This is a genomic window from Klebsiella sp. CN_Kp100, assembly GCF_040065315.1.
Classification (GTDB): Bacteria; Pseudomonadota; Gammaproteobacteria; order Enterobacterales; family Enterobacteriaceae; genus Klebsiella; species Klebsiella oxytoca.
In genome coordinates this window covers 114,618-171,605 of the sequence record NZ_JBEAIJ010000002.1, presented here as the reverse complement: position 1 = coordinate 171,605, position 56,988 = coordinate 114,618, and the positions used below count along the sequence as shown (strand labels likewise).

54 protein-coding genes, 3 tRNA genes and 1 pseudogene (2 of these 58 running past the window's edge) are annotated in these 56,988 nt (G+C 55.6%); 36 read left to right on the top strand and 22 right to left on the bottom strand.

Translation table 11 applies throughout. The features are described from left to right. The 11 genes from mdtK to ABLV12_RS02820 all read left to right on the top strand — a co-directional run. Positions 1-1,203 carry the 3' portion of an MdtK family multidrug efflux MATE transporter gene (gene mdtK, locus ABLV12_RS02870; RefSeq protein WP_017145742.1) on the top strand. Its footprint begins 171 nt before the window's first position, so only the last 1,203 of its 1,374 coding nucleotides appear in the window; its start codon lies off the left edge, out of view; it ends in the stop codon at positions 1,201-1,203. Positions 1,204-1,412: 209 nt separating this feature from the next. Next, a tRNA-Val gene (locus tag ABLV12_RS02865) sits at positions 1,413-1,489 on the top strand. A 4-nt stretch (positions 1,490-1,493) separates the two neighbouring features. Continuing rightward, positions 1,494-1,570: transfer RNA gene (locus ABLV12_RS02860), tRNA-Val, on the top strand. Between the two features lie 4 nt (positions 1,571-1,574). Continuing rightward, a tRNA-Val gene (locus ABLV12_RS02855) sits at positions 1,575-1,651 on the top strand. A gap of 441 nt (positions 1,652-2,092) precedes the next feature. Next, positions 2,093-2,278: a general stress protein gene (locus ABLV12_RS02850; RefSeq protein ID WP_004136767.1), complete on the top strand. Its 186-nt coding sequence runs from the start codon at positions 2,093-2,095 to the stop codon at positions 2,276-2,278. 90 nt (positions 2,279-2,368) lie between these two features. After that, positions 2,369-2,866, top strand: coding sequence for a ferritin-like domain-containing protein (locus ABLV12_RS02845; protein ID WP_348866765.1), 498 nt, complete (start codon positions 2,369-2,371; stop codon positions 2,864-2,866). A 32-nt stretch (positions 2,867-2,898) separates the two neighbouring features. After that, complete coding sequence (locus tag ABLV12_RS02840) at positions 2,899-3,405, top strand: ferritin-like domain-containing protein (protein WP_004102713.1); 507 nt, start codon at positions 2,899-2,901, stop codon at positions 3,403-3,405. 19 nt (positions 3,406-3,424) lie between these two features. After that, positions 3,425-4,297 carry a manganese catalase family protein gene (locus ABLV12_RS02835; protein WP_017145741.1) on the top strand — a complete coding sequence of 291 codons (873 nt, stop codon included), beginning with the start codon at positions 3,425-3,427 and terminating at the stop codon, positions 4,295-4,297. A gap of 72 nt (positions 4,298-4,369) precedes the next feature. After that, positions 4,370-5,773, top strand: coding sequence for a cytochrome ubiquinol oxidase subunit I (locus ABLV12_RS02830; RefSeq protein WP_024274275.1), 1,404 nt, complete (start codon positions 4,370-4,372; stop codon positions 5,771-5,773). Beyond that, on the top strand, positions 5,773-6,783 hold the full coding sequence (gene cydB, locus ABLV12_RS02825; protein ID WP_004102716.1) for a cytochrome d ubiquinol oxidase subunit II: 1,011 nt from the start codon (positions 5,773-5,775) through the stop codon (positions 6,781-6,783). The genes ABLV12_RS02830 and cydB overlap by 1 nt, the downstream gene beginning before the upstream one ends. Positions 6,784-6,791: 8 nt before the next feature. Then, positions 6,792-8,417, top strand: a complete 1,626-nt coding sequence (locus tag ABLV12_RS02820; protein WP_004102717.1) for an alpha-amylase family protein — start codon at positions 6,792-6,794, stop codon at positions 8,415-8,417. Here ABLV12_RS02820 and ABLV12_RS02815 read toward each other — a convergent pair. From ABLV12_RS02815 to ABLV12_RS02800, 4 genes are read right to left on the bottom strand one after another with little or no spacing between them, the layout of a single operon-like run. Next, the gene (locus tag ABLV12_RS02815; protein ID WP_004102718.1) at positions 8,414-9,403 is read right to left on the bottom strand and encodes an SDR family oxidoreductase; all 990 of its coding nucleotides are present in this window, start codon (positions 9,401-9,403) and stop codon (positions 8,414-8,416) included. The two genes, ABLV12_RS02820 and ABLV12_RS02815, sit on opposite strands and share 4 nt — an antisense overlap. A 21-nt stretch (positions 9,404-9,424) precedes the next feature. Next, on the bottom strand, positions 9,425-9,943 hold the full coding sequence (locus tag ABLV12_RS02810) for a 2-oxo-tetronate isomerase (RefSeq protein WP_004102720.1): 519 nt from the start codon (positions 9,941-9,943) through the stop codon (positions 9,425-9,427). A gap of 12 nt (positions 9,944-9,955) precedes the next feature. Then, a complete protein-coding gene (locus ABLV12_RS02805; RefSeq protein ID WP_348866764.1) occupies positions 9,956-10,402 on the bottom strand; it encodes a YetF domain-containing protein in 447 nt (148 codons plus the stop codon). A 9-nt stretch (positions 10,403-10,411) separates the two neighbouring features. Continuing rightward, the gene (locus tag ABLV12_RS02800; protein ID WP_017145739.1) at positions 10,412-10,915 is read right to left on the bottom strand and encodes a hypothetical protein; all 504 of its coding nucleotides are present in this window, start codon (positions 10,913-10,915) and stop codon (positions 10,412-10,414) included. Between the two features lie 344 nt (positions 10,916-11,259). Here ABLV12_RS02800 and ABLV12_RS02795 point away from each other — a divergent pair, with 344 nt between their 5' ends. The 5 genes from ABLV12_RS02795 to ABLV12_RS02775 all read left to right on the top strand — a co-directional run bounded on the left by ABLV12_RS02795 (position 11,260) and on the right by ABLV12_RS02775 (position 18,859). Then, on the top strand, positions 11,260-12,258 hold the full coding sequence (locus tag ABLV12_RS02795) for a LacI family DNA-binding transcriptional regulator (protein WP_070555962.1): 999 nt from the start codon (positions 11,260-11,262) through the stop codon (positions 12,256-12,258). A gap of 46 nt (positions 12,259-12,304) precedes the next feature. After that, positions 12,305-13,969: an alpha-glucosidase gene (locus ABLV12_RS02790; protein ID WP_348866763.1), complete on the top strand. Its 1,665-nt coding sequence runs from the start codon at positions 12,305-12,307 to the stop codon at positions 13,967-13,969. A 7-nt stretch (positions 13,970-13,976) separates the two neighbouring features. After that, complete coding sequence (locus tag ABLV12_RS02785; RefSeq protein ID WP_004102730.1) at positions 13,977-15,374, top strand: PTS transporter subunit EIIC; 1,398 nt, start codon at positions 13,977-13,979, stop codon at positions 15,372-15,374. Between the two features lie 116 nt (positions 15,375-15,490). Further along, entirely contained in the window at positions 15,491-17,065 is a 1,575-nt protein-coding gene (locus ABLV12_RS02780) for a carbohydrate porin (RefSeq protein ID WP_325906027.1), read from the top strand. A 183-nt stretch (positions 17,066-17,248) separates the two neighbouring features. Then, complete coding sequence (locus ABLV12_RS02775) at positions 17,249-18,859, top strand: FAD-NAD(P)-binding protein (protein ID WP_348866762.1); 1,611 nt, start codon at positions 17,249-17,251, stop codon at positions 18,857-18,859. A gap of 36 nt (positions 18,860-18,895) precedes the next feature. Here the strand turns inward: ABLV12_RS02775 and ABLV12_RS02770 are convergent, their stop codons facing one another. Then, entirely contained in the window at positions 18,896-19,045 is a 150-nt protein-coding gene (locus ABLV12_RS02770) for a hypothetical protein (RefSeq protein WP_004102735.1), read from the bottom strand. A 21-nt stretch (positions 19,046-19,066) separates the two neighbouring features. After that, on the bottom strand, positions 19,067-19,459 hold the full coding sequence (locus ABLV12_RS02765; RefSeq protein WP_004102737.1) for a YdeI family stress tolerance OB fold protein: 393 nt from the start codon (positions 19,457-19,459) through the stop codon (positions 19,067-19,069). 371 nt (positions 19,460-19,830) lie between these two features. On the opposite strand from ABLV12_RS02765, the gene ABLV12_RS02760 reads away from it, so the two are divergent. Then, a complete protein-coding gene (locus ABLV12_RS02760) occupies positions 19,831-20,715 on the top strand; it encodes an SDR family oxidoreductase (protein ID WP_004102753.1) in 885 nt (294 codons plus the stop codon). A 21-nt stretch (positions 20,716-20,736) separates the two neighbouring features. On the opposite strand, the gene ABLV12_RS02755 is transcribed toward ABLV12_RS02760, so the two are convergent. Next, a complete protein-coding gene (locus ABLV12_RS02755; RefSeq protein ID WP_004102755.1) occupies positions 20,737-21,543 on the bottom strand; it encodes an MBL fold metallo-hydrolase in 807 nt (268 codons plus the stop codon). A 104-nt stretch (positions 21,544-21,647) separates the two neighbouring features. Then, on the bottom strand, positions 21,648-22,283 hold the full coding sequence (locus ABLV12_RS02750) for a carbonic anhydrase (protein WP_004102756.1): 636 nt from the start codon (positions 22,281-22,283) through the stop codon (positions 21,648-21,650). Between the two features lie 225 nt (positions 22,284-22,508). Between ABLV12_RS02750 and ABLV12_RS02745 the strand changes: the two genes are divergently transcribed. Beyond that, positions 22,509-23,138 carry a LysE family transporter gene (locus tag ABLV12_RS02745; RefSeq protein WP_004102757.1) on the top strand — a complete coding sequence of 210 codons (630 nt, stop codon included), beginning with the start codon at positions 22,509-22,511 and terminating at the stop codon, positions 23,136-23,138. Between the two features lie 13 nt (positions 23,139-23,151). Here the strand turns inward: ABLV12_RS02745 and ABLV12_RS02740 are convergent, their stop codons facing one another. After that, positions 23,152-23,922: a DeoR/GlpR family DNA-binding transcription regulator gene (locus tag ABLV12_RS02740; RefSeq protein ID WP_004113471.1), complete on the bottom strand. Its 771-nt coding sequence runs from the start codon at positions 23,920-23,922 to the stop codon at positions 23,152-23,154. Between the two features lie 94 nt (positions 23,923-24,016). Here ABLV12_RS02740 and ABLV12_RS02735 point away from each other — a divergent pair, with 94 nt between their 5' ends. The 11 genes from ABLV12_RS02735 (at position 24,017) to ABLV12_RS02685 (ending at position 34,917) form a co-directional block, all read left to right on the top strand. Further along, positions 24,017-24,400: a VOC family protein gene (locus ABLV12_RS02735; RefSeq protein WP_023321133.1), complete on the top strand. Its 384-nt coding sequence runs from the start codon at positions 24,017-24,019 to the stop codon at positions 24,398-24,400. Positions 24,401-24,430: 30 nt separating this feature from the next. Next, positions 24,431-25,069 (top strand): CatA-like O-acetyltransferase, family 1, encoded by a 639-nt coding sequence (locus ABLV12_RS02730; protein WP_335270305.1) that lies wholly within the window; start codon positions 24,431-24,433, stop codon positions 25,067-25,069. 298 nt (positions 25,070-25,367) lie between these two features. Next, positions 25,368-26,549, top strand: a complete 1,182-nt coding sequence (locus ABLV12_RS02725; protein WP_348866761.1) for an SfnB family sulfur acquisition oxidoreductase — start codon at positions 25,368-25,370, stop codon at positions 26,547-26,549. A 43-nt stretch (positions 26,550-26,592) separates the two neighbouring features. Beyond that, entirely contained in the window at positions 26,593-27,267 is a 675-nt protein-coding gene (locus tag ABLV12_RS02720; protein ID WP_004102765.1) for a methionine ABC transporter permease, read from the top strand. Between the two features lie 22 nt (positions 27,268-27,289). Next, complete coding sequence (locus ABLV12_RS02715) at positions 27,290-28,066, top strand: MetQ/NlpA family ABC transporter substrate-binding protein (RefSeq protein ID WP_032728368.1); 777 nt, start codon at positions 27,290-27,292, stop codon at positions 28,064-28,066. A 62-nt stretch (positions 28,067-28,128) separates the two neighbouring features. Beyond that, positions 28,129-29,175 carry a methionine ABC transporter ATP-binding protein gene (locus ABLV12_RS02710; RefSeq protein WP_348866760.1) on the top strand — a complete coding sequence of 349 codons (1,047 nt, stop codon included), beginning with the start codon at positions 28,129-28,131 and terminating at the stop codon, positions 29,173-29,175. A gap of 149 nt (positions 29,176-29,324) precedes the next feature. Continuing rightward, positions 29,325-31,028 (top strand): ABC transporter substrate-binding protein, encoded by a 1,704-nt coding sequence (locus ABLV12_RS02705; protein WP_070555927.1) that lies wholly within the window; start codon positions 29,325-29,327, stop codon positions 31,026-31,028. Between the two features lie 43 nt (positions 31,029-31,071). After that, entirely contained in the window at positions 31,072-32,031 is a 960-nt protein-coding gene (locus ABLV12_RS02700) for an ABC transporter permease (RefSeq protein ID WP_004102780.1), read from the top strand. Continuing rightward, positions 32,028-32,978: an oligopeptide ABC transporter permease gene (gene opp4C, locus ABLV12_RS02695; protein ID WP_094298936.1), complete on the top strand. Its 951-nt coding sequence runs from the start codon at positions 32,028-32,030 to the stop codon at positions 32,976-32,978. Before ABLV12_RS02700 ends, opp4C begins: the two co-directional genes overlap by 4 nt. Further along, positions 32,975-33,955, top strand: coding sequence for an ABC transporter ATP-binding protein (locus tag ABLV12_RS02690; RefSeq protein ID WP_004113486.1), 981 nt, complete (start codon positions 32,975-32,977; stop codon positions 33,953-33,955). The genes opp4C and ABLV12_RS02690 overlap by 4 nt, the downstream gene beginning before the upstream one ends. Beyond that, on the top strand, positions 33,952-34,917 hold the full coding sequence (locus tag ABLV12_RS02685; RefSeq protein ID WP_142475149.1) for an oligopeptide/dipeptide ABC transporter ATP-binding protein: 966 nt from the start codon (positions 33,952-33,954) through the stop codon (positions 34,915-34,917). The genes ABLV12_RS02690 and ABLV12_RS02685 overlap by 4 nt, the downstream gene beginning before the upstream one ends. Positions 34,918-34,996: 79 nt before the next feature. Here the strand turns inward: ABLV12_RS02685 and ABLV12_RS02680 are convergent, their stop codons facing one another. Then, positions 34,997-37,402, bottom strand: coding sequence for a membrane-bound PQQ-dependent dehydrogenase, glucose/quinate/shikimate family (locus tag ABLV12_RS02680; protein ID WP_135799961.1), 2,406 nt, complete (start codon positions 37,400-37,402; stop codon positions 34,997-34,999). A gap of 323 nt (positions 37,403-37,725) precedes the next feature. Beyond that, positions 37,726-38,637: a DUF535 family protein gene (locus ABLV12_RS02675; RefSeq protein ID WP_032728369.1), complete on the bottom strand. Its 912-nt coding sequence runs from the start codon at positions 38,635-38,637 to the stop codon at positions 37,726-37,728. 311 nt (positions 38,638-38,948) lie between these two features. Between ABLV12_RS02675 and ABLV12_RS02670 the strand changes: the two genes are divergently transcribed. Next, positions 38,949-39,089, top strand: a complete 141-nt coding sequence (locus ABLV12_RS02670; protein WP_004102786.1) for a hypothetical protein — start codon at positions 38,949-38,951, stop codon at positions 39,087-39,089. Positions 39,090-39,361: 272 nt separating this feature from the next. Beyond that, a complete protein-coding gene (locus ABLV12_RS02665; protein ID WP_064370195.1) occupies positions 39,362-40,672 on the top strand; it encodes an L-serine ammonia-lyase, iron-sulfur-dependent, subunit alpha in 1,311 nt (436 codons plus the stop codon). A 139-nt stretch (positions 40,673-40,811) separates the two neighbouring features. Here the strand turns inward: ABLV12_RS02665 and ABLV12_RS02660 are convergent. The 4 genes and pseudogenes from ABLV12_RS02660 to ABLV12_RS02645 all read right to left on the bottom strand — a co-directional run bounded on the left by ABLV12_RS02660 (position 40,812) and on the right by ABLV12_RS02645 (position 44,788). After that, positions 40,812-41,715: pseudogene (locus ABLV12_RS02660) on the bottom strand (D-cysteine desulfhydrase family protein). A gap of 63 nt (positions 41,716-41,778) precedes the next feature. Next, entirely contained in the window at positions 41,779-42,165 is a 387-nt protein-coding gene (locus ABLV12_RS02655) for a RidA family protein (protein WP_070555920.1), read from the bottom strand. Positions 42,166-42,189: 24 nt separating this feature from the next. Next, entirely contained in the window at positions 42,190-43,608 is a 1,419-nt protein-coding gene (locus ABLV12_RS02650; RefSeq protein WP_004102794.1) for a Na+/H+ antiporter NhaC family protein, read from the bottom strand. After that, the gene (locus ABLV12_RS02645) at positions 43,601-44,788 is read right to left on the bottom strand and encodes a PLP-dependent aspartate aminotransferase family protein (RefSeq protein WP_023321146.1); all 1,188 of its coding nucleotides are present in this window, start codon (positions 44,786-44,788) and stop codon (positions 43,601-43,603) included. Before ABLV12_RS02645 ends, ABLV12_RS02650 begins: the two co-directional genes overlap by 8 nt. A 487-nt stretch (positions 44,789-45,275) precedes the next feature. Between ABLV12_RS02645 and ABLV12_RS02640 the strand changes: the two genes are divergently transcribed. Next, positions 45,276-45,446 carry a YnfU family zinc-binding protein gene (locus ABLV12_RS02640; RefSeq protein ID WP_213799282.1) on the top strand — a complete coding sequence of 57 codons (171 nt, stop codon included), beginning with the start codon at positions 45,276-45,278 and terminating at the stop codon, positions 45,444-45,446. A 175-nt stretch (positions 45,447-45,621) separates the two neighbouring features. Continuing rightward, positions 45,622-45,834 (top strand): cold shock-like protein CspF, encoded by a 213-nt coding sequence (gene cspF, locus ABLV12_RS02635; protein WP_017145721.1) that lies wholly within the window; start codon positions 45,622-45,624, stop codon positions 45,832-45,834. A gap of 47 nt (positions 45,835-45,881) precedes the next feature. Here the strand turns inward: cspF and ABLV12_RS02630 are convergent, their stop codons facing one another. Beyond that, positions 45,882-46,754 (bottom strand): LysR family transcriptional regulator, encoded by an 873-nt coding sequence (locus ABLV12_RS02630; protein ID WP_004102798.1) that lies wholly within the window; start codon positions 46,752-46,754, stop codon positions 45,882-45,884. Between the two features lie 106 nt (positions 46,755-46,860). Between ABLV12_RS02630 and budA the strand changes: the two genes are divergently transcribed. Genes budA through ABLV12_RS02615 form a run of 3 tightly spaced genes read left to right on the top strand, consistent with a single transcriptional unit; the run spans position 46,861 to position 50,124 of the window. Beyond that, on the top strand, positions 46,861-47,640 hold the full coding sequence (budA, locus tag ABLV12_RS02625) for an acetolactate decarboxylase (RefSeq protein WP_004102800.1): 780 nt from the start codon (positions 46,861-46,863) through the stop codon (positions 47,638-47,640). A gap of 10 nt (positions 47,641-47,650) precedes the next feature. Beyond that, entirely contained in the window at positions 47,651-49,330 is a 1,680-nt protein-coding gene (gene alsS / locus ABLV12_RS02620; protein ID WP_004113511.1) for an acetolactate synthase AlsS, read from the top strand. A 23-nt stretch (positions 49,331-49,353) separates the two neighbouring features. Beyond that, a complete protein-coding gene (locus tag ABLV12_RS02615) occupies positions 49,354-50,124 on the top strand; it encodes a (S)-acetoin forming diacetyl reductase (protein WP_004102805.1) in 771 nt (256 codons plus the stop codon). Between the two features lie 53 nt (positions 50,125-50,177). On the opposite strand, the gene ABLV12_RS02610 is transcribed toward ABLV12_RS02615, so the two are convergent. From ABLV12_RS02610 to ABLV12_RS02585, 6 genes are all read right to left on the bottom strand, one after another. Next, complete coding sequence (locus tag ABLV12_RS02610) at positions 50,178-51,248, bottom strand: ABC transporter ATP-binding protein (protein WP_004102806.1); 1,071 nt, start codon at positions 51,246-51,248, stop codon at positions 50,178-50,180. Next, complete coding sequence (locus tag ABLV12_RS02605; protein ID WP_070555914.1) at positions 51,241-53,010, bottom strand: iron ABC transporter permease; 1,770 nt, start codon at positions 53,008-53,010, stop codon at positions 51,241-51,243. The genes ABLV12_RS02610 and ABLV12_RS02605 overlap by 8 nt, the downstream gene beginning before the upstream one ends. A 71-nt stretch (positions 53,011-53,081) precedes the next feature. Beyond that, positions 53,082-54,170, bottom strand: coding sequence for an ABC transporter substrate-binding protein (locus ABLV12_RS02600; RefSeq protein WP_004113517.1), 1,089 nt, complete (start codon positions 54,168-54,170; stop codon positions 53,082-53,084). A 541-nt stretch (positions 54,171-54,711) separates the two neighbouring features. Then, the gene (locus ABLV12_RS02595; RefSeq protein ID WP_160886340.1) at positions 54,712-55,197 is read right to left on the bottom strand and encodes a TlpA disulfide reductase family protein; all 486 of its coding nucleotides are present in this window, start codon (positions 55,195-55,197) and stop codon (positions 54,712-54,714) included. Beyond that, entirely contained in the window at positions 55,184-55,879 is a 696-nt protein-coding gene (locus ABLV12_RS02590) for an ABC transporter ATP-binding protein (protein ID WP_004102812.1), read from the bottom strand. The genes ABLV12_RS02595 and ABLV12_RS02590 overlap by 14 nt, the downstream gene beginning before the upstream one ends. Positions 55,880-55,883: 4 nt before the next feature. Then, positions 55,884-56,988, bottom strand: the 3' portion of a protein-coding gene (locus tag ABLV12_RS02585) for an FtsX-like permease family protein (protein WP_348866759.1). It continues 26 nt past the right edge of the window; only the last 1,105 of its 1,131 coding nucleotides appear in the window; its start codon lies off the right edge, out of view; the stop codon is at positions 55,884-55,886.

Sequence of the window (56,988 nt, the reverse complement as noted above, 5' to 3'; positions counted from 1 at the left end):
ATCCTCTTCGGCCACGGCCTGCTGCTGGCCCTGACGCCCGTTATTGCTCAACTGAATGGTTCCGGCCGTCGCGACCGCATCGCCCACCAGGTACGCCAGGGGTTCTGGCTGGCGGGCTTCGTCTCGATCCTGGTCATGGTGGTACTGTGGAACGCTGGCTACATCATCAGCTCCATGCATAACATCGACCCGGCGATGGCGGAGAAGGCGGTCGGCTACCTACGGGCGCTGCTGTGGGGCGCGCCCGGCTATCTGTTCTTCCAGGTAGCGCGTAACCAGTGTGAAGGCCTGGCGAAAACCAAGCCGGGCATGGTAATGGGGTTTATCGGTCTGCTGGTCAACATTCCGGTGAACTACATCTTTATCTACGGTCACTTTGGCATGCCTGAGCTCGGCGGGATCGGCTGCGGCGTGGCGACGGCTTCGGTGTACTGGGTGATGTTTTTCTGCATGCTCTCCTGGGTTCGCCGCGCGCGTTCGATGCGCGATATTCATAACGCTGAGCGCTTCAGCAAACCGGATTTCGTCGTTATCCAGCGTCTGGTGCAACTGGGCCTGCCGATTGCGCTGGCGCTGTTTTTCGAAGTGACACTGTTTGCCGTCGTCGCGCTGCTGGTCTCACCGCTGGGCATTGTCGACGTGGCCGGGCACCAGATTGCCCTAAACTTCAGCTCGCTGATGTTCGTATTACCGCTCTCCCTGGCGGCGGCGGTGACCATTCGCGTCGGTTTCCGTCTCGGGCAAGGCTCGACGCTGGAGGCGCAAACGTCGGCCAGAACCGGCGTCGGGGTTGGAGTGTGTATGGCCGTGATTACGGCGGTTTTCACCATTCTGATGCGTGAGCAAATCGCCCTGTTGTATAACGATAATCCTGAGGTTGTCGCGCTGGCGTCCCAGCTGATGCTGCTCGCGGCGATCTACCAGATCTCTGACTCCATACAGGTGATCGGCAGCGGCATCCTGCGCGGTTATAAAGATACGCGTTCCATCTTCTTTATTACCTTTACCGCCTACTGGGTTCTGGGGCTGCCGAGCGGCTATCTGCTGGCTCTGACCGATATCGTGGTGCCGCGCATGGGTCCTGCTGGCTTCTGGTGCGGATTTATCATTGGCCTCACCTCCGCTGCCGTAATGATGATGCTGCGCATGCGTTTCCTGCAGCGTCAGCCTTCCAGCGTCATATTGCAGCGCGCCGCGCGCTAATCTCTGGCGGCAATTTATCGATACCTGACGGCGCTGATTCAGCGCCGTTTTCGTCTATTGATGAGCAAATCCTCTTTCGCATCAGTAAAATATAACCAATATGGATAAAACTTCTGCGATCGCGAGAAATCTGGAAGAAAAGTGACGTTTGCCTCTTGCCACAACCCCTCCCTGCCGCTAATATGCGTCCCCGTTGCCACTGCAACAATGCGTTCATAGCTCAGTTGGTTAGAGCACCACCTTGACATGGTGGGGGTCGTTGGTTCGAGTCCAATTGAACGCACCATAATGCGTTTATAGCTCAGTTGGTTAGAGCACCACCTTGACATGGTGGGGGTCGTTGGTTCGAGTCCAATTAAACGCACCATAATGCGTCCGTAGCTCAGTTGGTTAGAGCACCACCTTGACATGGTGGGGGTCGGTGGTTCGAGTCCACTCGGACGCACCATTTCACAGCGTCGTGATCTGGTGCCTTATTTCTCTCCCGCATTGAATTATCCTAAAATGACCTTCAGCATTGGCAAAACGCTATTTTCTGATTTTTCCCGGTTGCGTCCTTAATATCTTTCACGATTCCGACAACTTATTTTTGGCGCTTATGTAAAGAGGCGTAAAGCCCCGCGTCGCCCGAGTCCCCCCGTATTAACGCAGCGGTCATAAATATATCCTGCAGCAATATAAATGTTTTCGTTAGTTCCTAGCCTGTTATGCTCGCAGCCGCTTTAAACAAGCGGAACGGTAGCCGCGGCATAATTCAGATTATTTCAAAAAATATCACCGCAAACCGGTTTGACTGTTCAAAAATACCGACTAAATTTAATTGCTGAACGACAACGGATACGTAATTAAATCGTATCTACCTGACATAAACTCACAGAGGTATGAAAATATGGCAGAACATCGTGGTGGTTCCGGTAATTTCGCTGAAGACCGTGATAAAGCATCTGAAGCTGGACGTAAAGGCGGTCAGCACAGCGGTGGTAATTTTAAAAACGATCCGCAACGTGCATCTGAGGCCGGTAAAAAAGGCGGCCAAAATAGTCATGGTGGTGGACGCAAATCTGACAACTCCTGATTATTAATCGTTTCATTCTCTTGTAATTAATAAGAGTATCCTGCGGGTCTGCGGACTCGCAGTTATTCTCTAGTATTAAGGATATTCCCAATGAATATGAAGAGCATAGAAGACGTTTTTATTCATCTGTTATCGGATACTTATAGCGCAGAAAAACAATTAACCCGCGGCCTGGCTAAACTAGCCCGGGCGGCGTCAAGCGAGCAGCTTAGCGCCGCATTCAAAGCGCATCTGGAGGAGACCCAGGGGCAAATTGAACGTATCGATCAAATTGTCGAACAAGAAGCCAATATTAAAATTAAGCGCATGAAATGCGTGGCGATGGAGGGGCTTATAGAAGAAGCTAACGAGGTTATTGAGAGCACTGAGAAAAATGAAGTGCGCGATGCCGCGTTAATTGCCGCTGCGCAAAAAGTTGAACATTATGAAATTGCCAGCTACGGCACTCTCGCCACTTTAGCCCAACAACTGGGTTATAAAAAAGCGCTTAAGCTTTTAACAGAAACGTTAGAAGAAGAGAAGTCAACCGATCTGAAATTAACTGACCTTGCGGTCGGCAATATTAATAAAGAAGCACAAAATAAATAGCCAGAAAATAACCTGATATTAAGGAGTTCATTATGAATCACGTTGAACACTATCACGACTGGCTACGCGATGCGCATGCAATGGAAAAACAGGCAGAATCCATGCTGGAGTCGATGGCTGGCCGTATCGATAACTACCCCGATTTGCGCAGCAGAATTGAACAGCACGTCACCGAAACCAAGCGCCAAATTACGGTTCTGGAAGAGATTCTGGATCGTAATGATATATCGCGGTCGGTGCTGAAAGATTCAATGAGTAAAATGGCTGCGTTAGGTCAATCTATTGGCGGCATGTTCCCTTCCGATGAAATCGTTAAGGGTTCAATTAGCGGCTATGTTTTCGAACAGTTTGAAATCGCGTGTTATACCTCCCTGCTTGCCGCTGCGAAAAGAGCCGGTGACACCGCATCTATTCCCGCCATCGAATCCATTCTGGCGGAAGAGCGGGCCATGGCCGACTGGCTGCTGAAACATATCCCGCAAACAACGGAAGAGTTCCTTCTGCGCTCTGACGCAAAAGGCGTTGAAGCTAAAAAATAAGCAATAAGGATAAGAGCCTATGTTCCGACACGTTAAGCAACTTCAGTATACCGTCAGGGTCGCGGAACCTAATCCGGGGCTGGCTAATCTCCTTCTGGAGCAATTCGGCGGCCCTCAGGGCGAACTCGCCGCCGCATGCCGATATTTCACACAGGGCCTGAGCGATGACGATCCGGGTCGCAAGGATATGCTGATGGACATTGCCACCGAAGAGCTGAGCCACCTTGAAATTATCGGCTCGCTGGTAGGTATGCTCAATAAAGGGGCGAAAGGCGCCCTGGCGGAGGGTACGGAAAACGAAGCCGATCTGTACCGCTCGCTTACCGCTAACGGCAACGACAGCCATATTACCTCTTTGTTATATGGCGGAGGCACGCCGCTGACCAACTCCGCCGGCGTGCCCTGGACCGCAGCATACATTGACACCATTGGTGAACCCACCGCGGATTTACGCTCCAACGTGGCCGCCGAGGCGCGCGCTAAAATCATCTATGAGCGCCTGATAAACGTCACCGATGACCCCGGCGTGAAGGATGCGCTGGCCTTTCTGATGACCCGAGAAGCCGCCCATCAGCTCTCTTTTGAGAAGGCGCTTCAATCCATCAGAAACAACTATCCGCCGGGCAAACTACCGCCAATCACTGACTACGCCAGCACCTACTACAATATGTCAGAGGGCGATGACATTCGCGGCAGCTGGAATAGCGATCTGCACTTCGAGTATGTTGCGAATCCGCAGCCTGCAGTAGATGGCGGAGATGGCGGTGCCAGCGTTAAGCTAACGGCCGAACAAAAGGCCCTGGTGAAAACGATGGCGAAACGCACCCAATCCGACCCGGAAGGCGATCCTCTCACCGGCGCAGAACTTGGCGCGGGTAAGAAAAAGCCGTAATCAGCAACGATCGGTTGTTAATCACTTCCCCCTGCCTGGTTCGGGGGGTTGTTATGTGATGGGGTTCAGAACATGTTTGAACTCGATGCGTTTAATCTGGCAAGGCTACAGTTCGCATTTACCGTCTCTTTTCATATCCTGTTTCCGGCGATTACCATCGGACTGGCCAGCTATCTGGTGGTGCTGGAGGGGATGTGGCTGCGGACAAAAGATGACGTCTGGCGCTCGTTATATAATTTCTGGCTGAAGATTTTTGCCGTTAATTTCGGCATGGGCGTGGTATCAGGCCTGGTGATGGCCTATCAGTTCGGTACCAACTGGAGCGGTTTCTCTCAGTTTGCCGGGAGTATTACCGGTCCCCTGCTGCTGTATGAAGTCCTCACCGCGTTTTTCCTCGAAGCGGGCTTCCTGGGCGTCATGCTTTTTGGCTGGAACAAAGTCCCCCCCGGACTGCATTTTTTCACCACCTGCATGGTGGCGCTCGGCACGCTAATGTCCACCTTCTGGATCCTCGCCTCCAATAGCTGGATGCAGACGCCGCAGGGCTTTACCATTGAAAACGGTCACGTCATTCCCCAGGACTGGCTGGCGATTATTTTCAACCCATCTTTCCCGTATCGCCTGTTACACATGGCGATCGCCGCTTTTCTCAGCAGTGCGATGTTCGTGGGCGCCTCTGCCGCCTGGCACCTTCTGCGCGGGAACAATACCCCTGCCATACGTAAAATGTTCTCCATGGCGATGTGGATGGCCCTGCTGGTTGCGCCAATTCAGGCCTTCGTTGGCGATATGCACGGCCTCAATACCCTTGAGCATCAGCCGGCAAAAATCGCCGCCATAGAAGGCCACTGGGAGAATAAACCCGGCGAGGCCACCCCGCTGCTGTTGTTTGGCATACCGGATATGGAGGAAGAGCGTACCAAATACGGGCTGGAAATTCCGGCGCTTGGCAGCCTGATCCTGACCCATAGCCTGGATAAGCAGGTCCCGGCGCTGAAAGATTTTCCGAAAGAGAATCGGCCAAACTCCCTCATCGTTTTCTGGTCGTTCCGTATCATGGTGGGTATGGGCGTGCTGATGATTGCCCTCGGCGTCTGGAGCCTGTGGCTTCGCTATCGGCAGCGTCTTTTCCACTCTCGCGCCTTCCAGTGGTGCGCCCTGGCGATGGGGCCGGCAGGACTGCTGGCGCTGTTGGCCGGCTGGATCACGACCGAAGCGGGACGTCAGCCCTGGGTCATTTATGGTTTTTTACGAACCCGGGATGCGGTATCGCTGCACAGCACGGCGCAAATGGTCGTCAGCCTGCTGGTCTTTATCGTGGTGTACTGTTCGGTCTTTGGCGTCGGTTATTACTACATTGTCCGGCTTATTAAGAAAGGGCCGCAGCCCGTCAGCGAATTGACATCGTCAACGTCCGGCACGCCGGCTCGCCCCCTTTCTGCCGCAGAAGCCGTGCCTGAAGAGGAGACTCGCTAATGGGCATCGATATCCCCGTTATCTGGTTTGTCATCATTGTATTCGCCACATTGATGTATATCGTTATGGACGGCTTCGATCTTGGCATCGGAATTTTATTCGGCTTTGTACCGAATGCTCAAGAACGCGACGTGATGATGAATAGCGTCGCCCCGGTGTGGGATGGCAATGAGACATGGCTGGTGCTGGGCGGCGCGGGGCTATTTGGCGCCTTTCCCCTGGCCTACGCCGTTATCACCGATGCGCTGGCTATCCCGCTCACCGCCATGCTCATTGGCCTGATCTTCCGCGGCGTCGCCTTTGAGTTCCGCTTCAAGGCCACCCCCTCGCATCAAAAGTTCTGGGACTACTCTTTTGTCAGCGGCTCCCTGCTGGCGACCTTTAGCCAGGGGATGGTGGTAGGCGCGGTCATCAACGGTTTTGAGGTCGCCGACCGCAGGTTTGCCGGCTCGGCGCTCGACTGGCTGACGCCCTTTAGCCTGTTCTGCGGCTTAGGGCTGGTCGTCGCGTATATGCTGCTTGGTACGACCTGGCTGATTATGAAAAGCGAAGGCGCCCTACAACAGCGCATGCGTGAGCTGACTCGCCACACGCTTCTGGCGCTGATGGCGGTCATCGCCGTTGTGAGCGTCTGGACGCCGCTGGGCTGGCCCTCCGTGGCTGAGCGCTGGTTTACCCTGCCTAATTTCTACTGGTTTGTACCCGTTCCTGTACTGGTCATTGCCTTAAGCCTGTGGATCTGGCGGTTAAGCGCCCATCCTGGTAGCCATGCCCGCCCTTTCCTGCTTACGCTTGGGCTCATTTTTCTTGGCTTTAGTGGTCTGGGTATCAGTCTCTGGCCCAACATCATCCCTCCGCATATTACGCTGTGGGAAGCCTCCGCGCCGCCCGCCAGCCAGCTCTTTATGCTGGTAGGGACCCTGCTTATCATTCCTGTGATTTTGGTTTACACCGCATGGAGCTACTACGTATTCCGCGGCAAAGTTTCCGGCACTGAAGGCTATCACTGAGGTGCGCTATGGCGGACTGGCATACGCGAGCCATCATTTATCAGATTGATTCAGCCCTGTTTTACGATCTCAACGGCGATGGCTGCGGCGATATCGCCGGAATGACGGCGAAGCTGCGCTATATTCGCCGAATGGGCGCGACGGTGATCTGGATAACGCCCTTCTACCTGACGCCTTTTCTGGATGAGGGTTACGATGTCAGCGATCATCTGCAGGTCGATCCGCGCTTTGGACAACTGGCGGATATCATTGCCTTTATCGAGCAGGCCCGTGAACTAGGGATGCAGGTCATTATTGAATTGCTGATTCAACATACCTCTGACGCGCACCCCTGGTTTCAACAAGCGCGCCGCAGTCGACGCTCGCCGTTTCGCGACTATTACCTGTGGTCAGACAACGATGATGATGATACGCCGCCGATGTTCCCCGGCGTCGAAGAGAGCATCTGGTCCTGGGATGCTGAGGCCGGGCAATATTATCGGCATATGTTTTATCGTCATGAACCGGATCTCAACCTGGCCTCGCCAGCGGTCATCAAAGAGGTCGAAAATATCGTCATTTTTTGGCTAAAGCTGGGGGTGTCCGGCTTTCGCCTCGATGCGGCCTCACATCTGACTAAGCAGGCCGGACGCGGCGAGGAGAAACGCGGGCTGTGGCTTCTCGAACATCTACGCCGCCTGATTGAACGGCACAACCCGCAGGCCATACTGCTCGGCGAAGTCGACGTTGAGGTGGCGGAGTATCGCGACTATTTTGGCGATAATAATCGACTTAATATGGTGCTTAACTTCTGGTTGAACAAAAATTTTTACGTCAGTCTCGCGAGTAAGAACGCCCGTCCGCTGATCGACGCCATCACGAAAACCATCGTGCCGCCCGACGCCTGCTGCTTCGCCAACTGGCTACGTAATCACGATGAACTGGATCTTGAAGGGGTAGGCCGCAAGAAAAAGCAAACCGTGATGGATGCCTTCGCCCCGGATAAGGAGATGAACGTTTACCAGCGCGGTATCCGCCGTCGGCTGGCCCCCATGCTGAACGGCGATCGGCGGCGGCTGGCGCTCTGTCATGCCGTACTCTTTTCGCTCCCCGGCGTACCGATAATGCGCTACGGGGATGAAATTGGGATGGGTGACAATCTGGCCCTGGAAGAGCGCTACGCGGTGCGCACGCCGATGCAATGGGCCGGCTCAGCGGGCGGCGGTTTCTCCGCAGCCGATCCTGCTACTTTTGTCGCTCCATTGATCGATAAGGGGCCGTTTCGCTATCAGAAGGTCAACGTCGCTGATTCGCTGCTGCACCGCCATTCCCTTCTGCATCGCATTATAGATATCGCCAATACGCGGTGCGAGTTTCCGGAAATCGCCGTTGCGCCTTTTCGCATTATCGGCATCGATCGGCAGGCGATTCTGGGGATTTGCTACGATGCCGACCAACGCCGCGTCATCACCTTTCTTAATTTCAGCGACAAGCGCGTGCGCTTCACCGCGAAAGAGATTGCCGAGGGCGTCTGGACGCCCTGCCTGGCCGACAAAACCTATGCTGACGACCTTGTAGCGGGTAAACGCGTTGAGCTGGAGATTGGCGCCTATGGCTACCGATGGTTCTGGACCAACAGTAGCGCGCTGCGTTAGCGTTTTTTACGCGAGATAAACCATTTTGCCAACAACCATCCCGCCGCTGCCGCGCCGCCGAGTAGCGCTTTTCCCGGCACGCCGGAGGTGATGGCGGCGGCGCGATACTTCGCCTCTGAGGAAAAACGCCCGTGGGTTTTATGCAGTCCGCTGACCGGCTGTTGTAGATAATCCTGCCGGTCAGCGACATTCCTGTGCCGGGTCATTTGCCCTTCCCATGCTTTATTAACCATCAGTCGATCGAGGAAGCCGGGGAAGAGAAATTGCCCAACGATAGACTGGATTGTGCTGCTCCCCACCCAGAGTTCACGCACGGGCCTGCGTGCAACGTTGAAGATAGCCTCTGCGGCCACCTCCGGCTGATAGACGGGGGGCACCGGGCGCATCGCCCAGGCAAACTTATTGCGCGCCCACTCAAACTGCGGCGTATTCAGGCCAGGCATCTGTACCATTGAGATACTCACGCCGCTCTTTTCATGCATCAGTTCCGTGCGAACCGCATCGGTAAAGCCCCGAATCGCGGCCTTCGCCCCGCAGTAGGCGGACTGTAGCGGAATGGAGCGATAGGCCAGCGCGGAACCGACCTGGATAATGATGCCGCGATCGCGGGGCGTCATTAGCTCCAGCGCGGCGCGGGTGCCGTTGACGTAACCAAGATAGGTGACTTCGGTGACCCGCGAAAATTCATCGTGGGTCATCGTCCTGAAAGGCGCCAGCACCGCGCACATGGCGTTATTGACCCACACCTCGATAGCCCCTAATTGCTTTTCGATCTCGCAGGCGGCAGTGTTAATCGCATCCGCATCAGCGACATCGGCCTGAACGACATGCACCCGAACGCCAAACTGCCGCAGCGCCTGTTGCGTCGCTTCAAGGCTTTGACGATCGCGGGCGATAATTCCCACGTCATAGCCTGCCCGCGCAAAGCGAACAGCCGTTGCTTTGCCGACGCCCGCAGTACCGCCGGTGATCGTCATGACCGCCATAGAACCTCCGCCATGAAAGTGTTATTCGCCCTGCCAGCCGGGCAGTTTCTCCATCAGCATCGCCAGCGAGTAGCGTACGGATTTCTCAACGACATCCTGGCAGCCGCCGGAAAACAGCACCTTCTGCGCGTCGATTGCGCCGCGAAAATTCCATGCGAACCAGACGGTTCCCGCAGGCGTCCCGTCCTCGCCGCCGTCCGGCCCAGCGTATCCGCTTATCGCGATGCTGATATCCGCTCCGGAACACTCCAGCGCGCCCGCCGACATCTCTTCCACGGCCTGTCGACTGACGGCGCTATACTTTTCCAGCGTCGAAGCCTTAACGCCGAGAAGTTTTTGCTTCGCACGGTCGCTAAAGGTGATTAAACCAATATCGTAAAACGCAGCCGTATCCTCCTCCGCGCACAGCGCTGCCGCCAGGCTTCCCCCGGTACACGACTCAGCGGTGGTTAAGCGTAAACGACGGTCGGTCAATGCGATGGCGACTTGTTTGGTCAGCTCACCTGTGGTTTTCGCCTGGTTATAAGGATTATTCGCCATAAAGATACCTTCTTAACTTTCAGCAGGAATAATAGAAATATGTCCGTTCCTTTCCAGTATGGCAAATTTGATTTTACTTAATTCCGTAATACCCTGATTCTGCCGTGCGGCCACAAGAATATCATCGCAGGAGACATCCACTTTTTTGAGTTTATCAATTAACGGAACGCCGTTTTCAACTAAAATTACCGGGCAGCCATCAAGCGCTGACTCGGCGCCAGCCATATATTTTTTCATTAAGCCGAACAGCATATCCACCACCACCAGCGTGATAATCGTCAGCATGGCGCCGGTAACCGAAAAGTCGTTCCCCAGCAGCGCCTGTTGTGTCGCTTCGCTGATGATAAGTAATAAAATCAGATCAAAACTGGTCATTTGTAATAGCGCCCGGCGTCCGGCGATTTTAAAAACCACCAGCAAAATTAAATAAATGGCCAGCGCCCGCAACACCATCTCCATCACGTTCTCCTAAGGATAAATAAATTGCCAGAAGCGAATTTCGGGTTCGCTATTAAGCTGTAAAGCGTGGTTCAGCTTGCCGGGAGCGGTGGGCGTAACGTAGAGCCATATGGAAAAATTTTCCATACTTTTCAAATTATTATATACCAAAAAGAGTCGATCATCCTTACTGTACATACTATCTGGCTGGGGCCAGATAGTATTGGTTTCGAGCGATGAAGTAAAATCACCGCCAAGGCTAAAAACATATTTATTGGCGACGCGCGAATGGGCAGTAATTTTTAGTCGGAACTCAGTTTGCAAACGGCCAAAACGCTCATAAACCACGGTTAAATTTTGCTGGGCATTTGTTTTTTCAGCACGGCTCAAATAGCCGGTGGAAAAAATCCCCGCCAGCGCTGCGAAGATGATTAATAATAATATCCCGAACCCGATCTTACGAGCAGCACATTCAAAATTAAGAAAAAGTTCACTCTCTTTTATCCCGGGCAGCTTCTCTTTTTCACTGACCATTTTTCACCTCACCGTTGCGCTTATCATCGCGGCGCCAGCTTAAGGAATAGCAATCAGGTTTAATATGTCAAGTTCATCGCGGCAAACCAGGAATATTAGCAAAACAAAAATACCGTGCATTATTCATTGCGCCGCTTCTCCCCTCCCCACGCTCAGACCCGAACGGTCTTGCCGACCCGGCGGTCCGCGTCGCGAACTCACCTTCAACGGATACGCAAACCGTAGCACGCGGATAGCGCAGGAAAAATTTATTGTGAGTCAGGTCATGTTTTATAACAAGGCGGTTGACCCGGCCGGTCAGCAAAAATATTTTATGCCCATGTGATATCGATTTCATAACCATCATGGCAACCATAAAAGACGTAGCAGAAAAAGCAGGTCTGTCGGTGACGACGGTCTCCCGCTTCCTGAACAATCATCCTTATATCGCTGAAGATAAAAAGGAAAAAATTCTCGCGGCGATGAAAGAGCTCGATTACGAGCCAAGCACCGTCGCGCAGCAGATGCGCGGCGTGAAAACCCACCGCATTGGCGTACTCATTTCGAGGATCACTAACCCCTTTTTCGCCAGCCTGGTGGACGCTCTCGAAGTCACCGCGCGTAAACACGGCTACTCAGTACTGATCGTTCAGAACCACAATAGCGCGGGCGAAGAGGAGAACTGTCTCGATCTGCTGAAGAAAAAGATCATCGACGGCCTTATCTTGTGCGCCGTCGAAAGTGATAAGGACGTGATCGAGCAATATCAGAAATATGGTCCGATCCTGCTGTGCAACACCAGCATCGATAACACGACTCTGCCCGTGGTCAGAATGGACGATGAACTGGCGACCTATCGCGCCGTCAGTTGGCTGCTGCATAAAGGGTATAGAAGAATCGCCTACTCTACCGGCGGCGCATTCCAGCAAAAGGGCCACGGTAGCAGAAGGAACCGCGGCTTTATTGCCGCCATGCAGCAGGGGCAGCAGCCGATTGACGAGCGGCTGGTTTTCCGCCACGTCCACACCTGGCGCGACGGGCAGCGTCTGGCTGAGCAGATCCTACAGTTGGCAAAAAGCGAACGTCCCGATGCAATTTTCGCCGGCAGCGATGAAGTCGCCTGCGGCTTAATTTCTGCGCTCTCGGCCAACGGCATCAGCGTTCCCGGCGAACTGGCGGTCATGGGCTTTGATAACCTTCCGGTGGCGGAGATGGTGCATATTCCGCTCACTACCGTTAGCCAACCCATTGAGCAACTGGGCCGCATCTCGGTAGAACGCCTGCTGGCCCTGATCAACAACACGCACTATCGCTATGACGAGGAAGACCTGAAATCGGAACTGGTCATCCGGGCCTCGGCGTAATTTTTTTTAACTCAATATGGTATCGATTTCATACTCAGGAGAAACGATGAATCAGTCACAACAAGGGACATGGTGGAAGGAAGCGGTCATTTATCAGGTGTACCCAAAAAGCTTCTATGACAGCAATAACGATGGCACTGGCGATATCCAGGGGATAATCACGAAACTGCCGTATCTGAAAACGCTGGGCATCACCATGATTTGGGTCTCGCCGTTTTACCTCTCGCCGGGTGCGGACAACGGCTACGATATCGCCGACTACTATGCAGTGAACCCCGATTTAGGTCAGCTGCAGGATGTTGACGCCCTGATTAAGCAGGCAGGCGAACTGGGGATTGGGATCATGGTGGATCTGGTGGTTAATCATACCAGCGATGAACACCGCTGGTTCCAGGCCGCACTGGCGGACCCTGCCTCAAAATACCGTGATTACTATATCTTTAAGCCCGCCGTTGCTGGTGCCGCGCCTAATAACTGGCGTTCGATTTTTGGCGGCAGCGCGTGGGAAAAAGTGGCTGGCGAAGAGTGCTACTATTTGCACGTTTTTCATAAAAAACAGCCCGACCTGAACTGGGAAAACCCGCAGCTGCGCCAGGAAATCTACGCCATGATTAACTGGTGGCTGGATAAAGGCATCGCCGGTTTTCGCATCGATGCAATTACGTTTATTAAAAAAGATCAGGATTACGCCTCCCTGCCCGCCGACGGCGTCGATGGTCTGGCCTCCATTAAAACGAAATCGCGCAACCGTCCGGGAATTGAATGTTTTCTGAACGAGCTGAAAGAACACACCTTCAACCGGCATCGCTGCGTAACGGTAGGCGAAGCGCCCGGTGTGCCTCTGCAGGAGTACGACAGCTATATCGGCCCGGACGGCTATTTCAATATGATCTTCGATTTTCACGCTGCCGATATCGATGTCGAGAACGGCTCGGAGTGGTTTAAGCAGCGCAACTGGCGCGTGGGCGAATTCAAAGAAGCGCTTTTTGCCAGCCAGCGCGCTTTTTGTCAGGCCGGCTGGGGGACGACGTTTATTGAAAACCACGACCAGCCCCGCGCGCTGTCCAAACTCATCCGCGACGCGGATTACCAAAATGACATCGGTGCCAAAGCGCTGGCCGCGATGTACTTCTTTATGGCCGGAACGCCGTTTATTTACCAGGGCCAGGAGCTGGGGATGAAAAATTTCTGCCGGCAGTCAATTGCGGAATTTGACGATATTTCCAGTCTGGATAACTATCACCGCTCCCTGGCGGAAGGTTTCTCTGAACAGCAGGCGTTAGGCTTTATTAATCAGCGCTCCCGGGACAACTCGCGAACGCCCTTCCCGTGGTCGAATAGCGTCAACGGCGGATTTAATCAGGGTGCGCAGCCCTGGCTGGCGTTTTCTTCAACCGACTTTAGCGTCAATGCGCAAAGCCAGATAAACGATGCGCATTCGGTGTTCGCGTTTTACCAGAAGATGATCGCCTTGCGGAATAAGCACTATCCGCAAGCGCTGATTTATGGGTCATTCGCCGCCGTGGAGGACGTTGACGAGCGTATCGTTGCCTACCAGCGCGCAACACACAACGAACGTTTTATCTCTATCACCAACTTAAGCGCGCAGCATCTGCCTTACACGCTCCCGGCAGGAGAGATTGTACTCAATAATTATGCCGACGCCGACGCCACCCTGAAACCTTATCAAACCATTCTCGTTAAGGAATGAGTTAAATATGAACAAATATAAAAATATCGCCGTTGAGATAGTGAATACCATCGGCAAGGAAAACATTGCTTCCGCCACCCACTGCGCCACCCGATTACGTTTGCAGGTAAAAGACCGGCAGAAAATCGATGATGATAAAGTCCGTAATATCAGCGAAGTTAAAGGCGTATTTTTCAATTCCGGTCAGTATCAGATAATCCTCGGTACCGGGATCGTCAATAAGGTTTATCAGGAGTTTGTTAACGAATATCAGGTTGCCGAAGTCAGTAAGGATGAAATGACGAAGCAGAGTTCGGGCCGATTACAGCGGGGAATACGCAACTTATCGGACGTTTTTGTGCCAATTGTCCCGGTTCTCGGGGCGACCGGTCTGTTTCTCGGCCTGAAAGGGGTCATTTTTAATGATACCGTGCAGGCGTGGTTTGGCAGCAGCGTCCATCAGGTTCCGGCGGCCCTGCAAACGCTGACCACGGTACTCTGCGATACCGCTTTCGCCTTCCTGGCGGCGTTTATCTGCTGGTCAGCCTTTAAGAAGTTTGGCGGTACGCCGATTATCGGTTTTTTAATCGGCCTGATGCTGGTTTCCCCGGCGCTGCCGAACGCCTATGACGTGGCGTACGGCAATAGCAGCCCGATTTATGTGTTTGGCGTTATTCCGCTGGTGGGCTATCAGGGGTCAATTTTGACCGCACTCATCACCGGTATTATCGGCGCAAAACTGGAAATCTTTTTCCGCCGGGTGATGCCCAACTCGATGGACCTGATTTTCACGCCCTTTATCGTCATTCTGATTGCTGTGGCCATCGCTTTACTGATTTTAGGTCCGCTGGTACATGGGTTTGAACACTACGCCGTGATGGCTATTCAGCAATTTTTGACGCTGCCTGCGGGTATTGGCGGCCTGTTAATCGGCTTTATCTATCCCATTGCCGTAATGACCGGAATGCATCACATGTTTATTATGATTGAAACCTCGCTGATTGCCGGCACCGGGTTTAATCCACTCATTACGGTTTGCGCGATGTACGGTTTTGCCAACGCCGCCGTATGTCTGGCTATTTCACTGAAGGCGAAAAATATCGCGTTTAAAACCGCCGGAATTTCCGCGACCATTACTCAGCTATTAGGCGTCTCGGAACCGGCTTTATTCGGTATCGTGATGCAATCCGGGCTTCGGGCGATAATGGTGATGCTCACCAGCTCAGCGCTGGGCGGCATGATTCTGTCGCTGCTGTCGATAAAAGCGAACTCATACGGTCTGGCGGTCCTGCTGTCGCCGCTAATGTATCTCTACGATCGCTATCAGTTTGTCACCTATATTACCGTGGGACTCGCGGTGTTTATTTTTGCTTTTATTATTACCTTCCTTTTTGTCAAAACTGCTAACACCCGCAAAGAGAGCTGAAAATAATACAACCCGAATATTAATTTAGCCTGCGGATAACTATCCCGTTTATTAGCACAGTCATCTGTGCTCTGCACCCGCACGTCCAGAGCACAGCCACTCTTGTACAGGTATAAATGATGAAAGCCTATATGCTTACGCTCTGCGCGCTGGCTTTGCCAGCATCCGCCGCTGCGGCGGATACCACCCTGAATGAAATTAATGCCCGGCTTGAAAGACTTGAGGCCGAATTAAAGCAGTCGCGCATCCAGTTACAGGATGCGACGCGGAAAATAGATCGCGCGGAAAAAAGAGCGGCCAGCGCCGAACAAAACGCGGCGCGCGCGCAAGAAAGACTGCAGGCCGTTGAGCACAGAACCGACCAGGATCTGGCGTTAATAAAAAACCAGCCGGCGCAGAATGTCGTCGCGCAGGCGAAGCTTCAGGAAATCACCTTCGGCGGCTACGCGCGCAGCGGCATATTAACAAGCAAGGGCACAACCAGTACCGTCGGGCCTTCCCTGACGCCTGCAGGCAGCACCGGGGGGAGCGTCGGTCGCCTTGGCAATGAGTCGGATACCTATGTGACCGCCGATATTAACTACCGGCGAAAATATGATAACAATAGCCAGCTGCGTTATTACATGAAAATCGCCGAGTGGGATAAAACCTATAATACCGACAGTTCCTTTAACGGCCAGATGAACGTCCGTCAGGCTTTTGTCGAAATGAGCGATATGCCCGCATTTAGCGGCGCGTTTAAACAGGCGACGCTGTGGGCCGGTAAGCGGGAAGATCGGGATAACTTCGATATTCACTGGCTTGATTCCGATATGATGAATTTAATCGGTACCGGAGCCGGTATTTATGATGTGAATTTCTGGGGAGATATCAAAACCAACCTCGCGGTATATGGCCGTAATTTCAACGATATCGATACGATGGACAACGTTGAATATAACAACATGACCGGCGCGGATAACACGTATATTCAAAACTATACCTTCTCGCTGAATCACCGTTTGGCGAACTGGCAGTGGATGCTCAACGGCCTCTACTCGCAGGACAACGACAAACGCATAAACGATGGTCTGGCGTCGGATAAAGCGGCCTCGCAAGGGTTTAACACCATGCTGGCGTACCACGGCGACAGCTTCTACGGCCTGCGCCCCGGCAGTACGAAAACCGCGCTGCTTTATGGCCGCGCGCTGGGAGCTGAAGTTCGCGGCCCGGGCTCCGACGGTTATTTGATTCAACCGGCATGGACCGTGAAGTTCGCCTCTTATGGTATGACATCACTCACCGACAGGCTGAGCTTCGCGCCGCTGATCGTCGCTCAGAGCAGCAATAATCGCTATATCGATTCTGACCATTACGACTGGGTCACCCTGAACGCAAGAATCATTCAGCAAATTAATCAGAATTTCGCCCTGCAATACGAAACCAGCTATCAGTATATGGATATCGACCCGAAAGGTTTTAACGGCAACAGCGCTGCCAGCGGTAGCTACTACAAGCTGACGTTTGCTCCTACTTTCAAGCTGCAAAACGTCACGGACTTCTTTGAGCGTCCGGAAATCCGCTTTTTTGCCACCTGGATGCGCTGGGACAAATCGCTGGATAACTACTCCTCAACGGACACCTTCGGCAGCGCCGGATACCATAGCGCTGGTACGCTGTTCTTCGGCGCCCAGCTCGAAACCTGGTTCTGAAAACCGCGTCTCGTCGGCTCATCACAAGGGAGAGGCGCGCCAGCGATTGGCCCTCTTCCACATTTTGAACCACAATTATTGTGCCAGATTTCCGTTACCCGGAAATGAACTATCGTGGAGCTTTTCAACTGGCGGAAGGCCACCGATAACAAATGTGATAACAACAACGGCGGGTCAGTCATTATGAAGAAAATTGCCATTATCGGCGCAGGTCCTACCGGGATTTATACCCTGTTCTCATTGCTTAAACAGGGCGAGCCGCTGGACGTGTCAATTTACGAGCAGGCCGAGGAAGCGGGCGTGGGTATGCCCTATAACGATGAAGAGAATTCGCGCATGATGCTGGCCAATATCGCCAGTATTGAAATCCCTCCTGTACAAAGCACCTATCTTGACTGGCTAAAAGCCCAGAGCCCGTCGCGCCTGGCGCGCTATGGCGTAGAGTATGAAACATTGCACGATCGCCAGTTTTTGCCGCGCATCCTGCTGGGCGAATACTTTCGCGACCAGTTTCTTGCGCTGGTCGTAAAGGCCCGGGAACTGGGATTTAACATCCAGGTCAATGAGTCCTGTCGGGTCAGCGACCTGCAGGCGACCGAAGAAGGAGTGAGGCTGTGGGTGGAGGAGCAGCCCGTCGCCGAAGTGTTTGACCTCGCGGTGCTTGCCACCGGTCATGTCTGGCCGGATGAAGAAGAGTCAACCCGCACCTGGTTTCCCAGTCCGTGGTCTGGGCTGATGGAAGCCACCATTCCGCCCTGCCGGGTGGGAATTATGGGCACCTCGCTAAGCGGAATTGATGCCGCAATGGCCGTCGCCGTCCAGCACGGTCAGTTTATCGGTTCCGACGATGAGGCGCTCACCTTCAGGCTTAACGAAACCAGTCAGGCGCTGCACATCGTGCTGATGTCGCGCTCCGGCATTCTTCCGGAAGCGGATTTTTACTGTCCTATTCCCTGGGAGCCGCTGGAAATCGTCACCGACAGCGCGATGGAAAATGCCATCGCCGCGGGAAGCGACGGCCTGCTTGACCGGGTCTTTGATTTGCTGGCGCAGGAAACTGCCCTGGCCGACCCCCTGTGGAGCGAAAATATCGCCCTTCACAGCCTTAACGCCGATAGCTTCAGCGAAGCGTGGTTTGCTAAACGCCAGCAGCATAACCCTTTCCACTGGGCGATGGATAACCTTGAAGAAGTTGAGCGTAACAAGCGCGCGCGCTACACGGTCCCCTGGCGCTACGTTATCCTGCGGCTGCATGAAGCCGTTCAGGCGATGGTGCCCCACCTTAATGACCGCGACCGGGAGCGATTCAAAAACGGCCTTGCCCGGGTCTTTATTGACTGCTATGCCGCCATTCCTTCGGAGTCTATCCGCCGACTGCTGGCGCTGCGCGAAGCGGGCGCGATCGGCATTCTCGCCTTAGGGCATGATTATGATATGGCGGTGCAGCAGGAGAAGACGGTGATTACCAGCGGGCAAAATCGCTATACGTTTGACGTGTTTATTGATGCGAGGGGGCAAAAAGCGCTGAAAAATAAAGATCTCCCCTTCCCGCATTTGAGGGAGCAACTGATGGCGACGGGCGAAGAGATCCCGGAGGTTGGCGACGACTATACGTTAAGAGAGCCGCCCGTAGCGCGCGGGCGTATCGCCTTCGCCGCAATCCCCTGGCTGATGCACGACCAGCCTTTCGTTCAGGGGATTACCGCCTGCGCGGAGATCGGCGCAGCAATAGCCAGGGCGATATCGCAGCCGGCGAGCCGCTCACGCAGACGTTTAGCGCCCTTAGATCTTTAAGAAAGAGAACTAGCCGCCCGTTAACGGCGGCTAGTTTTAGCGTTTTTCAGGTTGGGGATGCCAAGGATCTTCTTTATGATCTTCGCTGTCGTCTCTTTTACGCGGAACTTCACCCTGCTCGCGCGGATCCTCTTTCGACGGATGACGACCGCGTTTATCCGGGTCGGCTGGATGCTGTACGGACATCAATTCCTCCTGTTTGCAAGGTTATTTCTGGATCCGGTCGACCCGCACCACCGGCGGCGTCATTTTCTTATCGAGACTGCCGTTAATGCTGATCATCTGATCGGGCTTCACTTCCCGGCCATCAAAAACCGCCGCGGGAATAATGACCCCTATGGTGTCGGTTTTATCGCGGAAGCTGTAGCGGTCATCACCCTGCTGCTCGATAAGATTGCCGCGTAATGAGATGGTGGCCCCATCATGCATTTCCATGGCCTGGCGCACGGTCATGATTCGCCCGTCCTCGGTCCCACGATAGCCATCATCAATCTTGTGCGGCGGCGGCGGCGCAGCGTCTTTTTTAAACCCGCCATCATCCGCGGCAAAAACGCCCTGAGCCATCAACGAACAAAAAATAACTGGCAGTAACTTTTTCATCAACAACACCTCCGGCGTATTTTCATCTTGTCTTAATAAGTCTGGGTGCTGATGTTCATTTTCACAAGCTAATGGCTAATGAATCGTCTGAGAAATATATTCCCTGGCGCGACAGGCGGAGAAAATATTACCGCCAGGCCGCAATAAAATGCGCTAAATATACCGTCAGGCTTGCGATAGAATAATCCTAAAATACTAAACGCCTCTCCCGCCTCACATTTCGAAAAGTTTCCCGGCAATCAGTAAATTACCGTTCAGAGATGAACGTAAGCGCAAAAATTATAAAAACGAATCCGTTCGATTATTCGTCAATCATCCACGACAGGCTGACCTGGCAACTACGCTTAATCTTTTAACACGAGGAGGTCAGTATGAGCGAGAACGCTAACAATACCGCGAAGTATCCCCGTCCCCCCTTTGTTGATCAGCCGCAATCGCCGCCGGGTCTTGCCGAAGAGATGAAGCCGCAGCCGGATCACGGCGAACTGAGCTACGTCGGTTCCGGTCGACTGGCAGGAAAGCGCGCGCTGATCACCGGCGGTGATTCCGGCATTGGGCGCGCGGTAGCGATCGCCTTCGCCCGCGAGGGCGCCGACGTGGCGATCAACTATCTGCCGGAAGAGGAGTCCGATGCTGAAACCGTGATTGCCCTGATTGAGGCCGAAGGGCGTAAAGCCGTAGCGATTCCGGGCGATGTGCGCGATGAAGCCTTCTGTGAATCCCTGGTCGAGCAGGCCGCCAGCCAACTCGGCGGGCTGGATATTCTGGTCAATAACGCCGGACGCCAGCAATATTGCGAGTCGCTGGAAGAGTTAACCACCGCCGACTTTGACGCCACCTTTAAAACCAACGTTTATGCGGCCTTCTGGATCACCAAAGCCGCCCTGCGTCATCTTAAAGAACACAGCGTAATTATTAACACCTCATCCGTGCAGGCCTTTAAGCCGAGCCCTATCCTGCTGGACTACGCGCAAACCAAAGCCTGCCTGGTGGCATTCACGAAGTCGCTGGCTAAACAGCTGGGGCCGAAAGGTATCCGGGTGAACGCGGTCGCGCCCGGCCCTTACTGGACGGTGCTGCAGTCAAGCGGCGGCCAGCCGGAAGAAAAAGTGCGTCAGTTCGGCGCCGATACGCCGCTGGGCCGTCCAGGGCAACCGGTGGAGATCGCGCCGCTGTACGTTACCCTTGCCTCAGATGCCTGCTCCTTCACCTCCGGCCAGGTGTGGTGCTCCGACGGCGGCGACGGCGTGCTGTAACCCGTTGCGGCGGCGGGCCCCTCAGCGGCCCGCCGTCGTGCGCAGACAGTCGAGATACTTCTGCGCTGAATCCAGTACGATCTGACGGGCATTTTTGGTGATGTTCTGCCCTTCGAAGGCGCCGTACAGCGCCCCGAAGGGCGCATCGCCCAAACGCTCAACGATATTCTCGACGCTGGGGGCCGCCAAAGGCAGAAGATTAGGATAGCTCCACATAAAAGAAACGGCGCGTGCGCCCGGCGTGACCTGGATAATATCTCCCGCCAGCATAATACCTCCCTCTTTTGCCCAGTGCAGAACGGTTCCCCCGGCGAAATGCCCGCCCAGGCGCAGCAACCGTACCGACGGAAGGATCTCCAGCGCATCCCCTTCCCATAATGTGATGGCAGGGCTATCGCGCATGATCCATTCGCGATCGCTGGCATGAAGATAAATGCGCGCATCAAAGGCTGCTGCCCAGTCCTGCATCGTGGTGTAGTAGTGAGGATGAGAAATGGCGATCGCTTTTATCCCGCCAAGCGCGGTGATCAGCGTTTTGCTGGCGGCATCAAGATTAGCGATGCAGTCCCACAGAATATTCCCCTGCGGCGTGAGCAGCAGAAAAGCGCGCTGATCGATAGCAAATTTCGGTACCGTCCTGAAACTCAACAGCCGTTCGTTATGCTGCTGCCATTTATTCATATGCGTCGCGATCAGATCGTCAGGTTTAATCCAGGCCTGTCCGCTGGCCGGGACGTACTGGCGTTCATCCTCACAGATACGACAATGGTTCAGGGTATTGCCGCGATCGTCGTAAGACGTACCGCAGGTTGCGCACAGCGTAATCATCACATCTCCTTCAGAATCATTCAGGAAGTCGTAATGAGTATGGCAGACGGGAAATTTATGGCAGGAAGGCGGGCTTCGCAGGGCTTCCGTGCCCTGAGAGGAATTTATTCGAAATAGACGTCAGGGTTTTCCGACAGCGACACGAAGGTTTTGCTGTTTTTATCCAGCGCGCGAATGTCGCCGCTTTCAATATCGTAGAACCAGCCGTGCAGACGCAACGTGCTGTCGCGCAGGCCGACGGCAACGGAGGGGTGGGTTTTAATATTGTTCAGCTGGGCGATGACGTTTTCCTGCACCATACCGTTGACTTTATCGGTCTCGTTAGCCCAGGTTTTCTTCTCCACGACGGCCTTCGCCGCGTCGGAGTAGCGCAGCCAGTGGGACACGGCAGGCATCGGCTCCAGACACTGGCAGGTGGCGATGGCTTTCATCGCGCCGCAGTTAGAGTGGCCGCAGATGACGATATCGGTCACGCCCAGCGCGACGACGGCGTACTCGATTGTCGCGGAAACCCCGCCCGGTTCAGGGCCAAATGAGGGGACGATATTCCCGGCGTTACGGATCACAAACAGCTGACCCGGCTCCTGCTGAGTCACCAGCTCCGGGACCAGACGGCTATCGGAACAGGAGATAAACAGCGCTTTGGGATTCTGGCTGGATGCCAGGCTGCGGAAGAGCTCTTTACGTTGCGGGAAGATCTCTTTCTGGAAGTTGAGGAAGCCCTCAATGATATGTTGCATAGCAGTGTCTCTTTTCTCTGTTTTAATGACGATATGACAAAGATCACATTTAGCCAGTTTATCACTGACGCGCGAAATGGGAATCGTTATTCGAGGATGAGATAAAACATCGTCCCGCAAAGCCTGGTGACAGCGCGGTAAAGATTGTTTATTTTTTGACAGAGAAAACATTGATGAGCCGGAGCCCCATGCGACTTTAGCGCTCAACATCAACCAGGAGCGCTTATGTTCTTATCCAGCCTGATGGCCATTGCCGCGGTTCTCATTATGGGCGTTATCAGCCCCGGTCCAAGCTTTATTTACGTGGCCCGCAACGCCGTTGCGCGCTCGCGGGTGCACGGTCTGGTCACCGCGCTGGGAACCGGCGCGGGCGCGGCTATCTTTTCGATAATGGCCATGATGGGGCTGCAAAAAGTGCTGACGGCGGTGCCGGAAATGTTCATCGGCCTGAAGGTTGCGGGTGGCCTGTATCTGCTGTGGCTGGGTTATAAAATTTACCGCGGCGCGGCGCAGCCGATGGATTTTGCCGCAGGCGGCATGGCGGCGGAACATTCACTATTGAAAACCTTCCGCGATGGCCTTTATACCCAGCTCAGCAACCCGAAAACGGCGCTGGTATTCGCCTCTATCTTTACCGCCCTGCTGCCGGAACGCATCCCGTTGGCCTTTTACTATATCGTGCCGCTGATGAGCTTCCTGATCGACGTCAGCTGGTATTCGCTGGTGGCGCTGGTGCTCTCTTCCGCCCGCCCGCGCAGCGTCTATCTGCGCATGAAGCGTAAGATTGATATCGTCACCGCCACGGTACTGGGCGCGCTCGGCCTGCGCCTGATTGCCACTTCGCTGTCAAAGTAGGCCAACATACCGTTTAAACGGTATAAATACGGATGTCGTGCTCGCTGAACGCGTCGCGATATTCCCGGCTGATATTCTCCTCCACGACCAGTACGTCAATGGCGCTGCTCTCGACCACCACGAAGCGCGCCACCGCCGGGATCTTATCGGAGGTCAGGCCGACAATAATTTCGCTGCACTGTTTAATGACCGCTTTTTTAAATTCGCAGTCGGAATAGTCAAAGCCTGTCAGGCCCGACTCAGGCGCCATGGCGCAGCCGCCGATAAACCCCTGATCGAAAAGCATACCCTGAATCTGCGCCACGGCGGAGGCCCCCACGCAGCCGCCGGTGGCGCGTTGGATCTGCCCGCCAAGCATCACGACGTCATACAGCGGTTTTTTGAGCAATACGGCAGCGATCTCGGGGGAGTTGGTGACCACCGTTAGCGCCAGCTCCGCCGGTAGCGCCTCCGCCATCGCCAGATTGGTGGTGCCGGTATCAATGAATATGCAGCCGCCGGGCTTCACCAGCTTTGCGCATTTCTGCGCGATTCTGCTTTTTGTCGCCGTATTTTTCTCTTTGCGCGCGCTGTAGTCACCGGCTTCAGGCAGGGTCATCACCGCACCGCCGTAGACCTTTTTGCAGTATCCCTCGCGGCTAAGCTCATGTAAATCACGGCGAATCGTATGCTCGGAGACGTTCAGACGGCTGGCCAGTTCGGCGCAAACCACTCTGCCGTTCTCCTGGAGGATCTGGCAAATAAGCGCTTGTCGTTGTTTAGGAAAAGCAGCATAATCGAGCAAAAAATAACTCCTGAAAGATTGTTCATCGAGCAATAAAGTGCATAATCGTGCATTCGTGCCCTGACTGTCAACACACCCTATATCGAGGTTTGCCATGAAAATTGCCCATATCGCCCTTTGGACCCGTCAGCTTGAGCAACAGGCCCGCTTCTGGGTAGCCTTCTTCGACGGTGAGATAAATGAGAAGTACTGCAGTCAGACCAACCCGGGGTTTGAATCCTTTTTTGTCAGGATCGGCGATGATATTGCCATTGAATTGATGACCAAGCCGGGATTGACTGCGCTGACGGCGGATAATAACCACACCGGCTGGGTGCACCTGGCGATAACCGTTGGCGGTACGGAGAACGTCGACAGGCTGGCAAAACGCGCCGCTGAGCAGGATATTCTGGTTTCTGCGCCTCGGACCACCGGTGATGGCTATTATGAAGCGGTAATTAAAGACCCCGATGGCAACCTGATTGAAATCGTCGCATAGTGTCAGACATTGATTCAACAGGAGACGCCCGTGGCCAACTATCACGTCATAGACAAACAAAACTGGCCGCGAAAAGATCATTTTGATTTTTATCGCGGTTTTGCCAATCCCAGCTTTAATCTCTGCGTTCCTGTCGAGGCGCAGCGGCTATATGAGTGCGCGAAAGATCGCGGCGTCTCGTTTTTCCAGCTGGCCCTCTTCGCCCTTGTGCGCGCAGCGAACGAGGTGCCGCAGCTTAAACAGCGGCTGTTGGGCGACGATATTATCGAATATGACCAGCTGGCGGTGATGACGCCAGTGATGACCGCCCAGGAAGGTTTTCGCCAGGTCTGGTGCGAGAATGCCGCCGATTTTGCCGCCTTCAGCCAGGCCGCCACGCCACATATCGAGGCGGCAAAACACACCGCGCCGGCGCCGCTTATCGTCAACGGCGAAAATTTCTTCTGCGCCAGCTGCCTGCCGTGGCTGCATTTCAGCGCCATGACTCACGCTGAGTATTACGTTGGCGCGTCGGTACCCGCCCTCACCTGGGGCAAGCTGAAAAACGGTATTATTCCGGTCGCGGGCAAATTCAATCACGCCTTTGTCGACGGCCTGCACGCCAGCCGTTTTTTTGCCCGCGTCGAAGAAAATTTTGCTCAACCGGAGATCCTCTGGCAGACGCGATAATCCCCCGCCATCCCTCAATGACACTCGAGCCCCGGTAAGCCGGGGCCGAAACGCCTGCGTGACTCCCGGCCTGTTCACTCTGCCCACTGTCGCAAATCCAACATGCTGATTCATTCTGCGTTGCAAATGCAGCAGTACGAGGGCGTACCAAAAAACTAACTTACTGTTTAATAAATATTAAATAAGAAACGCGTTCTGGCATAGCCTTTGCTTTAACAGTTATATAACCCACTGGAATTATTAGGCATTTACTTAGCTATTTTTAGCATATGCCGTTTGTTAACCATGAGATGTGACTATGCCCGACGAAAAACAGACCCTTCACTATTGCCGCCAGACGCCAAAGGCATACGTTATCCGCAGCGATGACGAAGCCATCGCCATCGCCCATGAAATCGCGGCGGTACTGCAGCCCGGCGCGGCGCAACGCGATCGCAGCGGCAGCGTGCCGCCGGAGATTATCGATACCTACTCCAATAGCGGCCTGTGGGGTATCACCGTCCCGCGGCAATGGGGCGGAGCCGAGGTATCCGCCGCCACGCTGGCCCAGGTGATAGCGATTATTTCCGCCGCCGACCCGTCGCTGGGGCAAATTCCCCAGAACCATTACTGTCTTCTGGAGGATATCCGTCTGCAGGGCAGCGAAGAGCAGCAGGCATTTTTCTTCGCTCAGGTGCTGCAAGGCTATCGCTTTGCCAACGCGCTTTCTGAAACCGGCGGCAAGACGGTACTCGATATCCGCACTCGCCTGGAGGCCAGCGAACGCGGTCTGCACATCACCGGCCAAAAAGGCTACTGCACCGGTTCGCTCTACGCCCACTGGATCGGCATTCTGGCGCTCGATGCAGAGAATAACGCGCAGCTGGCGTTTGTGCCGCGCGAATCGGCTGGGCTGACGGTCATCGACGACTGGGCCTGCCTCGGCCAGCGTACCACCGCCAGCGGAACGGTCCTGGCGGAGAATCTTGTCGTCGAGCCTTTCCACCTGTTCCCGACCTGGAAATCCTACGCGACGCCAACCCTTGCCGGGCCGTTTGCCCAGCTCACCACCGCCGCTATCGACCTGGGGATTGCCCGCGCGGCGCTTAACGACACGGTGAACTTTGTCAGCCAGTTTGCTCGCCCCTGGATCGATGCCGGCGTTGAGCGGGCCAGCGAAGACCCGCTGACTATCTACCATATTGGACAGCTTGACAGCCGGCTGGCCGCCGCCGATGCGCTGCTGGAGCGGGCCGGCAAAGTGCTCGATCGCTATAAATACGCACTGAGCGAGGATAACGTTGCTCAGGCGTCTATCTCCGTGGCGCGCGCCAAGGTCTTTACCACCGAAGCGGCGCTGGAAGCCGCCAGCCGCCTGTTTGAGCTTAGCGGCACCCGCTCAACCAGCATCGCCCTCAATCTTGATCGCCACTGGCGCAACGGCCGCGTCCACACCCTGCACGATCCGGTGCGCTGGAAATATCAGCTGCTGGGCAACTGAGTGCTGAACGGCATTCCTCCACAACGCCATGACTGGAACTGAGATGAACGGCGCGCTGGCTTTTTTCGCTGATATCGACTGGGGCGACGTGGCGCAGGCCAGCCTCGATACCTTGACCATGCTGGGCTGGTCGCTGGGCTTTACCGTGCTGATTGGCCTACCGCTGGGAATTGTGCTCTATCTCAGCGGCCAGCCTCGCCTGCTCCATGCTCCGCGCCTCTATCGCCTGCTGTCGCTGGGGGTCAACGTTCTGCGCTCGCTGCCCTTCATCATTTTATTGATTGTGATGATCCCGGTGACGACGCTGATTACCGGCACCTCGCTGGGCGTTGAAGGCACCATTCCGCCGCTGGTTGTCGGCTGCGCGCCTTTCTTTGCCCGGCTGGTTGAGACCGCGCTGCGCGAGGTGGAGCACGGTCTGGTGGAGGCCAGTTGGTCAATGGGCGGCAACACCTGGCAGCTAATCTGGCACACCCTGCTGCCGGAGTCGCGCGCCGGGCTTATTGCCGCCGTGACCGTGACCGCGATTTTACTGGTCGATTATACCTCCATGGCGGGGGTCATCGGCGGCGGCGGGCTGGGCGACCTGGCCATCCGCTTTGGCTATCAGCGCTTCCAGACGGACGTGATGGTGATAACCGTTCTGCTGCTGATTGCTCTGGTGCAGATAGTACAGATGAGCGGCGATCGTCTGGTGAAGGCGATGAGCCGCAAATAACAATAGCTTCAGGAATAAGACAATGAAAAAAACAACACTCGCAGCCGGGCTCCTGGCCCTCTTCGCTTTATCCGCCAGCGCCAACGAGACGCTGACCGTGGGCGCGACGCCGGTCCCCCATGCCGAAATTCTCGAGTTCGTTAAGCCCGAGCTGGCGAAACAGGGGGTCGATTTGAAAATTAAAGTCTTCAACGACTTTATCCAGCCCAACCAGCAGCTGGCGGAGAAAAATCTCGACGCCAACTACTACCAGTACCGCCCTTTCCTCGATAACTACAACCAGACCCGCCACACCCATCTGCTGCCGGTGGTCGGCGTGCATATTGAACCGTTTGGCGCTTATTCGAGCAAATATAAAACAATCAAAGAGGTACCGGATGGTGCCACCGTTGCCATCCCGAACGATCCGGTGAATACCGGTCGCGCGCTGGTGATGCTCAGCAATGCCGGGCTGATTACCCTGAAAAACCCGCAGGATCCGCAGTCGGCGACCAAAGATATCACCGCTAATCCGCACCGTTTTAAAATTCGCGAGCTGGAAGGCGCGATGCTGGCGCGGGCGGTGAATCAGGTCGATCTGGCGTTTATCTTCGCCAACTATGCGCTGGAGGCCGGAATTGATACCGATAAGGCGCTGCTGGTGGAAAAAGGTAGCGATCTGTACGTCGAGTATCTGGTGGCGCGTCCCGACAACATCAACGATCCCGGCATTCAGAAGCTGGCGAAAGCCCTGAACTCAGACCGCGTGCGCAGCTTCATTCTCACCCGCTATAAAGGCAAAATCCTGCCCGGTTTTTAATCGCCGGATGTTCATCGGCAGCCTGCAGGCTGCCGTTTAATTTCGTTAACAGAGCCGCCATCGTGACGCAAAAACCCAACGCCACAACGCATATTCAGTTGAGCCAGATAAGTAAAGCCTACCCCAACGGCGTGCAGGCGCTGCGGGATATTAATCTGCAGATCGCTCAGGGAGAAATCTTCGGCATTATTGGCCGCAGCGGCGCCGGAAAATCAACCCTGCTGCGCCTGTTCAACCGCCTGGAAAACGCCGACAGCGGTGAGATTACCATTCACGGCGAACATACTCGGCACTACTCCCGCAGCCAGCTGCGCGACCTGCGCCGGCGGGTCGCGATGATCTTTCAGCACTTTAATTTAATGGCGGCCAAAACGGTGGCGCAGAACGTTGAGCTGCCGCTGAAAATGGCCGGGGTACCGCGGGCGGAAAGGCAGAAACGGGTTGCGGAGATCCTGGCGCTTGTCGGCCTCAGCGATCTGCGCGACAGCTGGCCGGCTAAGCTTTCCGGTGGCCAGAAGCAGCGCACCGGTATCGCCCGTGCGCTGGTCACGCAGCCGGAGATCCTGCTGTGTGACGAAGCCACCTCGGCCCTCGACCCGGAAAATACCCTTGCAGTACTAAAACTCCTTAAAGAGATCAACCAGCGCCTTGGTTTGACCATCGTGCTGATCACCCATGAGATGGACGTCATTCGCACCCTCTGCGACCGGGTCGCGGTGCTTGAGCACGGAGAAATTATCGAACAGGGCGAGGTGTGGCGAGTATTTGGTCATCCCGGACATGCTGTCACGCAAAGCCTGCTCGGCACGCTCCATCATGACCGTGCGGAAGAACGACTCTCGCTGAGCGAAAACCAGCAGCTGGTCACGCTGCATTTTGACGGCAGCAGCGGGCAGGAACCGGATTTACAGCGCATCGCCGCGCTGCTGGGCGCCGATGCCCGCCTGTTATACGGCAGCTGCGAGCAGATTCAGGGACGGGTGATTGGCCAGCTGCGGATACGCCTGGCGAAGCCGCTGGCCAATCCTCATTTACAGCAGCATGCCGGCTGGGTGGCTGACCGCTTAACCCTTTCCGGCGATACGGCAGCGGAGAATGCTGGCGTTTAGCGCAAAAGTGGCAGATTAATACTGAATTATTGCTAATGCTAAATTGCTATAAGCCATAGCCTTTCGGTGTTAGACAGGGCGCTAAGCGCCTCTTATCTTTCGTCATGATTTGTAAATACACTACGCAATTCTTTGATGAGGGAGCACTTTTGTCCAGACTACTGCACGGGTTAAAAACCAAACAGACGCGGTTCGCGCTTGCTCTGAAAATCGCGTTGCTCGGCGGCGCGGTGGCATTTTCTTCTGTCGCCATCGCCGACGAGATCTTAAAAGAAGGGATCACCCCGGCCAGCGATGCCAGCCAGATCCCCGCAGCGGCAAAGCTGCGTAAAGATACCGTCGTGGCCGGCATTTCCGAGCCACAGGGCATTTTTAACCCCTACTTCTTCGTCAACGGCTGGGATGAAAACGTCACCAACGTGATCTTCTCCCGCCTGATCGACTGGGACAGCCACGGCAAACTGGTGCCGGGTCTCGCCGAAAGCTGGACGGTCAGTCCGGACAACAAGGTCTACACCATCAAGCTGCGACCCAATCTGACCTTTAGCGACGGCTCGCCGCTGACGGCTGACGATGTCGCCTTTACCCTCACCGTGCTGCTGGACCCGAAATACGACGGCGATACCGATATTACGCTCGCCAATATCGCCGGCGGCGCGGAGTACAAAGCGGCGAAAGCCGATAGCGTCAGCGGTCTGAAAGTGCTGGATCCCTTGACGCTCCAGGTGACCACCACCCAGCCGGGCGCGACGACGTTGGCAAAAATTGGCGGTCCGGTACTCTCCAGAGCGTATTACGGCAAAGGCTACCAGCGCGGCAATCTCGATTATCTGCGCACCCTGCACGGCAAACCGCTGGGCAACGGTCCTTACGTTTATGACAAATATATCCCCGGCCAGGAGATTCGTTTCCACGCCAACAGCCATTTTTATCGCGGTACGCCCCCCACCCCGCGCTTTATCTATCGCGTGACCAACCCGGCGACCAACTTTCAGCTCTTCCAGACGGGCGAAACCGACTACGACGCCTTTACCTCGCGTCCGGACGATATCGAACAGCTGAAAATGCTCGGCTTTGCCAACATCAACCTTTACGGCTCCAGCGACTACAGCCAGGTGGAGTTTAACGTCCGCCGCCCGGCGCTGAAGGACATCAAGGTACGCCAGGCGCTGATTTACGGCCTCGATCGCCAGAAGCTGATTGATGTGGTCTACCAGGGCTACGGTAAAGTAGCGATTGAGCCTATCGCGCCAATCTCCTGGGCCTGGAACGCCGACGGAGTGAACCCGTATCACTATGACCCGGCGCAGGCGAAGAAGCTGCTGGACGATGCCGGCTGGAAACCGGGACCGGACGGTATCCGCGTCAAAGAGGGCAAACGCCTGGAGTTAACCCTGCTGGTGAGTAAGAAAGTGCTTAACGATGCGCTGATCCCCATCGCCAAAGAGAACTGGCAGCAGATTGGCGTCCTGTTAAAACCGCAGGTCGTCGATTTCAACGCCCTGATGGCGCAGCGTAAGTCGGGTAATTACGATCTGGCGTCGTTCAGCACCAGCACCCTTAACGACCCGCATGATGGCGTGTGGGATTTTTACAGCGCGGAAGCGAAAGAGTCCGGCTATAACAATCCGCAGGTCGATAAGCTGATTACCGAAGGTAACTCGGTGCTCGACGTTGAGAAACGCAAGCCTATCTACCACCAGCTGTATCAGGTACTGGCGCAGGACCCGCCGGTGATCCTTCTCGGCTACCGCGAAATTCTCTCGGCGAGCAGCGCCCGGGTCACCGGCTTCAAACCGGATATCTACAACGGCCTGACCGGCAGCCTGCCGGATGTCAAAATCGTTAAGTAAATCCCCAGCCGCCGGGATGTCCGGCGGCTGACGTGAGAATGTCATGAGAAATTTCATCCTGAGACGGCTGCTGCAAACGCTGCCGATGCTGCTGCTGGCTTCATTCATTATCTTTATGCTGTTTGCCAAAACGCCGGGCGATTTTATCGACGGCAATATCACCCTCACCGCCGCCCGCGCCGCCGAACTGAAGGCGATTTACGGTCTGGACCAGCCGTTACTCACCCGCTATATCCATTGGCTTGGCCAGCTGCTGCGCGGCGATCTTGGGTTCTCGCTGCAGTACCAGATTCCGGTCAGCCAGCTGCTTAACCAGTACATCTGGAACTCCTTCCTGCTGGCCAGCGTGGCGCTGGTGTTCTACTGGGGGATTGGTCTGACGGTCGGCGCAATCTCGGCGCTGAAGCCCAACTCGCTGTTCGATCATCTGGTGAGCGTCGCGGTCTTCGCCGCCATGTCGTTCCCGACCTTTTTCCTCTGTCTGCTGCTGATCAAGTGGTTCGCCGTCGACCTGCACTGGCTGCCGGTTGGCGGCATGACCCGTACCGGTAGTGACGACAGCGGCTGGGGCTATGTGCTACAGGTTGCCGCCCATCTGGTGCTGCCGGTGCTGGCGCTGGTGATGCTCCAGGCAGGTAGCCTGACCCGCTATTTTCGCGCCAGCATGCTCGAGGTGGTGAAAATGGATTTTATCCGCACCGCCCGCGCTAAAGGGCTACGCGAACGCACGGTTATCCTGAAGCACGCCTTGCGGAACGCCCTGCTGCCGATCATTACCCTGCTCGGCTTCGAGCTGCCTGGGCTGTTTTCCGGGGCGATCATCACCGAAAAAGTATTTAACTGGCCCGGGGCTGGACATATTCATATTGATTCGCTGGCCGCCCGCGACTACCCGGTGTTAATGGGATTCACCCTGTTTCTGGCGGTGCTCACCATTCTTGGCAATCTGCTTGCCGATGTGCTTTACGCGTGGGTCGACCCGCGCATTCGCGTGAGGTCCTGATGCTCAGCTCCCTGTTCTCTTCCAACCGACGCCTGCGCGACGCGGAAATTCCGGCGCTGGCGCAGGTTACGCCGTCCCCCTGGCGTCAGGCCTGGCAGGCGCTGCGTCACAATCGTCTGGCGATGCTGTGCCTGCTGCTGCTGGTCATCATGGCCCTCTGGTGCACGCTGGGGCCGCTGTGGTCGCCGTGGAAGGACGATGCTACCGACGCGCTGATGATCAACAAGCCACCCGGCGCGCAGCACTGGCTGGGTACCGATTTTCTCGGTCGCGATATTTACACCCGCCTGCTACTGGCCGGACGCATTTCGCTGATCATCGGCCTGCTGACCATGCTGCTGTCGGTCACCCTTGGCTATCTGCTCGGCGCGCTGTCGGGCTACGCCGGCGGCCTGACCGATAAACTCATCATGCGTTTTGCCGATCTGGTGATGACCATCCCCGGCCTGCCGCTGCTGATTGTCGCGGGAGCGATGCTCTCCGAGCTCGATTTCTCGCCGGATTCACGCATCTATATGGTGGTAGTTATGCTGAGCCTGCTGGAGTGGCCGAAGCTTGCCCGGCTGGTACGAGGGCAGTGCCTCTCCCTGCGCGAGCGCGACTTTATGCTGGCGACCCAGGTGCTGGGCTTGTCGGCGCGGCGCCGTCTGTTTGGTCATCTGCTGCCGAATACGGTACCGATTCTGGTGGTGATGGCGACGATGGCGGTGGCTAACGCTATTCTCAGCGAGTCTGCACTTAGCTACCTCGGGCTTGGCGTTGTGCCGCCGACGCCGTCGTGGGGCAATATGATGGACGCCGCTAACAGCCTGATCGATTTTCAGCGCCGCCCCTGGCTATGGATGCCGCCGGGGATCGCCATTTTTATCACCGTCATTGCCATCAACGTGCTGGGCGATGGCCTGCGCGACGCCATGGACCCCAAAATGAAACAGAGGCTGAAATGAGTCGCGCATTAATTACCTTTAATCAACTTTCGGTCTCTTTTGCCGCCGACAAAGGCCGGGTACGCGCGGTGCAGGAGGTGTCGTTCACTATCCGCGCCGGGCAGACCGTTGGCGTCGTCGGCGAATCCGGCTGCGGTAAAAGCGTTACCGCCATGTCATTAATGGGCCTGCTGCCGCCGCAGGCGGCGCGCATTGACGGTGGGGAGATACTTTTCGAGGATCAGGATCTGCTGCGGCTGAAAAATGCCCATATGGCCGATCTACGCGGCAATCAGCTGGCGATGATTTTTCAGGAACCGATGAGCGCCCTTAATCCAGTACTCACCGTCGGCGAGCAGCTGTGCGAGCCGCTTATTCGCCACCGCGGCGAGTCGCCGAAGATCGCATGGCAGCACGCTATCCAGCTTCTGGCTGATGTTGGACTGGCGCGCGCGGATAGCCTGATGGCCAGCTATCCACACCAGCTTTCCGGCGGCATGCTGCAGCGGGTGATGATCGCCATGGCGCTGAGCTGCCAGCCGAAGCTGCTGATTGCCGATGAGCCGACGACCGCGCTGGACGTCACCGTGCAGGCGCAGATCCTGCGACTGCTGCGCGACCAGGCGCGAGCCAACCGGATGGCGATGATGCTGATTACTCACGATCTCGGGGTTATCGCGCAGATGGCCGAACACGTGGTGGTGATGTACGCCGGGCGTATCGTTGAGCAAGGTGCGACAGCCGCCATTTTGCGTAACCCGCAGCATCCCTATACCCAGGGGCTGATCGCCTCGCGCCCTGTGCCGGGGGAGCGGCGGCGACGCCTCTACTCAATCCCCGGTCAGGTACCGGACCTCGCCGCCCTTCCCGCCGGATGCGCCTTCGCCGAGCGCTGCGCAAAAGCCACCGCGCGCTGCCGACAGAGCATTCCGCCGCTATCGGGGCATAACCGGCAGGCCGCCTGCTTTTACAGTGAACTTTCGGAGTCCGTGGCATGAATCATGAATACGTGATTGAAGTGGATGGGCTAAAAAAACACTTCCCGCTACGCGATGAGCTATTCGGCCAGCAGACCGGCGTGCTGCGGGCCGTGGATGGTGTGAGCTTTAAGATTCGCCGGGGCACGATTTTTGGCCTGGTAGGCGAATCCGGCAGCGGGAAAACCACCGTTGGCCGCACGCTGCTGGGGCTATACGAGAAGACCGCCGGCAGCGTGAAGTTTCGCGGCCAGGAGCTTGCCGAACTGTCGCCGCAGGCGATGCGCGCGCTGCGGCCTAAAATCCAGCTGGTTTTTCAGGACCCCTACAGTTCATTAAACCCGCGCATACGCATTGGCGTCGCCATCGGCGAGGCGATGCTGGAACATAAACTCTGTCGCCGGGCGGAGCTGTATGACAAAACCCTTGAGGTGATGCGCATCTGCGGGCTGTCTCCGCAGCATTACAACCGCTTCCCGCACGAATTTTCCGGCGGCCAGCGTCAGCGCATCGGCATTGCCCGTGCGCTGATCTTAAACCCGGATTTTATTATTGCCGATGAACCGATTTCAGCCCTCGATGTGTCGATTCAGGCGCAGATTATCAATCTGTTTTCCGACCTGCGAGACGACCATGGGGTGACGTTTTTGTTTATCTCCCACGATCTGGGGGTAGTAGAGCATCTGTGCGATGACGTAGCGGTAATGTATCTCGGTCAGCTGGTAGAGACCGCCAGCCGCGATGCGCTATTCAGCAGCCCCCTGCATCCCTACACCCGGGCGCTGCTGGCGGCGGTACCGACCCTCGATCCGGACAGCGAGCCGGTCGCGGCGCTACAAGGTGAAATTCCCGACCCGTCCCGGCCCCCTTCCGGCTGTCGTTTTTCCTCGCGCTGCCCGCAGGCCAGCGACCGCTGCCGCCGTGATATTCCGCTTCTAAGGGAGGTTGCCGACGGCCACCTCGTCGCCTGTCACGCGGTTTAGCGCCGGGTAATCTTCAGAGCATAAAAAAAACCGCCCACACGCAGGGGCGGTTAGTTGCGTAAGAGCGAACCGGCTGCGGCTACTCTTCCAGCGCGAAGGCAATAATATCATCGCCCACGTCCGGCGAGTGGCTGGCGCCCCCGGCGGAGATCACCACGTACTCTTTACCGCTTTTCGGTGATTTATAGATCAGCGGAGCCGCCACTGCCCCTACCGGCAGACGAGCGCGCCATAGCTCTTTACCGGTAGCGGAATCCAGCGCGCGCAGGTAGTTATCCTGGGTACCGGCGAAGAAGACCAGTCCGGAAGCCGTGGACGTTGGGCCGCCCAGCGTCGGCATACCCAGCGGGATATGCATGTGCGTTTTCAGCCCCAGCGGACCGGTATCCTCTACCGATCCCATCGGTACCTGCCACCTCAGCTGGCGGGTATTGAGGTCGATGGCGCTCATGGTGCCAAACGGCGGCGTATTACAGGGAACGCCCAGCGCCGACTGCAAGATATCAATCCGCACTCCGCCGTATGGCCCGGCAATTTGCGGACGCACGGTCCCCATAAAGCCGGGCACCTCGTCGGTGGAGACTTTGTATTTCGCCATATCCTCTTTGCGCACCAGCGACATTCTCAGCGGCATCCGCATATCATTGACGAACAGCGTTCCTGTGCGCTCATCGATAGTGATACCGCCCCAGTTCATGCCGCCCAGCAGGCTCGGCCATTCGATGTACGGCTTCTCTGACGGCGGCGTGTACATACCCAGATAAGTCGACGCTTTGAAGTCGATACGGCACATCAGCTGATCGAACGGCGTCACGCCCCACATCGACTTCTCGGTGAGCGGCTCGACGCCCAATTGCGGCATGCCGGTGGAGAACGGCTGGGTGGCGGAGAGATGCTCGCCTTCCGCGCCGTCGTGGGCCACAGGTCGCTCTTCTACGCGAGTCACTGGCTTGCCGGTACGCCGGTCGAGCACGTAAATCTGCCCGGTTTTGGTGGTCTGGATCAGGACCGGAACCTCTTCACCCCGGTCGTTTTTCATATGGAACAGTACCGGCTGCGACGGCAGGTCATAGTCCCAGATATCATGATGCACGGTCTGGAAGACCCACTTCGTCTCCCCGGTGCTGGCATCCACCGCCACCACGGACGAGCCATATTTCTCTTTGGCCGCGTTGCGATCGCCGCCCCAGTAGTCCGGCGGACCGTTACCGGTCGGCAGATAAATCAGATTCAGCTCTTTGTCAAAGCCCGGCACCGTCCAGACGTTCGGCGTTTCGAGAGTGTAGACGCGCCCTTTTACCGGATCGGTCACGTTTTCCGGCTGGCCGACGTCCCACGCCCACACCACTTTGCCGGTACGGACGTCAAACGCGCGCACCACGCCGGAGGGTTCGCCGTGCACGATATCGCGCACCCAGCCGCCGAGCACCGCAATATGCCCCATAATCACCGGCGTTGAGGTCGGATGGTAGCGTTTGCTGTTTTCGGTATTGTCCATACCCTGTTTCAGATCAACGCTACCGTGGTCGCCGAAGTCATCGCACAGCTCGCCGGTTTTGGCGTTCAGGGCGATCAAGCGGGCGTCGACCGTAGACACCAGGATACGCTGCGGACACTGCTGCAGCGACGGGCTGGCCTTCTCCTCTGCGCTCAGAGAATCATCGCTCTGCGCATCCCAATAGCCAACCCCGCGGCAGGTGACGTGCTCGGCGGTTTGCGCGTGCGGGTCAAAACGCCAGCGCGCTTTACCGGTATCCGCATCCAGCGCGGTGACCACGTTCAGCGGCGTACAGGAGTACAGCGTATCGCCAATTTGCAGCGGGGTATTTTCATCGACGCCAATTCCGGCGCCGGTAAGCCGCCGGCCGGTATGGTACGTCCAGGCGACTTTCAGGTTTTTGACGTTTTGCGGCGTAATGTCCTCGTACGGCGCAAAACGGGTGCCGGAGGCATCGCGACCGAAGAACGCCCAGTTATCGCTTTTGGCAGCCAGGGTCGGCGTTTTGTCGTCGCTCGCTTTCACCACGCCGTTATGAATACCGCCGTGCGGGTAAAAGGCCGAGACCAGCGTCGCCAGCAGCACGAGGAAAATCGCCGAAGCGCTCCAGTTGGCGTAGCGTACCCGCGTACGCGGCATCGGCAGCGTCGCCGACAGCCACAGCGCCAGCATCAGCATCAGCGCAGGCACCACCAGTCGTGGGATCAGTCCCCAATAACTGAGCTGCACTTCATACAGCGCCCAGGCAAGGGTCAACAGAAAAGTCAGAATGGCAAAAGGCAGGACATATCGACTGCGGGCGAGATAGCCGACGGCGATAAGCAGATAAGCAATACCGGCGAGCAGATACCAGGCGCTGCCGCCCAGCGAGAGGAGTTTGCCCCCCCAGATGGTGAAAAAGAGCCCAATGCCAAAGCTCAGTAATACAAAGAGTAATCGGTAGACGGTGAAGAAAATTCCCCTTCCGCTACCTTGTCGTTCGTCCATATTTCATCCCATACGACGTCAGTCGAAAAAACCAAAACATCTTATATAAACAGCGCCTTATCAGACCGATAAGGACACAGACCGCATATCATGTTGGTTGGACGCTCTCAGGCAGAGCGAAGAACGTAAGGAATTATATGTATTTGTAAAAATAATGTAAAACTATCACGCATGAAATGTTTAAAATTTTTTAATTTATAAAACTAATTTATCAGATGAAGCGGTTGTAAGGCTGAACGCGCGGAGTTGAGGCGAGGAAAGATGAAGGGCAAAACGATTGTCGACCCGCAGCCCCCTGCGGGTCGACAATCTTCACTTTATGCTTATCCGGCGTTACGGCAGAGGCAGATGTCGCCTAGCGCGGCGGCAAGATCCAACTGCGCCAGCTCCTTCAGACCTTCACGCTTGATAAACTGGCTACGGTGCTTACTTTTAACCTCTTCCAGGCTTTTCTTAATCTCGGTTGGCGGTAATTTATACCAGCCGCGTCGATGCTTCTCGCCGCCGATTTCCAGCCAAAGCTCAGAATAACGGGTTTTTACTCTGTCGCTTTTAACATGAAAATCACTGTCGATAGCATAGATCTCCTTGATATTGAAAAAGGCTAAAAAACCGTACAGCAGAGTGATAATTAAGTTTTTAGGACGGGTGCCGTAAAGCTCTTTCGTCAGCGCCTTCACCTCTTCATTATCGATATCTTTCCCTCCCTGAATACCGCCAATCCAGGCGCGGCCATCGTCAGTGCAGGAAAAACAGATACTGTAGACGCGTTTATCGCCAAGGAACATTAACAACATGAGCTCCCCTTCCTCCTGAAAAGGCGATGCCAGGAGCTTCACATCAATACTGCTACCGTTTTTCAGCGGAATGGCGATAAGCGTACGGCCAAAGTTCGCCATATCATACAGCTGCGGCAAGGCCTCGGGACGAAAGCTTTTTTCTATAAAATTCAAAGAGCCATGAGCGATATCGAGTTTCGCTCTTTTTGACATCTTTTTATTTAAATAGGCTTTAAAGGGTTTATCTTCAAAGTTAACCAACCCCTCGGTGGCTCCCGTTAATTTCGCGCAAGCATAGCTGGCGCATAATGTCTGATATTCTTTGTATTTCCCTCCGGTTAAAGATATTTCTCTGCATTTACGCAGTACCTTTTTATAGCTGAGTTTAACCTGACAAATAAATTTATTATGTTTCCGCCATTCTTTGACGGCGGCTACTGCGGTTGTCGATACCATTGACCATAATCCATAGATACATCCATAAGCACGGCAATATTAGCATAATCTTTACAAGTCAATGGCCAGTGTGGCGCTCGTTGTCGATTTGTTTAACAAATAGCGTGATAAACATTCAACAATTTGATGGCTAAAAATGGAATATTCGCTCAACTATTGTTTGTCGCCGCCCACGCCTTTTCTCGTCTCGCCTTGCGCAATAAAACATCCGCGCTTACCGCTATGTGCTACCGGGGCTCAGGCCGGGTGCATCCGCCTGCCGTTTTGCCTATACTTGCACACGGTCAACACTGAACTTAAATGGGTAACGCATGGAAATTGATCTCGATAACCTGGTTTTTAGCGGACTGGAAGAAGCGCAAGAGCGCAACGCTGAACGACTTGAAGATGCCGATAAAAAAGCGCAGGCCATTGTGGCCGATGATGACTGCGGCGACGCCTGTAAGATCTAACGACCAAACCGGCTACTCTGCCGGTTTTTTTATCCCGCCAGCGCAGCCCTCGCCATAAAGCCGTTTGCAACGCGCTTTTTAAAGAAAAATTTTCTCCCAAAGCGCTATTTTACAAATTGAACGTGCAACTTTTTTCTCTGCTGAGTGCGGTAATATTTTGATTATCGTTCCTGCGAGCCGCGCCGTTTTCTGGCCCGCAGGCGCAAATCAATGTCGAGGAGAAAGTCATCCCCTCGATGGCCATTTTTCTGCACCGCTCCAGAGGCTCAGTCATGTCACACCGGGAAAATCGTGCTAAATGGAACCTGTTTATTCAGGCATTAAAACAGGAAGTGAAACCCGCTTTAGGCTGTACCGAACCGGTATCTGTCGCCCTCGCCTGCGCCGTGGCGGCGCAGCAGCTCTCTGGCGCGATTGTGCGGATCGAAGCTGCGGTCTCGCCGAATCTGATGAAAAATGGTATGGGCGTCACCATCCCGGGTACGGGGATGACCGGCTTGCCTATCGCCGCGGCTCTCGGCGCTATCGCCGGCGACCCGCAGGCGAATCTGGAAGTGCTTAACAAGGCCACCCGTCGGGAAATTGATGCCGCCAGGGCGCTACTTGAGGTTGGCGCCGTGCGCGTGGTGCTACAGGAACCCTGCGACGAGATTCTGTACGTTCGCGCCAAAGTCTACGCGGGCGACCAGCATGCGACGGTCACCATCACCGGCGACCACACCAACGTGGTGGCGGTTGAGAAAATGGGTGAGCCTCTGTTTGTTAAGGACGCAAGCGCGAACGCTGCTCCCGCCTGCGATCCGCTGGCGCAGGTCGCCCACAGTTCGCTGCGCGAGATCTATGATTTCGTTAGCGAAGCGCCTGCGCAGACGCTGGAATTTATGCTCGAGGCTGGCGCAATGAACAACGCCCTTTCAAAGAAAGGGCTGAGCAAAGAGTGGGGATTGCATATCGGCCCGACGCTAAAGCGCCAGGTCGACAAAGGACTGGTTTCCGATGATATGTTTAACGAGATCCTCTACCGCACCAGCGCCGCGTCGGATGCCCGCATGGGCGGCGCATCGCTGCCGGCGATGACCAACTCCGGCTCCGGCAACCAGGGCATCACCGCCACCATGCCGGTGGTCGTGGCCGCAGAGCGTCTTCACGCCAGCCAGCAGCAGCTGGCCCGCGCGCTGGCGCTATCACATCTGGTCGCTATTTATATTCACTGTAAACTTCCGCGGCTATCGGCCCTCTGCGCCACCACCACCGCCGGAATGGGTGCCGCGGCGGGGATTATCTGGCTGATGAACGGCAGCTTTGACACCATCGCCATGGCGGTTAATAACATGATTGGCGACGTCAGCGGCATCATATGCGATGGCGCTTCCGGTAGTTGCGCAATGAAAGTGTCCACCAGCATCTCTTCCGCCTGGAAAGCGGTTCTGCTGGCGCTGGATAATTCGGTTGTTTCCGGCAACGACGGTATCGTCGATCGCGATGTGGAAAACTCCATTCGTAATCTTTGCGCCATCGCCGGTCGGGCCATGCAGCATACCGACCGACAAATTATCGAAATCATGGCGCACAAGCGTTATTAGGTTTGACGCGGCGCTGGACGAATGGATGCCGGGCGTTGTCCGGCGGTAAAGCGTCCACTGCCCCTCCGCCGCAGCATGTAAAAAAACCACGCCGGCATGCACGCGCGGGCGTGGTTCGATTTTTGGTTAACGTCGTTGTTCAGACGCGAGGATAGTAAGCAAAGAGCGCCGGCGCGCCGCCGGTATGGACAAACATCACCGGCCCGCTGCCGGTGAAACGCGTTATTTTCACGCCATCGATCAGGCCCGCCATCGCCTTGCCGGTATAGACCGGATCAAGCATGATCCCCTCCAGACGCGCCAGCAACACCACCGCCTCCATCCCTGCGGTATTCGGCATGCCGTAGCGCAGCGCAAAGTAATCATCCCATAGCGTCAATGGCGACAGTGCGGTTACGCCCAGCATTGCGGATAATTCGCCCTGCAGCTTCGCCACTTTGGGCCCCTGATCGTCAACAAGGCGCGAAACGGTCACCCCCACGACTTCGACCTCCGCCAGGCAATGGGCGAATCCCACGCTCAGTCCGGCATGCGTCCCCGCGCTACCGGAGGGCACCACCACGGACTGCACCTTGAGATTCATCTGCTCGCACTGCTCCGCTATCTCCAGCGCGCACTCAACGTAGCCCAGCGACCCCAGCACGTTTGAGCCGCCGACGGGAACAATATAGGGTTTCGCCCCTTCTGCCGAAAGCCGCTCGCTGAACTGCTGCAGCCGCGCATCCGGATCGTAAAGTTCTGCAACCCTTTCTGACTCGCAGCCCATCAGGCTAAACAGCAGATGGTTGCCGTTGCAGAGATAGTTAGGCTCCGCGGTTTGAATGGGATTCTCCAGCAGCGCTGCGCACTTCAGACCCATCTGCCGCCAGAAACTCTAGCTTTCTGAGCTTATTACCGCCCATGCCAGGATGCGAAATATCGTCACGTTTTATAGAGATATCGCGCTGCAAATATTCCGACAGCCGCTGCAGATGCTGAACGGGAGTGACGCCACCAACCAGCGCGACGCGCGCTAAGCTGTTGAGATAATGTTTTACCGACATAGCCCTCTCCTTGATATAAAAACGGCGGCTAATAAGCCGCCGTTGAGCCGTCTTTCGCGTGAGTTATCCCTGCCAGGCGATAGCTTCAATTTCTACTTTAACGTCCTTTGGCAGCCGGGCGACCTCTACGCAAGAGCGCGCCGGGAAAGAAGCGTTACGCTGGGTGAAGAACGCCGCGTAGGCATCATTAATGGCAGCGAACTCGTTCAGATCCTTGACGAAGATAGTCATCTTACAAATATTGGCGACCGTCAGGCCGCCGGCCTCAATGATTGCCTGAATATTCTCGAGGCTCTGTCGGGTCTGGCCTTCGGCGCACTCGGGAATAGTGCCCGTTTGCGGATCGATGGGTAGCTGACCTGATGTAAAAATAAAATTTCCGCTGCTCACGCCCTGGATATAGGGGCCAATTGCCTGCGGCGCATTTTCTGTCGCGATAGCCTTAGTCATAGCAAATCCTTTAAGAATATTGAGTTAAAGAGTGAAGCCGACAATTAAATAAACAATGAGCGCCAGCCCGCCCGTCACCAGCGCATAAGGCAGCTGGGTGCGAATATGTTCAATATGGTCACAGTTGGTCGCCATCGATGCCACGATGGCATCACTGGAGATAGGCGAAGTCATATCACCAAAGATTGAGCCGGAAATCGCCGCGCCGATCATAAAGTGCGGATCGATGCCTAAGGACACGCCGAGCTGGACGCCAATTGGAATCATGATGGCGAAGGTTCCCCAGGAGGTACCGGTGGCCAGCGACATCACCGCGGCAATCAGGAAGATAAAGCCGATCGAAAAGCCGGATGGAATAACGCCGGAGGTTATCGAAGCAATATACTGTCCGGTATTCAGTTCCGCCGAAATATGCCCCATCAGGAAGGCCAGAATCATGATTGAGCTGATTTTCACCATACTGGCGTAGCCGATATACAGCTCTTTAAAAAAGTTTTCTACGTTCAGAATACCGCGCAGGCGAAACCAGATAAAAGAGACGACGGTGCCAAACATGACGCCGGAGTAGACCGACATGGAGCCGCTGCCTTTGGAGAATTGTCCCTCGCCGGTGATATATAGCACTACCGGCACCATAAGTACGGTGGAAAGGATTGGAATAAAGAAGTTGAGCAATGAGTTGCAGGCCGGATGGTCAATCACCGGGTCCGCTTCCTCTTCGCCATGCTCTTGTTCTATTTCCGTCTGGACCGTTTCAAACTTAACCTCCGCCTTTTTCATCGGCCCCCAGCTACAGCCGGAGAGGATATAAAAAAGCACTGAGGCTAATGAAAACCAGGCCATCGTATTCCAGACCATCGAGCTTGCCAGCACTTCAAATGGCTCGCCGGTCAGGTAGCCTTGCGCAATCTGGACGCCGATAACCCCCATCATCGCCGCTCCCCAGCCGTTGATCATCACCGACGAGCAAACGGACACGCAGGAAGTCTGGATAATATAGGACATCTTTTCCGGCGAGACTTTATAGCGCCGGGCAAGGTTTTTCGTTGATGCGCCGGCAATCAGCTGGTTTATCGAACTCTCGATAAAGATTAACGATGTCACCACCATCGCCAGTAGCTGGACCGACTTTTTATTGGTGACGAAATCATTTTTCTCCGAAAGAAACTGCACCAGCTTTCGCACGCCGCCGGTGACCACAATCAGCCGCATAATGCCGCCGATCATCACCATAAAAATAATCGTTCGCGCATTACCGGCGGAGGCAAAGGTTTCAATAATTCCGTTCAGCGTGCCGCCAACGCCCTGGATAATGCTGTGGTGAATCACCGCATAGCCGACAAAAATACCGGTAAGCAGAGAGAGGATCACCTGGCGGGTCAGAATCGCCAGAATAATGGTGACCAGCGGAGTAATTATCGTCCAGATGCCATAATCATGCATGATGGTTATCCTGTTTGAGGTCCATAGCGGCGAAGGCAATATCCAGGTCCTGGAGTAAGTCATCGATATGTTCAATGCCGACGGAGAAGCGCAGCGTCGTGTCATAAACGCCGATCGCTTCCCGCTCCTCTTTTGACATCGAACCGTGGGACATTGAGGCCGAATGGTTAATCATGCTCTCTACCCCGCCCAGCGATTCCGCCAGCACAAAATAGTGCAGACCGCCGATAAAGCGTTTCAGGCTCTGCATGTCTCCCTTCAGGGTCGCGGTCACTACCGCGCCGCCCGAACGCATTTGCTTCTTGCATAGCTGATGCTGAGGGTGCGACGGCAGCCCCGGATAATAGACGCTGGCAATCGCCGGATGGTTTTCCAGATATTCCGCCACGCGCAGGGCATTACTGCACTGACGCTCCATGCGCAAATCCAGCGTTTTCATACCGCGCAGGGCAAGGTAGGCATCAAAGGGCGAGGCAATAGAGCCGATCGTTGTTTTAATAAAATCGAGCCTCGAGGCGAGCGCTTCATTATTGGTAATAACCGCGCCGCCTATTAAATCAGAATGTCCGCCAACATATTTACTGGTGGAGAGCATGACCATGTCCGCCCCCATTTCAAGCGGTTTATGGTTCCAGGCACTGGCAAAGGTATTATCAACGCAGGTGGTAATGGCGTGTTCTTTAGCAATACGACACACTTTCGCGATATCGACCAGTTCAAGTAATGGATTGGTCGGCGTTTCAATCCAGATTAAGGCGGTATTTTCCTGAATATTCGCCATCAGGCTCTGCTCATCGTTCAGATCGATATAGGAAATTGTGGCGCCGGTGGTGTGCGTTTTTAATTTCTCAAACAGCCGCCAGGTTCCGCCGTAGACGCCCTTCATCGCAATAATGTGTGCGTCTTTGGGCAATAGTTCCATCACGATATTGGTGGCCGCCATTCCCGATGCGGTAGCGGTGGCATATATCCCCCCCTCCAGCTCGGCAAGTGCGGATTCATAAGCTTTACGCGTTGGATTGGAAACCCGGGAATAACAAAAATCGCCGCCTTCATAAAGGTTAGGCTGGATAAAAGAGCTGGCTGTGACAATCGGGGTAAATATAGCGTTGGTTACCGGATCGGATTGGCTTCCAGCATGAACGGCCAGGGTAGCAATATCTTTAGTTCTGGTTTTCATAGGATATACTCAAACTATTATTAGTCATAAATATCGTGAGTTCTTATTTACGTGGTCAGCGAAGTGGGCACATAAGACTGCCGCCAAAACTCCGTTTAATAGCCAAAAAATAAACGGTCATATAATCATCAACATCGTGATTTGCGTTCTTCGACCACCATTAAAATGTATATTAGGCGCGGAAGAAAATCTTACCTATTTTCCCTCTAATCCGCGAATAATGGAGAAAATTGTTCTCTGCGCGAAAAAATCACCCACCATTAACTGATTGATAAATAAAACATTGAATTTAAAGGGTGATGTTAATCACAAAAATATGGGGGAAAACTTACTCTTTAACCGCCTGCGGCCACGAAACGATTTTTCTCATACTGGTGCCAGCGATAGGGTTCCTGAGTTCCCTCATTTACGCGCTATGCAGAATGAGTTAGAGCTATTTGCGGCGCAATGCTGTATGGTCGTAAGCCCTTAACTCAGGAAATATCATATGTCAGAACGCAAAGACGCTAAAACTCGCCGTAATTATCTCGTAAAATGTTCCTGCCCTAACTGCTCTCAGGACTCAGAACACAGCTTCAGCCGAGTACAAAAAGGTGCTCAACTCATCTGCCCCTACTGCCATAAATTTTTCCAGTCCTCTGCAAAAACCGCTGCTTAATTATCCCTTGTCAGAAGCCGATTATTGCGCATGATTGCACAATAATCAGCCAGCGCTGATGGCGTTTTTTTGGCAAAGTAAAAGCCCGCAAGCGCGGGTTTTATTTCGATTTGCATAGACTTCCCACTCACTTACTGTATAGTCGTGCCGGTTTTCATATTTAAAAGGTATTTATTTGTTCCAAAAAATGACAGGTATTGTCAAAACATTTGATAATAAAACAGGCAAAGGTCTGATCATCCCCTCCGATGGTCGCAAAGACGTACAGGTTCATATTTCCGCACTATCGCCCGGCGAGCCAACCACAATCAGCCCCGGCATCCGCGTCGAATTTCGTCGAGTCAACGGACTGCGTGGCCCGACCGCCGCCAATGTTTATCTTTCTTAAAACACAGTATAAAACGTCAATAGCTGCTGAATAAGTCACCTCGCCGGTTAAAACATGGCCAGGAAATGCTTCACCGTGCGCGAACGCTCGTAGCGTCGCCAGGCGATAGCAATATCGGTTTTTAGCGGCGCGCCCGCCAAAGGGTGGTAGCTGACGCCAGGTAGCGTGATGCAGGTCATCGACTGCGGCACCAGCGCAAAGCCGAATCCGGCTTCCACCATGCTGAGCGACGACGATATTTGCGATGACTGATAGGCTCGCTGCACGTCAATACCGGCGCGCAGATAGCTGTTGAACACCAGCTCATACAGGCCAGGGGCCACTTCGCGCGGAAAAAGAATCGGCGCCACGTCGGTAAGCTGCTCGAGCGCGAGTTCGTCGCATGACGACAGCGGATGCGAACGCGCCAGCGCGATCACCATCGGCTCCTGATCGATAATCCGCAGATTGAAGGCTTTACTGCTTTCACAAGGCAGGCGTACAAAAGCAATATCCAGCTCCGCTTCGCCAAGCGCCCCCATCAGCGTCGCCATATTGCCCTCGATTTGATGCAGCGTTACCGCCGGGTAACGTTGTTGGAACTGCTGCAGCAGGCTAAAGATCTGCGGATGGAAGGCATCAGAACTGGTAATGCCCAGCGCCAGCCGACCGTTCAGTCCGCGGGCGATCCCTTTCGTCTTTTCGAGCGCCGCATCGCTCAGGGCGAGGATCTGGCAGGCATCCTCATAGAACGACTCCCCCGCTTCCGTTAGCTCAACGCCGCGCGTTAAACGGCGGAAAAGCGGCGTGCCAATTTCCCGTTCAAGCCGTTGAATTTGTTGGCTTAAAGGCGGCTGTGAGATACCAAGTTCTTTTGCCGCTTTAGTGAAATGTCGCGCCTCGGCGACGGCGACAAAGTAGCGCAGATAACGAAGTTCCATATCGAAAACGTCTCAAACAAGCATAGATTCTATATTGGAACTGTGAGCTGAATCGCGTCAACATTTATTTAACCTTTCTGATATTCGTTGAACGAGGAAGCGGGTAATGAACCATTCTGCTGAATGCTCTTGTGAAGAGAGCCTGTGTGAAACTCTACGAGGGTTTTCCGCGCAACATCCCGATAGCGTCATCTACCAGACCTCTCTGATGAGCGCGCTGTTGAGCGGCGTTTATGAAGGCAATACCACCATCGCTGATTTACTCACCCACGGCGATTTTGGACTGGGAACCTTTAATGAACTGGACGGCGAGCTGATCGCGTTTAGCAGCGAGGTATACCAGCTGCGCGCCGACGGCAGCGCCCGTAAAGCCCGAATGGAACAGCGCACGCCGTTTGCGGTGATGACCTGGTTTCAGCCGCAGTATCGTAAAACGTTCGATAAACCGGTGAGCCGCCAGCAGCTGCACGACATTATCGACCAGCAAATACCCTCCGATAATCTCTTCTGCGCCTTGCGCATTAACGGTCATTTTCGTCATGCGCATACCCGCACCGTACCGCGCCAGACCCCGCCCTACCGGGCGATGACCGACGTGCTCGACGACCAGCCGGTATTCCGCTTCAACCAGCGCGAAGGGGTACTGGTCGGCTTCCGTACCCCGCAACATATGCAGGGCATTAACGTTGCCGGCTACCACGAACATTTCATCACCGATGACCGTCAGGGCGGCGGTCACCTGCTCGATTATCAGCTCGACCACGGCGTGCTGACCTTTGGCGAAATCCACAAATTGATGATTGACCTTCCTGCCGATAGCGCCTTCCTGCAGGCGGATCTGCACCCAGACAATCTAGATGCCGCCATTCGCTCAGTCGAAAACTAAGGAGATTCTCGTGGATAATCAACATCAACCTCGCCAGTGGGCGCATGGCGCCGACCTGATCGTCAGCCAGCTGGAGGCCCAGGGCGTTCGCCAGGTCTTCGGCATTCCGGGGGCAAAAATCGATAAGGTCTTTGATTCGCTACTGGACTCCTCAATTCGCATTATCCCGGTACGCCACGAGGCCAACGCCGCCTTTATGGCCGCTGCGGTTGGCCGCATCACCGGGAAAGCGGGCGTCGCGCTGGTCACTTCCGGCCCCGGCTGCTCCAATCTGATTACCGGTATGGCCACCGCTAACAGCGAAGGCGATCCGGTGGTGGCGCTGGGCGGTGCGGTAAAACGCGCCGACAAGGCCAAACAAGTGCACCAGAGTATGGATACGGTGGCGATGTTCAGCCCGGTAACCAAATACTCGGTGGAAGTCACCGCATCCGATGCGCTGGCGGAGGTCGTGTCTAACGCATTTCGCGCCGCCGAGCAGGGACGGCCGGGAAGCGCCTTCGTCAGTCTGCCGCAGGATGTCGTCGATGAGCCAGTCCACGCCAGGGTGCTGCCCGCCAGCGAAGCCCCGCAGACCGGCGCGGCCCCGGACGACGCCATTGAGCGAGTGGCGAAGATGATTGCCGGGGCAAAAAATCCGGTATTCCTGCTCGGTCTGATGGCCAGCCAGACGGAAAACAGCGCGGCGCTCCGCGAATTGCTGAAAAAAAGCCATATCCCGGTCACCAGTACCTATCAGGCCGCCGGCGCGGTAAATCAGGACCACTTTACGCGCTTTGCCGGACGGGTTGGGCTGTTCAATAACCAGGCCGGGGATCGGCTATTGCATCTCGCCGACCTGGTCATCTGCATCGGCTATAGCCCGGTGGAGTATGAACCGGCGATGTGGAATAACGGTAACGCCGCGCTGGTGCATATCGACGTACTGCCCGCTTATGAAGAGCGCAACTATACCCCGGATATCGAGCTGGTCGGCGATATCGCTGCCACGCTGCACAAACTCTCCGGGCGTATTGACCACCAGCTGGTTCTGTCGCCGCAGGCCGCGGAGATTCTTGTTGACCGCCAGCACCAGCGGGAACTGCTCGATCGCCGCGGCGCGCAGCTAAACCAGTTTGCGCTTCATCCGCTGCGCATCGTTCGCGCCATGCAGGATATCGTCAACAGCGACGTAACGCTGACCGTCGATATGGGGAGCTTTCATATCTGGATCGCCCGCTATCTCTACAGCTTCCGCGCTCGTCAGGTCATGATTTCCAACGGTCAACAGACCATGGGGGTGGCGCTGCCGTGGGCGATTGGCGCCTGGCTGGTGAACCCGCAGCGCAAAGTGGTTTCGGTTTCCGGCGACGGCGGTTTCCTGCAATCCAGTATGGAGCTGGAGACCGCCGTAAGGCTAAAAGCTAACGTCCTGCATATCATCTGGGTCGATAACGGCTACAACATGGTGGCAATTCAGGAAGAGAAAAAATATCAGCGGCTATCCGGCGTTGAGTTCGGCCCGGTGGATTTTAAAGCCTATGCCGAAGCCTTCGGCGCCAGAGGGTTCGCGGTCGAGAGCGCCGCCGCCCTTGAGCCGACGCTGCGGGCGGCGATGGACGTCGATGGCCCCGCCGTGGTCGCCATCCCCGTCGATTACAGCGACAACCCGCTGCTGATGGGCCAGCTTCATCTCAGTCAACTACTTTGAGTCACTACAGAAGGAATCCAGCAATGAAAAAAGTCGCACTCGTGACCGGCGCAGGCCAGGGTATCGGTAAAGCTATCGCCCTTCGCCTGGTTCAAGATGGCTTTGCCGTGGCCATCGCCGATTATAACGATGCCACCGCACAGGCGGTTGCTGACGAAATTAACCAGCACGGCGGCCAGGCGCTGGCGGTGAAGGTCGATGTCTCGAAACGCGATCAGGTTTTTGCCGCCGTTGAGCAGGCGCGTAAAGGCCTTGGCGGTTTTGACGTGATCGTTAACAACGCCGGGGTCGCGCCCTCTACTCCTATCGAAGAGATTCGCGAGGACGTCATCGATAAAGTCTACAATATCAACGTTAAGGGCGTTATCTGGGGCATTCAGGCCGCGGTAGATGCGTTTAAAAAAGAGGGCCACGGCGGCAAGATCATCAACGCCTGCTCCCAGGCGGGCCACGTGGGTAACCCGGAACTGGCGGTCTACAGTTCAAGCAAGTTTGCCGTGCGCGGCCTGACGCAAACCGCCGCCCGCGATCTGGCGCATCTGGGAATTACCGTTAACGGCTACTGCCCGGGGATCGTCAAAACCCCCATGTGGGCGGAAATTGACCGTCAGGTTTCCGAAGCGGCGGGCAAACCGCTGGGCTACGGAACCCAGGAATTTGCGAAACGCATTACCCTCGGTCGTCTTTCCGAACCGGAAGACGTCGCGGCCTGCGTCTCTTATCTGGCCGGTCCGGACTCCAACTATATGACCGGTCAGTCGCTGCTGATCGATGGCGGTATGGTATTCAGTTAATAATAAATAAGCTCTGACATGGTTTGCCCCGGCCTCAGCGCCGGGGCTTTTTTTCAGCCTTTCGGGAAGATCCACAGATCGTTGACGGGCAAGGTAAGATGGCAACGTTCGGCATCGCGCAGTGCGCTACCGTAGGCGCGAATAGCGAAATCATCGCCTTCGGTGCGAAACAGATACTCCCAGCGGTCGCCGAGATACATACTGGTCAGCAGCGCTAATTCCAGCATGTTCTCTTCAGGCGAGGAGGCTATGCGCAGGCGTTCAACACGAATGACCGCCGTTGCTTCCGCCCCCACGCTGACCCCTTCCCCGGCCATTCCCCACAGTGCCCAGCTGGCGCCCTCAATGCGCGCCCGACCGTTATCCAGATCGGTGACGGTGCCGTGCAGCCGATTATTGCTGCCCATAAACTCGGCGGCAAACAGCGTTCTCGGGCTGCCGTACATCTCCTGCGGCGTTCCCTGCTGCTCAATGACGCCGTTATTGAGCAGCAAAATGCGATCGGAAATCGCCATCGCCTCATTCTGATCGTGGGTCACCATCAGCGCCGACAGACCCAGCTTGACGATCAGCTCGCGCAAAAAGACCCGCGCCTCTTCCCGCAGCTTAGCGTCGAGGTTCGACAGGGGTTCATCCAGCAGAATGACCGGCGGGTTATATACCAGCGCCCGGCCGATGGCCACGCGCTGCTGCTGTCCTCCGGAGAGCTGATGCGGATGGCGATTGCCAAGATGCCCCAGGCCCAGCTGATCGAGCACGCTCTGCACCCGCTGTTTGATCTCCGCGGCAGCGACCTTACGTAGCCTGAGGGGGTAAGCCACGTTCTCAAATACCGTTTTATGCGGCCACAGGGCGTAGGACTGGAACACCAGACCCAGGTTACGCTCCTCCGCCGGAATTTCACTACGCGGGTTGCCGTCATAAACGCGGGTTTTACCGATAGCGATCGTGCCGCTGGTGGGCTTCTCCAGCCCGGCGACCGCCCGCAGCAGCGTGGTTTTTCCGCTCCCCGATGGACCGAGCAGCGAGACGACTTCCCCCCGCCTCAGCTCCATAGATACGCCCTTCAGTACCGGGTTATCGCCGTAGGTCAGATGCAGGTTTTCTACCGATAATTCAATCATGTAATTTCACTCCAAAGCGCAGGGCGATGCCCAGACCCACGACCACCAGCAGGATATTAATAAACGAGAGCGCGGCGACGATATCGATAGCCCCTGCCGCCCACAGCGACACCAGCATCGAACCGATAGTTTCCGTTCCCGGAGAGAGCAGATAAACCCCGGTCGAATATTCGCGCTCGAAGATAAGAAACATCAGTAGCCAGGAGCCAATCAGGCCATAGCGCGACAGCGGCACCGTGACGTGGCGGGTGATCTGCCCGCGCGATGCGCCGGTACTGCGCGCCGCCTCCTCCAGCTCAGGCGCCACCTGCAGCAGCGTCGAGGAGATGAGCCGCAGGCCGTAGGCCATCCAGACCACGGTATAGGCCAGCCAGACGCTAAAAATGGTATTACGCAGCGCGCGCAGCTGAACAATCAGATGGTCGCGCAGCCACTCAGCCACCGGCAGCGCCGAGAGCCAGCCGTTTTTCAGCGACTGATCCAGCCACATCGGCAGAAACAGAAACACCCACAAAAACGCCAGCCCGGCCAGCAGCCCCGGCACCGCACGCGGCACCAGCACGCTGTAGTCGAGAAAGCGCGTGACGTTATCCGGTTTGCGGTGCATCGCGATGCCTACGAACAGATAGCAGACCACCGCCAGCGCGCCGCCGATGACCCCAATCGCCATAGAGTTAACGATGGCGCGCAGCAAATTCGGCTGCTGCCAGATGTTGCGGAACGTCGCCAGCGAGAGTTCATCCCACAGCGGAACGCCAACCCCCCAGTTCGAAATAAAGGCCCGCAGCGCAACGCCGATCAGCGGTACGCCGATGGTAACCGTCAACCAGGCCACCACGACGATACCGGCGACCCAGCGCCATTTCCCCAGCGGCAGCGCCCGGGCCTGCGATGCTTTCCCCTTCATGGTGACAAAGCGGTTGGCGGTACGCATCAGGCGGCGCTGGAGCATCACCAGCGGAATGGTGATGCAGATCAGCACCACCGCCACCGCTGCCATCAGATGATAGGAAGGCGTGCCGAGCTTGTTGGTCAGTTTATAAAGATAGGTGGCCAGCACCATATTGCCTTCCGGGTCCCCCAGCACCAGCATCAGGCCGAAGACTTCCAGGCCGAGAAAAAACAGCAGTACGCAGGCATAGAGTATGGACGGCCGTACCATCGGCAGGCTCACCGAGGTCATGACCTGCAGCGGCGATGCGCCAACCGTTCGCGCCGCTTCTTCCACATCCGAACCGACGCTGCGCAGCGCGGAAGAGATATAGAGATAGGCGTGTGGAACGTGCGTCAATCCGGCGATCGCCACGATGCTGAACATCGAATAGATATTCCAGGGCACAAAACCGATCAGCTGCTCGACCCACTGCGAAAAGAAGCCTACCGGTCCCGCCGCCACCACGTAACCAAAGGCCAGCACCATCGGCGATACGAAAATCGGCACCAGAATCAGCGGCTCAATAATCCGTCTGCCGGGTAAATCGGTGCGCACCATTAAAAAGGCGAGGATCCCGCCGAGAGGAATGGCGATCGCCACCAGGCCGAAGGCGAGAATAAAGCCGGATTTTAGCGCCAGATAAAAATCCGGATCGGTAAAGATAAATTCGAAGGCCTCAAGGCTAAATGCCTTCGAGCGGGCAAAAAAGGGTGCCGAGAGAAAGCTCTGCACCACGATAAATAGCAGCGGGACATAAATGGCCAGCGCCGTTATCAGGACAACAATTCCGCGCGGCAACCCCTGCCACTTTCGGCGTAAGATATTCATAAGCGATCCCTTTAAACCTGGCGGGTATCATGTGGGCTGCGCATCCTGAAAAGATGCGCAGCGCCGGAGGGTTATTTCGCCGCGGCGGTGCGCCACTGTTTGATAAATTCCAGGCGTTGTTTCGGCTCAAGATACGCCAGCAGCGTTTCATCGACCGGAATGGGCTTCAACGCGCTGCCGAGCATTTTGGTCATACCGTCGATATCATTTTTACCTTCGATATCATTGCGCAGGGAGGGAATATCGGCCTGGTTCGCCAGGATGCTTTGCCCCTTTTCCGAGAGCACGTAATCAAACCACAGCTTCGCCGCATTCAGATGCTCGGCTTCTGCGGTAATAAACGAGACCCGCGAGAGCACCAGCACATAATCTTTCGGGTACGAGATACCCAGCGAAGGGTCGTTTTTCGCCCGCGCCTCCGCGTATGAACCGAGGATGTTGTAGCCAATCAGGTTTTCCCCGGAGGAGACGCGCTCCATCATCGTCCCGGTGGACGATTGCACGGTCAGCCCGCCTTTCGCCATTCCCGCCAGGTCGTCAAAGTAGTGAGCATCGGCTTTACTGTCCTGAACCGCCAGCATAAAACCCAGGCCCGATTTTTCAATATCGTAGGTAGTGACCTTGCCCTTGAACTTATCAGCCTGACCGGCGATCAGCTTCGCCAGCGCGGTGTGCGAATCAGGAACATCCCCTTGCGGGATCAGGCGCTTATTATAGATAAAGACCACCGGTTCATAGGTGGTGCCGTAGGCTTTTTGCTGCCAGACCGCCCATTTCGGCAGCTTATCTTGTTCCGGGGAGGCATACTGTTCCGCATAATCGGTGGCAAGCTTCAGCGCCGTATCCATTGAAGAGCTCCAGACCACATCGCCGCTTCCGCCGCCCGCTGCCTGCTCGCTGATATAACGGTTGTACAATTCGGTACTGTTCATATCGTTATATTCAACTTTAATGCCGGGATATTGCGCTTCAAAACCTTTAATTAACGGACCTGCGGCCTTAGTATCCGTGGTTGAGTAAATCACCACCTTGCCTTCTTTAATCCCCGCATCTACGACCTTTTGATAATCCGCCGGATAGCCCTGAGGGAGCGCAGCAAAGGCCTGACCGGAGAATATGGCCGTCAGTGAAATCACTAAGCCACTAATTTTCATATACATAAAATCAACCTTTAAGCATCATTTATTAAATGTAAATTTAACATATAGCGTGACGTAAGAACCTTGCAACGCCTGGGAATGTTTTTTTACGGCTTTTGTGACGCTGACGTAATTTAAATGATGATGATTGAGATTTGGCAAAAGCCTAAAACGTTGAGGTGATGAAATATTAAGAAAAGATTAAGTTTTCCTGTTTTTAAACCTGCCGAATAAGGCATTTTTAAATAAACGAATAAAACTTGTTGGCGCAGGACGCGGTAAATCGCTGACTTCCATATCATGAATGGCAGCGGCTAATAGCCGACGCTACGGAGTCAGTATGTATAAGCGAAAACTCCCGGGTCGCGGCTGACGCCTTATCCGGGCTACGGGACCGCTGACGGTGTGAATCCGTAGCCTGGCTAAGCGCAGCGCGGGCCGGGTGAACGCTAAGCCGGTGCATTTGGCTTCACACCTGTCCCGGAGGCGGTGCTGACGCACCTGTCCGGGCTACCGGCCCGAGAACCTGTAGCCCAGCTAAGCGCAGCACGAGCTGGGGAATTTACCGTTGCGCCAGCTGGCGCAAAACCGTTCGTAGTTCATCGGGCTTACGCATCCCCTGATGCCAGTCCAGCACCCTACCGTCGCCATCAATTAATATTGATGTTGGCGTACCGATAACCTGATAGCGCTCCTGAGTTATTTTCAGCCGATCGCGCAGCACCGGATAGCTAATCCCATGCTTCGCCAGCAGCGGCGCGATATCCACGGTATCCGAATCGGTATTCACCCCCACCACCACCAGCTTATCCGGCCAGCGCTGGCTGAGCGCCTGCAGGGTATCCATCTCCGCCAGACAGCCGCCGCAGCCTGCGGACCAGAAATTAAGATAGACCGCCTTCCCTCGCCAACGATCGAGGCTGACCGGCGACTCCTGTAAATCGAATGCCGCCAGCGCAGGCGCCGTTTCGCCGCGAGCCAGCTTCTCTTCTTTGCAGCCGCTAAGCAGCGCCAGCGTCAGAAACAGCATCACTTCAGGCATGCGCATGATGATTCACCTCCTCGCCGAGATACTTTCCGTGCTGCAAACGCACGATGCGGTCAGCGAATTGACCCAGCGCCGGATTGTGGGTCACCATCACAATGGTTCGCCCCTGGCGGTGTAAATCGGTCAGCAGATCCAGCACCCGCTGCTCGTTCTCTTCGTCAAGGTTACCGGTCGGCTCATCGGCAAAAATAACCGGCGGCTCGTTAACCAGCGCCCGGGCAATGCAGACGCGCTGCTGTTCCCCGCCCGACAGCTGGCTCGGTAAATGGGTCACGCGATGCTCAAGTCCCACCTGAGCCAGCACCGCTCTGGCGGCGCTCTCATCCACCACGCTGTGGTAATGCTGCGCCAGCATGATGTTTTCCAGCGCCGTCAGAAACGGGATGAGATGGAACTGCTGGAAGACGAGGCCAATTTTCTGCGCGCGAAAGCGACGGCGCCCCTCTTCATCCAACGCCGCGGCGTCGGTGCCATCCAGGATCACCTGTCCTTCACTGGCGGTATCCAGACAGGTAAGAATGTTCATCAGGGTCGTTTTGCCGGAACCGGAGGCGCCCATGATGGCAACAAACTCGCCGCGTGCGATGCGCAAATTAATATCCTCCAGCGCCGTAACTTCCCCGAACCGCTTATATAAATGACGCGTTTCAATCGCCATTTGACGCAAAGACGTGACGGTCATGGCGTTACTCTCCTTTCAGCACTTTCGCCGGTTCGACGCTCACCGCGCGCCGCACCGGAACAATGGCCGCCAGCAGGGCGACCAGTAAAGACAGAACCAGGGTCAGCGGCAGCACCGGCAGACGCAGCGAGATGCTGGCGTTAAACACCGTTAGTCCCAGCAGCTGCGCCAGCAGATAGCCCAGCCCCCAGCCGCAGACCACCGCCGCGAGGGTAATAATGCTGGTCTCCAGCAGCATCTGGCGGGTAATATCGACGTTGCTGGCGCCCAGCGCTTTTTGCAGCGCAAACTCTTTCGCCCGCTCACCGACAATCGCCATCAGGGTGGTGTTAACGCACAGGGACGACAGCGCGAGGATCACCATCGACACCAGCCCCATCAGCCCCTTAATTTTATCCAGCACCTGCCCCTCGGAAGCCGACACTTTGCGCACAGGACGAATCTCAAGGTTCGGGTACTGATGCTGCAGCTGGCTGGCATAGCGCTCCACCTGGCCCAGGTCATTGCTGACGCTAAGCAGCCCGTGACTGATCGCGCCGGGCTTTTGCAGCCAGGACTGCGCCACATCGAGGCTGACGATCAGCATATTGTCGGTCGCGTCCCCCGCCTCTACGATGCCTTTAATCAGCAGCGTTTTACGCCGGCTATGGTCTACCAGCGTCACGCTATCGCCAACATTCAGTGCCAGGCGCTGCGCCAGTTTGACGCCAATCATCGCGTTGCGATCGTCAAAGCTGACGCCGATCCAGCTGCCGTTGACCTGCCAGTAAGGCACCAGCTTTTGCAGCGACTCAAACCACACCCCGACCATCACCACTTTCTCCAGCTCAGTACGCGCCGTACCGTACAGCCACGGACTGGCGCCGTGAATCAGGCCCGCCGGCGCGCCATCAAGAATGGCCTGAAGCTCCGGCTGCGGCATGCTGGCGCCGTGGCCCGGACCAATATAAAAATTGGCGCCGAAGGTGCGCAGCTCTTCGCTCATTTTGCTATTGATATCGAACCACACGGCGGAGAGTGCGGTCACTATGGTCGCCCCTACCGCCAGCGCGGCAAACACCACGCTGACCCGCTGCATTCTCAGCCGCAGCGCTCGCCACACCAGCAGC

Coding starts and splice junctions, on each gene's coding strand:
- ABLV12_RS02850 (WP_004136767.1), top strand. CDS start 2,093: ATGGCAGAACATCGTGGTGGTTCCGGTAATTTCGCTGAAGACCGTGAT.
- ABLV12_RS02845 (WP_348866765.1), top strand. CDS start 2,369: ATGAATATGAAGAGCATAGAAGACGTTTTTATTCATCTGTTATCGGAT.
- ABLV12_RS02840 (WP_004102713.1), top strand. CDS start 2,899: ATGAATCACGTTGAACACTATCACGACTGGCTACGCGATGCGCATGCA.
- ABLV12_RS02835 (WP_017145741.1), top strand. CDS start 3,425: ATGTTCCGACACGTTAAGCAACTTCAGTATACCGTCAGGGTCGCGGAA.
- ABLV12_RS02830 (WP_024274275.1), top strand. CDS start 4,370: ATGTTTGAACTCGATGCGTTTAATCTGGCAAGGCTACAGTTCGCATTT.
- cydB (WP_004102716.1), top strand. CDS start 5,773: ATGGGCATCGATATCCCCGTTATCTGGTTTGTCATCATTGTATTCGCC.
- ABLV12_RS02820 (WP_004102717.1), top strand. CDS start 6,792: ATGGCGGACTGGCATACGCGAGCCATCATTTATCAGATTGATTCAGCC.
- ABLV12_RS02815 (WP_004102718.1), bottom strand. CDS start 9,403: ATGGCGGTCATGACGATCACCGGCGGTACTGCGGGCGTCGGCAAAGCA.
- ABLV12_RS02810 (WP_004102720.1), bottom strand. CDS start 9,943: ATGGCGAATAATCCTTATAACCAGGCGAAAACCACAGGTGAGCTGACC.
- ABLV12_RS02805 (WP_348866764.1), bottom strand. CDS start 10,402: ATGGAGATGGTGTTGCGGGCGCTGGCCATTTATTTAATTTTGCTGGTG.
- ABLV12_RS02800 (WP_017145739.1), bottom strand. CDS start 10,915: ATGGTCAGTGAAAAAGAGAAGCTGCCCGGGATAAAAGAGAGTGAACTT.
- ABLV12_RS02795 (WP_070555962.1), top strand. CDS start 11,260: ATGGCAACCATAAAAGACGTAGCAGAAAAAGCAGGTCTGTCGGTGACG.
- ABLV12_RS02790 (WP_348866763.1), top strand. CDS start 12,305: ATGAATCAGTCACAACAAGGGACATGGTGGAAGGAAGCGGTCATTTAT.
- ABLV12_RS02785 (WP_004102730.1), top strand. CDS start 13,977: ATGAACAAATATAAAAATATCGCCGTTGAGATAGTGAATACCATCGGC.
- ABLV12_RS02780 (WP_325906027.1), top strand. CDS start 15,491: ATGATGAAAGCCTATATGCTTACGCTCTGCGCGCTGGCTTTGCCAGCA.
- ABLV12_RS02775 (WP_348866762.1), top strand. CDS start 17,249: ATGAAGAAAATTGCCATTATCGGCGCAGGTCCTACCGGGATTTATACC.
- ABLV12_RS02770 (WP_004102735.1), bottom strand. CDS start 19,045: ATGTCCGTACAGCATCCAGCCGACCCGGATAAACGCGGTCGTCATCCG.
- ABLV12_RS02765 (WP_004102737.1), bottom strand. CDS start 19,459: ATGAAAAAGTTACTGCCAGTTATTTTTTGTTCGTTGATGGCTCAGGGC.
- ABLV12_RS02760 (WP_004102753.1), top strand. CDS start 19,831: ATGAGCGAGAACGCTAACAATACCGCGAAGTATCCCCGTCCCCCCTTT.
- ABLV12_RS02755 (WP_004102755.1), bottom strand. CDS start 21,543: ATGATTACGCTGTGCGCAACCTGCGGTACGTCTTACGACGATCGCGGC.
- ABLV12_RS02750 (WP_004102756.1), bottom strand. CDS start 22,283: ATGCAACATATCATTGAGGGCTTCCTCAACTTCCAGAAAGAGATCTTC.
- ABLV12_RS02745 (WP_004102757.1), top strand. CDS start 22,509: ATGTTCTTATCCAGCCTGATGGCCATTGCCGCGGTTCTCATTATGGGC.
- ABLV12_RS02735 (WP_023321133.1), top strand. CDS start 24,017: ATGAAAATTGCCCATATCGCCCTTTGGACCCGTCAGCTTGAGCAACAG.
- ABLV12_RS02725 (WP_348866761.1), top strand. CDS start 25,368: ATGCCCGACGAAAAACAGACCCTTCACTATTGCCGCCAGACGCCAAAG.
- ABLV12_RS02720 (WP_004102765.1), top strand. CDS start 26,593: ATGAACGGCGCGCTGGCTTTTTTCGCTGATATCGACTGGGGCGACGTG.
- ABLV12_RS02715 (WP_032728368.1), top strand. CDS start 27,290: ATGAAAAAAACAACACTCGCAGCCGGGCTCCTGGCCCTCTTCGCTTTA.
- ABLV12_RS02700 (WP_004102780.1), top strand. CDS start 31,072: ATGAGAAATTTCATCCTGAGACGGCTGCTGCAAACGCTGCCGATGCTG.
- ABLV12_RS02690 (WP_004113486.1), top strand. CDS start 32,975: ATGAGTCGCGCATTAATTACCTTTAATCAACTTTCGGTCTCTTTTGCC.
- ABLV12_RS02685 (WP_142475149.1), top strand. CDS start 33,952: ATGAATCATGAATACGTGATTGAAGTGGATGGGCTAAAAAAACACTTC.
- ABLV12_RS02680 (WP_135799961.1), bottom strand. CDS start 37,402: ATGGACGAACGACAAGGTAGCGGAAGGGGAATTTTCTTCACCGTCTAC.
- ABLV12_RS02675 (WP_032728369.1), bottom strand. CDS start 38,637: ATGGTATCGACAACCGCAGTAGCCGCCGTCAAAGAATGGCGGAAACAT.
- ABLV12_RS02670 (WP_004102786.1), top strand. CDS start 38,949: ATGGAAATTGATCTCGATAACCTGGTTTTTAGCGGACTGGAAGAAGCG.
- ABLV12_RS02665 (WP_064370195.1), top strand. CDS start 39,362: ATGTCACACCGGGAAAATCGTGCTAAATGGAACCTGTTTATTCAGGCA.
- ABLV12_RS02655 (WP_070555920.1), bottom strand. CDS start 42,165: ATGACTAAGGCTATCGCGACAGAAAATGCGCCGCAGGCAATTGGCCCC.
- ABLV12_RS02650 (WP_004102794.1), bottom strand. CDS start 43,608: ATGCATGATTATGGCATCTGGACGATAATTACTCCGCTGGTCACCATT.
- ABLV12_RS02645 (WP_023321146.1), bottom strand. CDS start 44,788: ATGAAAACCAGAACTAAAGATATTGCTACCCTGGCCGTTCATGCTGGA.
- ABLV12_RS02640 (WP_213799282.1), top strand. CDS start 45,276: ATGTCAGAACGCAAAGACGCTAAAACTCGCCGTAATTATCTCGTAAAA.
- ABLV12_RS02630 (WP_004102798.1), bottom strand. CDS start 46,754: ATGGAACTTCGTTATCTGCGCTACTTTGTCGCCGTCGCCGAGGCGCGA.
- budA (WP_004102800.1), top strand. CDS start 46,861: ATGAACCATTCTGCTGAATGCTCTTGTGAAGAGAGCCTGTGTGAAACT.
- ABLV12_RS02615 (WP_004102805.1), top strand. CDS start 49,354: ATGAAAAAAGTCGCACTCGTGACCGGCGCAGGCCAGGGTATCGGTAAA.
- ABLV12_RS02610 (WP_004102806.1), bottom strand. CDS start 51,248: ATGATTGAATTATCGGTAGAAAACCTGCATCTGACCTACGGCGATAAC.
- ABLV12_RS02605 (WP_070555914.1), bottom strand. CDS start 53,010: ATGAATATCTTACGCCGAAAGTGGCAGGGGTTGCCGCGCGGAATTGTT.
- ABLV12_RS02600 (WP_004113517.1), bottom strand. CDS start 54,170: ATGTATATGAAAATTAGTGGCTTAGTGATTTCACTGACGGCCATATTC.
- ABLV12_RS02595 (WP_160886340.1), bottom strand. CDS start 55,197: ATGCGCATGCCTGAAGTGATGCTGTTTCTGACGCTGGCGCTGCTTAGC.
- ABLV12_RS02590 (WP_004102812.1), bottom strand. CDS start 55,879: ATGACCGTCACGTCTTTGCGTCAAATGGCGATTGAAACGCGTCATTTA.